62 protein-coding genes (1 of these 62 cut by a window edge) are annotated in these 57671 nt (G+C 36.3%); 20 read left to right on the top strand and 42 right to left on the bottom strand.

Features of this window, described 5'->3' with window-relative positions; all coding sequences use genetic code 11:
* Positions 1-177: 177 nt before the first annotated feature.
* The 4 genes from LCM23_RS03430 to mutY form a co-directional block, all read right to left on the bottom strand.
* On the bottom strand, positions 178-444 hold the full coding sequence (locus LCM23_RS03430) for a YgaB family protein (protein WP_224935697.1): 267 nt from the start codon (positions 442-444) through the stop codon (positions 178-180).
* Positions 445-606: 162 nt separating this feature from the next.
* On the bottom strand, positions 607-762 hold the full coding sequence (locus LCM23_RS03425; protein WP_224935696.1) for a gamma-type small acid-soluble spore protein: 156 nt from the start codon (positions 760-762) through the stop codon (positions 607-609).
* An 85-nt stretch (positions 763-847) separates the two neighbouring features.
* Positions 848-1600, bottom strand: coding sequence for an enoyl-[acyl-carrier-protein] reductase FabL (fabL, locus tag LCM23_RS03420; RefSeq protein ID WP_224935695.1), 753 nt, complete (start codon positions 1598-1600; stop codon positions 848-850).
* 75 nt (positions 1601-1675) lie between these two features.
* Positions 1676-2782: an A/G-specific adenine glycosylase gene (mutY, locus tag LCM23_RS03415; RefSeq protein ID WP_224935694.1), complete on the bottom strand. Its 1107-nt coding sequence runs from the start codon at positions 2780-2782 to the stop codon at positions 1676-1678.
* Positions 2783-2868: 86 nt separating this feature from the next.
* Here mutY and LCM23_RS03410 point away from each other — a divergent pair, with 86 nt between their 5' ends.
* Positions 2869-3849, top strand: a complete 981-nt coding sequence (locus LCM23_RS03410; RefSeq protein WP_224935693.1) for a metal-dependent hydrolase — start codon at positions 2869-2871, stop codon at positions 3847-3849.
* Between the two features lie 78 nt (positions 3850-3927).
* On the opposite strand, the gene LCM23_RS03405 is transcribed toward LCM23_RS03410, so the two are convergent.
* A complete protein-coding gene (locus LCM23_RS03405) occupies positions 3928-4197 on the bottom strand; it encodes a YfhJ family protein (protein ID WP_095370007.1) in 270 nt (89 codons plus the stop codon).
* 119 nt (positions 4198-4316) lie between these two features.
* Between LCM23_RS03405 and LCM23_RS03400 the strand changes: the two genes are divergently transcribed.
* Together LCM23_RS03400 and LCM23_RS03395 are read left to right on the top strand one after the other, a co-directional pair.
* A complete protein-coding gene (locus LCM23_RS03400; RefSeq protein ID WP_224935692.1) occupies positions 4317-4487 on the top strand; it encodes a small, acid-soluble spore protein K in 171 nt (56 codons plus the stop codon).
* Positions 4488-4506: 19 nt separating this feature from the next.
* Positions 4507-4665: a YpzG family protein gene (locus LCM23_RS03395; protein ID WP_095370009.1), complete on the top strand. Its 159-nt coding sequence runs from the start codon at positions 4507-4509 to the stop codon at positions 4663-4665.
* Between the two features lie 33 nt (positions 4666-4698).
* On the opposite strand, the gene LCM23_RS03390 is transcribed toward LCM23_RS03395, so the two are convergent.
* Together LCM23_RS03390 and recX are read right to left on the bottom strand one after the other, a co-directional pair.
* Positions 4699-5025, bottom strand: coding sequence for a YfhH family protein (locus tag LCM23_RS03390; RefSeq protein ID WP_224935691.1), 327 nt, complete (start codon positions 5023-5025; stop codon positions 4699-4701).
* 15 nt (positions 5026-5040) lie between these two features.
* Positions 5041-5850: a recombination regulator RecX gene (recX, locus tag LCM23_RS03385; RefSeq protein WP_224935690.1), complete on the bottom strand. Its 810-nt coding sequence runs from the start codon at positions 5848-5850 to the stop codon at positions 5041-5043.
* 102 nt (positions 5851-5952) lie between these two features.
* Here recX and LCM23_RS03380 point away from each other — a divergent pair, with 102 nt between their 5' ends.
* Entirely contained in the window at positions 5953-6864 is a 912-nt protein-coding gene (locus LCM23_RS03380) for a TIGR01777 family oxidoreductase (RefSeq protein ID WP_224935689.1), read from the top strand.
* A gap of 351 nt (positions 6865-7215) precedes the next feature.
* Here the strand turns inward: LCM23_RS03380 and LCM23_RS03375 are convergent, their stop codons facing one another.
* Positions 7216-7425 carry a hypothetical protein gene (locus LCM23_RS03375; protein WP_224935688.1) on the bottom strand — a complete coding sequence of 70 codons (210 nt, stop codon included), beginning with the start codon at positions 7423-7425 and terminating at the stop codon, positions 7216-7218.
* On the bottom strand, positions 7389-7658 hold the full coding sequence (locus LCM23_RS03370) for a hypothetical protein (RefSeq protein ID WP_224935687.1): 270 nt from the start codon (positions 7656-7658) through the stop codon (positions 7389-7391). Before LCM23_RS03370 ends, LCM23_RS03375 begins: the two co-directional genes overlap by 37 nt.
* Before the next feature lie 326 nt (positions 7659-7984).
* On the opposite strand from LCM23_RS03370, the gene LCM23_RS03365 reads away from it, so the two are divergent.
* On the top strand, positions 7985-8113 hold the full coding sequence (locus LCM23_RS03365; RefSeq protein WP_095370014.1) for a YfhE family protein: 129 nt from the start codon (positions 7985-7987) through the stop codon (positions 8111-8113).
* Positions 8114-8179: 66 nt separating this feature from the next.
* On the opposite strand, the gene LCM23_RS03360 is transcribed toward LCM23_RS03365, so the two are convergent.
* Both LCM23_RS03360 and LCM23_RS03355 read right to left on the bottom strand, forming a co-directional pair.
* The gene (locus LCM23_RS03360; RefSeq protein ID WP_224935686.1) at positions 8180-9997 is read right to left on the bottom strand and encodes an ABC transporter ATP-binding protein; all 1818 of its coding nucleotides are present in this window, start codon (positions 9995-9997) and stop codon (positions 8180-8182) included.
* Positions 9987-11717: an ABC transporter ATP-binding protein gene (locus tag LCM23_RS03355; RefSeq protein ID WP_224935685.1), complete on the bottom strand. Its 1731-nt coding sequence runs from the start codon at positions 11715-11717 to the stop codon at positions 9987-9989. The genes LCM23_RS03360 and LCM23_RS03355 overlap by 11 nt, the downstream gene beginning before the upstream one ends.
* Positions 11718-12093: 376 nt before the next feature.
* Between LCM23_RS03355 and LCM23_RS03350 the strand changes: the two genes are divergently transcribed.
* A complete protein-coding gene (locus LCM23_RS03350) occupies positions 12094-12930 on the top strand; it encodes a squalene/phytoene synthase family protein (protein ID WP_224935684.1) in 837 nt (278 codons plus the stop codon).
* Between the two features lie 44 nt (positions 12931-12974).
* Here LCM23_RS03350 and LCM23_RS03345 read toward each other — a convergent pair whose 3' ends face one another.
* The 8 genes from LCM23_RS03345 to LCM23_RS03310 form a co-directional block, all read right to left on the bottom strand.
* Positions 12975-13286, bottom strand: a complete 312-nt coding sequence (locus LCM23_RS03345; RefSeq protein WP_224935683.1) for a DMT family transporter — start codon at positions 13284-13286, stop codon at positions 12975-12977.
* The gene (locus LCM23_RS03340; protein ID WP_224935682.1) at positions 13286-13630 is read right to left on the bottom strand and encodes a DMT family transporter; all 345 of its coding nucleotides are present in this window, start codon (positions 13628-13630) and stop codon (positions 13286-13288) included. Before LCM23_RS03340 ends, LCM23_RS03345 begins: the two co-directional genes overlap by 1 nt.
* Positions 13631-13653: 23 nt before the next feature.
* Positions 13654-14226, bottom strand: a complete 573-nt coding sequence (locus tag LCM23_RS03335) for a TetR/AcrR family transcriptional regulator (RefSeq protein ID WP_224935681.1) — start codon at positions 14224-14226, stop codon at positions 13654-13656.
* Between the two features lie 363 nt (positions 14227-14589).
* Positions 14590-15300: an ABC transporter ATP-binding protein gene (locus LCM23_RS03330; protein ID WP_095370020.1), complete on the bottom strand. Its 711-nt coding sequence runs from the start codon at positions 15298-15300 to the stop codon at positions 14590-14592.
* The gene (locus tag LCM23_RS03325; protein WP_224935680.1) at positions 15293-16066 is read right to left on the bottom strand and encodes an ABC transporter ATP-binding protein; all 774 of its coding nucleotides are present in this window, start codon (positions 16064-16066) and stop codon (positions 15293-15295) included. The genes LCM23_RS03330 and LCM23_RS03325 overlap by 8 nt, the downstream gene beginning before the upstream one ends.
* The gene (locus tag LCM23_RS03320) at positions 16038-17015 is read right to left on the bottom strand and encodes a branched-chain amino acid ABC transporter permease (protein ID WP_224935679.1); all 978 of its coding nucleotides are present in this window, start codon (positions 17013-17015) and stop codon (positions 16038-16040) included. The genes LCM23_RS03325 and LCM23_RS03320 overlap by 29 nt, the downstream gene beginning before the upstream one ends.
* A gap of 15 nt (positions 17016-17030) precedes the next feature.
* Positions 17031-17906 (bottom strand): branched-chain amino acid ABC transporter permease, encoded by an 876-nt coding sequence (locus LCM23_RS03315; RefSeq protein WP_095370023.1) that lies wholly within the window; start codon positions 17904-17906, stop codon positions 17031-17033.
* Positions 17907-17936: 30 nt separating this feature from the next.
* Positions 17937-19085, bottom strand: coding sequence for an ABC transporter substrate-binding protein (locus LCM23_RS03310; RefSeq protein ID WP_224935678.1), 1149 nt, complete (start codon positions 19083-19085; stop codon positions 17937-17939).
* A gap of 394 nt (positions 19086-19479) precedes the next feature.
* Here LCM23_RS03310 and putP point away from each other — a divergent pair, with 394 nt between their 5' ends.
* Together putP and LCM23_RS03300 are read left to right on the top strand one after the other, a co-directional pair.
* Positions 19480-20946, top strand: coding sequence for a sodium/proline symporter PutP (putP, locus tag LCM23_RS03305; RefSeq protein WP_224935677.1), 1467 nt, complete (start codon positions 19480-19482; stop codon positions 20944-20946).
* A 138-nt stretch (positions 20947-21084) separates the two neighbouring features.
* Positions 21085-22365 (top strand): PucR family transcriptional regulator, encoded by a 1281-nt coding sequence (locus LCM23_RS03300; protein ID WP_224935675.1) that lies wholly within the window; start codon positions 21085-21087, stop codon positions 22363-22365.
* An 83-nt stretch (positions 22366-22448) separates the two neighbouring features.
* Here LCM23_RS03300 and LCM23_RS03295 read toward each other — a convergent pair whose 3' ends face one another.
* The 4 genes from LCM23_RS03295 to LCM23_RS03280 all read right to left on the bottom strand — a co-directional run bounded on the left by LCM23_RS03295 (position 22449) and on the right by LCM23_RS03280 (position 27512).
* Positions 22449-23624: an amidohydrolase gene (locus tag LCM23_RS03295; RefSeq protein ID WP_224935673.1), complete on the bottom strand. Its 1176-nt coding sequence runs from the start codon at positions 23622-23624 to the stop codon at positions 22449-22451.
* Between the two features lies 1 nt (position 23625).
* Positions 23626-24852 (bottom strand): Zn-dependent hydrolase, encoded by a 1227-nt coding sequence (locus LCM23_RS03290; RefSeq protein ID WP_404826574.1) that lies wholly within the window; start codon positions 24850-24852, stop codon positions 23626-23628.
* 31 nt (positions 24853-24883) lie between these two features.
* A complete protein-coding gene (locus LCM23_RS03285; RefSeq protein ID WP_224935670.1) occupies positions 24884-26074 on the bottom strand; it encodes a hypothetical protein in 1191 nt (396 codons plus the stop codon).
* 292 nt (positions 26075-26366) lie between these two features.
* Positions 26367-27512 (bottom strand): DUF2515 family protein, encoded by a 1146-nt coding sequence (locus LCM23_RS03280; protein WP_224935668.1) that lies wholly within the window; start codon positions 27510-27512, stop codon positions 26367-26369.
* 99 nt (positions 27513-27611) lie between these two features.
* On the opposite strand from LCM23_RS03280, the gene LCM23_RS03275 reads away from it, so the two are divergent.
* Positions 27612-29489, top strand: a complete 1878-nt coding sequence (locus LCM23_RS03275) for a terpene cyclase/mutase family protein (protein WP_224935666.1) — start codon at positions 27612-27614, stop codon at positions 29487-29489.
* Positions 29490-29579: 90 nt separating this feature from the next.
* On the opposite strand, the gene LCM23_RS03270 is transcribed toward LCM23_RS03275, so the two are convergent.
* The 4 genes from LCM23_RS03270 to purU all read right to left on the bottom strand — a co-directional run bounded on the left by LCM23_RS03270 (position 29580) and on the right by purU (position 33580).
* Positions 29580-31001: an amidohydrolase gene (locus tag LCM23_RS03270; protein WP_224935664.1), complete on the bottom strand. Its 1422-nt coding sequence runs from the start codon at positions 30999-31001 to the stop codon at positions 29580-29582.
* A 20-nt stretch (positions 31002-31021) separates the two neighbouring features.
* A complete protein-coding gene (locus tag LCM23_RS03265; protein WP_224935662.1) occupies positions 31022-31714 on the bottom strand; it encodes a small-conductance mechanosensitive channel in 693 nt (230 codons plus the stop codon).
* A gap of 12 nt (positions 31715-31726) precedes the next feature.
* Positions 31727-32449 (bottom strand): DUF5058 family protein, encoded by a 723-nt coding sequence (locus LCM23_RS03260; RefSeq protein ID WP_224935660.1) that lies wholly within the window; start codon positions 32447-32449, stop codon positions 31727-31729.
* Between the two features lie 231 nt (positions 32450-32680).
* Positions 32681-33580: a formyltetrahydrofolate deformylase gene (purU, locus tag LCM23_RS03255; protein ID WP_224935658.1), complete on the bottom strand. Its 900-nt coding sequence runs from the start codon at positions 33578-33580 to the stop codon at positions 32681-32683.
* Positions 33581-33848: 268 nt separating this feature from the next.
* On the opposite strand from purU, the gene LCM23_RS03250 reads away from it, so the two are divergent.
* Both LCM23_RS03250 and LCM23_RS03245 read left to right on the top strand, forming a co-directional pair.
* On the top strand, positions 33849-34226 hold the full coding sequence (locus LCM23_RS03250) for a hypothetical protein (RefSeq protein ID WP_095370035.1): 378 nt from the start codon (positions 33849-33851) through the stop codon (positions 34224-34226).
* A complete protein-coding gene (locus tag LCM23_RS03245; protein ID WP_224935656.1) occupies positions 34223-34771 on the top strand; it encodes an endolytic transglycosylase MltG in 549 nt (182 codons plus the stop codon). Before LCM23_RS03250 ends, LCM23_RS03245 begins: the two co-directional genes overlap by 4 nt.
* Before the next feature lie 161 nt (positions 34772-34932).
* On the opposite strand, the gene LCM23_RS03240 is transcribed toward LCM23_RS03245, so the two are convergent.
* Complete coding sequence (locus LCM23_RS03240; protein WP_224935654.1) at positions 34933-35094, bottom strand: hypothetical protein; 162 nt, start codon at positions 35092-35094, stop codon at positions 34933-34935.
* 219 nt (positions 35095-35313) lie between these two features.
* On the opposite strand from LCM23_RS03240, the gene LCM23_RS03235 reads away from it, so the two are divergent.
* Together LCM23_RS03235 and LCM23_RS03230 are read left to right on the top strand one after the other, a co-directional pair.
* Positions 35314-35643, top strand: a complete 330-nt coding sequence (locus LCM23_RS03235; protein ID WP_224935652.1) for a hypothetical protein — start codon at positions 35314-35316, stop codon at positions 35641-35643.
* A gap of 87 nt (positions 35644-35730) precedes the next feature.
* Positions 35731-36933 carry a CynX/NimT family MFS transporter gene (locus LCM23_RS03230; protein ID WP_224935650.1) on the top strand — a complete coding sequence of 401 codons (1203 nt, stop codon included), beginning with the start codon at positions 35731-35733 and terminating at the stop codon, positions 36931-36933.
* Between the two features lie 41 nt (positions 36934-36974).
* On the opposite strand, the gene LCM23_RS03225 is transcribed toward LCM23_RS03230, so the two are convergent.
* On the bottom strand, positions 36975-37835 hold the full coding sequence (locus LCM23_RS03225; protein WP_224935648.1) for an AraC family transcriptional regulator: 861 nt from the start codon (positions 37833-37835) through the stop codon (positions 36975-36977).
* Between the two features lie 277 nt (positions 37836-38112).
* On the opposite strand from LCM23_RS03225, the gene LCM23_RS03220 reads away from it, so the two are divergent.
* Complete coding sequence (locus LCM23_RS03220; protein ID WP_224935646.1) at positions 38113-39786, top strand: BCCT family transporter; 1674 nt, start codon at positions 38113-38115, stop codon at positions 39784-39786.
* Between the two features lie 27 nt (positions 39787-39813).
* On the opposite strand, the gene hemG is transcribed toward LCM23_RS03220, so the two are convergent.
* A complete protein-coding gene (hemG, locus tag LCM23_RS03215) occupies positions 39814-41199 on the bottom strand; it encodes a protoporphyrinogen oxidase (protein WP_224935643.1) in 1386 nt (461 codons plus the stop codon).
* A gap of 183 nt (positions 41200-41382) precedes the next feature.
* On the opposite strand from hemG, the gene LCM23_RS03210 reads away from it, so the two are divergent.
* Positions 41383-42072 (top strand): ABC transporter ATP-binding protein, encoded by a 690-nt coding sequence (locus LCM23_RS03210; RefSeq protein WP_224935641.1) that lies wholly within the window; start codon positions 41383-41385, stop codon positions 42070-42072.
* Positions 42069-43403, top strand: coding sequence for an ABC transporter permease (locus LCM23_RS03205; protein WP_224935639.1), 1335 nt, complete (start codon positions 42069-42071; stop codon positions 43401-43403). The genes LCM23_RS03210 and LCM23_RS03205 overlap by 4 nt, the downstream gene beginning before the upstream one ends.
* An 85-nt stretch (positions 43404-43488) precedes the next feature.
* Here the strand turns inward: LCM23_RS03205 and LCM23_RS03200 are convergent, their stop codons facing one another.
* The 7 genes from LCM23_RS03200 to kynU all read right to left on the bottom strand — a co-directional run bounded on the left by LCM23_RS03200 (position 43489) and on the right by kynU (position 49763).
* Positions 43489-44553 (bottom strand): C45 family autoproteolytic acyltransferase/hydolase, encoded by a 1065-nt coding sequence (locus tag LCM23_RS03200; protein ID WP_224935637.1) that lies wholly within the window; start codon positions 44551-44553, stop codon positions 43489-43491.
* 233 nt (positions 44554-44786) lie between these two features.
* Complete coding sequence (locus tag LCM23_RS03195; RefSeq protein ID WP_224935635.1) at positions 44787-45209, bottom strand: GNAT family N-acetyltransferase; 423 nt, start codon at positions 45207-45209, stop codon at positions 44787-44789.
* Positions 45210-45303: 94 nt separating this feature from the next.
* Positions 45304-46203: a hypothetical protein gene (locus LCM23_RS03190; protein WP_224935633.1), complete on the bottom strand. Its 900-nt coding sequence runs from the start codon at positions 46201-46203 to the stop codon at positions 45304-45306.
* Entirely contained in the window at positions 46200-46721 is a 522-nt protein-coding gene (locus LCM23_RS03185; RefSeq protein WP_224935731.1) for a signal peptidase I, read from the bottom strand. The genes LCM23_RS03190 and LCM23_RS03185 overlap by 4 nt, the downstream gene beginning before the upstream one ends.
* A gap of 287 nt (positions 46722-47008) precedes the next feature.
* The gene (gene kynA / locus LCM23_RS03180) at positions 47009-47860 is read right to left on the bottom strand and encodes a tryptophan 2,3-dioxygenase (protein ID WP_404826573.1); all 852 of its coding nucleotides are present in this window, start codon (positions 47858-47860) and stop codon (positions 47009-47011) included.
* Complete coding sequence (gene kynB, locus LCM23_RS03175) at positions 47857-48495, bottom strand: arylformamidase (protein WP_224935629.1); 639 nt, start codon at positions 48493-48495, stop codon at positions 47857-47859. The genes kynA and kynB overlap by 4 nt, the downstream gene beginning before the upstream one ends.
* Positions 48495-49763 (bottom strand): kynureninase, encoded by a 1269-nt coding sequence (gene kynU, locus LCM23_RS03170; RefSeq protein ID WP_224935627.1) that lies wholly within the window; start codon positions 49761-49763, stop codon positions 48495-48497. Before kynU ends, kynB begins: the two co-directional genes overlap by 1 nt.
* Before the next feature lie 184 nt (positions 49764-49947).
* Between kynU and LCM23_RS03165 the strand changes: the two genes are divergently transcribed.
* Both LCM23_RS03165 and LCM23_RS03160 read left to right on the top strand, forming a co-directional pair.
* Positions 49948-50397: a hypothetical protein gene (locus LCM23_RS03165; RefSeq protein WP_224935625.1), complete on the top strand. Its 450-nt coding sequence runs from the start codon at positions 49948-49950 to the stop codon at positions 50395-50397.
* The gene (locus LCM23_RS03160; protein ID WP_224935623.1) at positions 50385-50672 is read left to right on the top strand and encodes a YxcD family protein; all 288 of its coding nucleotides are present in this window, start codon (positions 50385-50387) and stop codon (positions 50670-50672) included. Before LCM23_RS03165 ends, LCM23_RS03160 begins: the two co-directional genes overlap by 13 nt.
* A 68-nt stretch (positions 50673-50740) precedes the next feature.
* Here LCM23_RS03160 and LCM23_RS03155 read toward each other — a convergent pair whose 3' ends face one another.
* Complete coding sequence (locus LCM23_RS03155) at positions 50741-51706, bottom strand: bile acid:sodium symporter family protein (RefSeq protein ID WP_224935621.1); 966 nt, start codon at positions 51704-51706, stop codon at positions 50741-50743.
* Complete coding sequence (locus tag LCM23_RS03150) at positions 51707-53122, bottom strand: FAD-binding oxidoreductase (RefSeq protein WP_224935619.1); 1416 nt, start codon at positions 53120-53122, stop codon at positions 51707-51709.
* A 175-nt stretch (positions 53123-53297) separates the two neighbouring features.
* On the opposite strand from LCM23_RS03150, the gene LCM23_RS03145 reads away from it, so the two are divergent.
* Positions 53298-54014, top strand: coding sequence for a FadR/GntR family transcriptional regulator (locus LCM23_RS03145; protein WP_224935617.1), 717 nt, complete (start codon positions 53298-53300; stop codon positions 54012-54014).
* A gap of 49 nt (positions 54015-54063) precedes the next feature.
* Positions 54064-54540 (top strand): glutathione peroxidase, encoded by a 477-nt coding sequence (locus LCM23_RS03140; protein WP_224935615.1) that lies wholly within the window; start codon positions 54064-54066, stop codon positions 54538-54540.
* Between the two features lie 60 nt (positions 54541-54600).
* Here the strand turns inward: LCM23_RS03140 and LCM23_RS03135 are convergent.
* The 3 genes from LCM23_RS03135 to LCM23_RS03125 form a co-directional block, all read right to left on the bottom strand.
* Positions 54601-55949, bottom strand: a protein-coding gene (locus tag LCM23_RS03135) for an IS3 family transposase (protein ID WP_224935613.1) whose coding sequence is annotated in 2 segments (ribosomal slippage) — positions 54601-55505 and positions 55505-55949 — 1350 coding nt in all. Because the reading frame shifts where the segments join, the coding sequence is not laid out codon by codon here.
* A gap of 131 nt (positions 55950-56080) precedes the next feature.
* A complete protein-coding gene (locus LCM23_RS03130) occupies positions 56081-57052 on the bottom strand; it encodes a proline dehydrogenase family protein (protein ID WP_224935611.1) in 972 nt (323 codons plus the stop codon).
* Positions 57053-57450: 398 nt separating this feature from the next.
* Positions 57451-57671, bottom strand: the 3' portion of a protein-coding gene (locus tag LCM23_RS03125; protein ID WP_224935608.1) for a LutC/YkgG family protein. The gene runs 490 nt beyond the window's last position; only the last 221 of its 711 coding nucleotides appear in the window; the start codon falls outside the window, past its right edge; it ends in the stop codon at positions 57451-57453.

Genomic DNA, 57671 nt, shown 5'->3' with positions numbered 1-57671 from the left:
CTTCCGATAAGTTGATTGATGATTAAAGGTAACAAAGTGCAGATCCTATTTTCTATTTATTATAACGTTAAAAAATGAATTTTAAAACAAAGACAGCTTAATTGTCGGCAGATTAAGCAGTAATTAAGTATGTAATGCTCATCCTATTGTATCATTCTTGCCTTTAACATATGTTTACTAAACGATAATCTTCGTATTTTTCATATTTTGTTTGCGAAACAATTTCACCACTTCATTCGTTTGCTGTTCAAATACAGCCACAATTTCATCTAATTCATCTTTCATTTTTTGGATTTCACTGTGAATATCACTTACAGCTGTTCTAGAGCGTAAACGAGAAAGTTCATTTTGAAGTTCATGACATCGCTCCACTTCACTTTGCAAATAAAGTAAATGATCCATTGTTTTCATTTGATCTTCAACCAATGCTTGAAATTCATTCATAAAAATACACCAGCCTTTAAAGTCTTTTCTAAACTATTCTATCTTTTTTGTATCGATTCCTTTGCAGATTATTGTTGATGAGATAGAACTTTTGTCGAAATAAGAGAAGACTAAATATAAAAAAGCACCCCTTTGAAAAAAGGAGCGCCTTTTAATGAAAAACTATTGTTGATTTTGGTTGTTTTGGTTTTTCGCTTTTTGCTTATTAGCTTCAGCTTGTTGATTTTGTTGTCTTACTTCTTGAGCATTTGTTTCACTCGCAAATTCTTGATTATATTGTTGTTGGTTTTGTTGTTGTTGATTTTGCTTTTTAGCCATCCTAATCACCTCCACGCTCATTAATTTAACCAGAGCGAGAGGAATTATCCATTTTTTTCGAAGTAATTATATTCTGAATATTACATCAAACTAATAATGAGATGCCACCATCCACTATTATCGTTTGTCCGCGAATCATGCTGGCATCATCAGATACTAAAAACATGACCGAGTTGACCATATCATCAATAGAGACCATTCTACCTGCTGGCGTTTTTTCACTTGCTTCAGCTAACAACTCTTCTCTATTTGGAAAATGTTTTAATGCCTCTGTATCCACTGCTCCACCTGAGACGGCATTTACACATATATTTTTCGGTGCTAATTCAACAGCTAAATATCTTGTTAAAGCCTCTACAGCAGCTTTAGAAACACCGACTACAGTATAATTTTCCAAGTAGCGAATAGAACCTAGTGAGCTAATGCTGACAATCTTTCCACCGCCATTTTTCTCCATTAACTTAGCTGCTTCTTTCGCACAAAATAACAACGCTTTACTATTAATATTCATTGTCCAATTCCAATGAGTTTCCTCTAATTCCATAATTGGTCTTTGTACGCCGGATGCAGCATTACTAATGAAAACATCTAGACGGCCAAAGGTTTCATCTATTTGCGCAAACATTGATTTTATTTTTTCATTATCGCCGACATTTGCTTTAATTGTTACTACTTTTCTTCCTAATGATTCGATCTCCCGAGCGACTTCTTCCGCTTGTGATCGACTACGAGCATAGTTTAAAACAATATCATAACCTTCTTGTGCAAGTCTCAATGCAGTAGCTCTGCCAATGCCTCTGCTACTTCCTGTAATTAGTGCAACTTTTCTTTCATTCATCTAAAAACTTGCTCCTTTCAATGTTCAATTCTTCCATCGTACCCATTTTATCTTGTTGTGTTATGATTGACAATCTCATTCATCCATTATCCCCTTATACTGCATGTACTGCTTCAACATTTTTTGATGGGAGACGGGAAATGGATATTTTTTTATTTCTTCTAAGGATACTAATTTTACATTCTCTGTTTCAGTTACTGAATGAATTTCCCCTTCATACAAATTGATATGCCAAGTAAGGTGCGTGAACACATGATCAATTTGACCAATTCGCTGATTAATTTTCAAATGCGTATCGTATGACTTAGATAATTGATTTTGGAGTTGCTGTTTATCTGAATCGATTTGAAGATGAATTTCTTCATTCGGAAACTCCCATAAATTAGCTAACAATCCTTTATTTGGTCTTTTACGGATTAATATCTGCCCCTTACGATTAGTGAGGATAGCAGAAGCAATCTGAACATGCTTATTTTTCACCTTTTTTGTTTTTACAGGTAATTCCGCTTGCTTACCTTCATAAAAAGCATGACAATGATCTCTCACGGGGCATAATAAGCAAGATGGGGAAGTTGGCGTGCATATAAGCGCACCTAACTCCATTAAAGCTTGATTAAAATACGATGGGTTATCATGAGAAATTAACTCTCTTACCGCTGCTTCAAATATTTTTCTCGCTGAAGCTTTAGCGATATCAGCTTCGATCATGAGAATACGTGAAAGAACACGCATCACGTTACCATCAACTGCAGGTTCTGGCTCACCATAAGCAATACTTAATATCGCACCAGCAGTGTAAGGGCCAACACCTTTTAATGCAGAAATATCCTTAATATTGTTAGGTACTACTCCGTCATACTGTTCCTGTACTTCTCTGACTGCAGATTGTAAATTTCTTGCCCTAGAATAATAACCAAGACCTTCCCAAAGTTTCAGCACCTTTTCTTCTTCCGCTTCTGCAAGATCTTTCACTGTAGGAAATGCCTCCATAAAACGTAAAAAGTACGGGATAACGGTGTCGACTCTTGTTTGTTGGAGCATGATTTCAGACACCCATACTTTATATGGATCTTTATCCTTTCTCCATGGTAGGTCTCTCTGCTCTTTTTCAAACCAAGATAATAAATCCTGTTGAAATGCATAAATATCTATAGGATTATCTTTTAGTTGAGAATTGTTCATTTTTTTTAACCTCCATGATTTGAAACTATGTTAATTAGGGAATATACTATATAAAATGTTAAAAACAAAAAGGAGGAATTCCTCTTTTGGATACCGGAACTCACGTAGTCATGGGACTGGCGCTAGGAGGACTTGCAACACTTGATCCCGTTGTTGCCAATAGTTCAATAACAGCAGCAAGTGTAATGGTCGGTACAATAATTGGATCACAAATACCAGATATCGATACCATATTAAAATTAAAAAATAATGCTTCATATATTAGAAATCATCGGGGTGTTACTCATAGCATTCCAGCCGTGATACTATGGCCATTACTTATAACAGGTGTTATTTATTTATTTTTTCCGGAAACAAACCTTTTTCACCTTTGGTTATGGACCTTTATAGCTGTATTTTTACATGTATTTGTCGATATTTTTAATGCTTATGGCACACAAGCTTTAAGGCCATTTTCATCAAGATGGGTAGCATTAGGTATGATCAATACATTTGATCCGTTTATTTTTGCCATGCACATCTTCGGCTTGTTTCTGTGGATATTCGGAATGGACCCAGGATATACATTCCTAGTGATTTATTGTATTTTATTTATTTATTATGTTTTACGTTATTTTGCAAAGAAATCCGTTGAAGCGAAAGTTCAAAAGCTCATCCCTGACGCAACAGAAATCATTATATCACCAACTATGAAATACAACCAATGGAGAATTGCTATAAAAAATAAAGATAGCTTTTTTGTTGGACGCGCCCTTAGAGGTCAAGTTCGTATTGTTGATCAGTTTAAGCGTGTACCTATACCAAAAACACCGATTTTTAACGCAGCAACGAAAGATAAGAATATTTCTGCCTTTCTTTCCTTTTCTCCAGTGTATAGATGGGAAATTGAGACAATCGAAAACATTGTAGAAATAAGATTTATCGATTTAAGATATCGTAGCAATGAATATTATCCATTTGTTGCTGTTGCCCATTTAGACAAGGATTTAACGATCATCAACTCATATACCGGCTGGATATTTAGTGAGGAGAAATTGAAGAAGAAATTAGATATTATTACAAACTAAAAAGTAAATGTGCAAACACCATAAAGAAGCTCCCCCTATCAGCTCCTATTAACCAATGGGGGAGCTCTCTTTTATGGCTTAATTCATTTTATTTTTATCTTCCTCAAGTAAATGTTTATATTTTGGATTTTTTGCGATAAACTCATGTAATTTAGCCCCATGATTTTCAATCCATTGGCTGACTACTTTAGCAGTCATCTCTTCACCCTGATATTTTTTTCCTGCCTTCGCATAGGTCGCTTCAAAATCCTCCCAAAGCAATTCAATCCATGTTCTGGCAATGTGAACAGACAATTGATCATTTATCTCCAATAAACGATTAAGAAGTTTATTTTGAAATTCATTCATTTTTTACCCTACTTCCAATTTATTTTTTCCGTGTGTGAGATACGTATTTGCTTATACTAATGAATAGGCGAAGTTGAATAAATGACTTCGCAAATAATTTTAGAAATGAGGCAAAAACGATGCGTAATAAAGCCGCTCATTTCCCTAATCAAAACCACAATAAGTTTGACGGTGAACCACGTGCCAAAGCTGAGTTTGCTTCAAAAAGAGCAGATGGAACGATACAAACACAGCCACAGGAACGGATGAAGGCATCATCAAATCGCAATAGCAATACAACTGATTATTAAACTTAGGGGGTTAATTTACATGGTAAACAAAAAAGAAATCTTTGGTGAAAACGAATTTAACAGTCCGTTTGCATCCGGACATTTCAATCCGAAAAAGGCACATTACCAAGTAAATGGAGAAACACAACAAACGCAAAATCTTATTAAGCTCAAGCGAACTTTACAAAAAACCCCTTAACACTAAAAGAGGATGATAAATGTCATCCTCTTTTTAAAGATTTTTCAACTTGCCGAGCATGGCAATCGGTAATGCTTCTTGCTCTTTTTCTCCAGCTAAGCGATAACCCCAAGCAAAAACACCATTCATATAATCAATTTTAAAGTAAGAGCCTGGATCTCCCTCTATTTCATATATTTCATTTTTAAGAAAGTCATCGGGATTAAGCAAATATGACTTAGCCATCACTGTTTTTCTCTCTAGAACAGCGAATTCATTAACCATGCCTAATTGCTCAGCTTTTCTAGATTTTTCTCTTAATTGAGCAATTTCTTGTTTTAGCTCATATTCGCTCAATTGGCTATATCTTTTTTCTTGCATAGTAAAAAGACCTCCTCATACATCTTTATTTTCTTTTAAATAGGCATCAATTAAATGCAAAGGAAACCCTTTTCGAAATAACGCTTGCTTTAACTTTTGCTCATAGATGAATGGTTCTTCATGATTATATTTTCTACTTATTTTTTCCGCTTGACGTTTCAGAGCTCCCATCTCCTCATCATCGTCTTTCTCTAATTGTATTTCTTCAAGTGCCAACTGAATCATATCATAACTGAAGCCTTTTCTCGTTAACATTTGCTCTATTTTTTGTTGCATCATTCTTGAGGAATCTTTTTTATATTTAAGCGTATATTTCTGACAAAGAGAAATGGCTGTTTCAACTTGCTCTTCCTTTGGGTATAGTTCTAAAACATCCTGTATGATATTTTCAGCTATACCTTTATCTTTCAATTCATGTTTAATTATATTTGGACCTTTATCTGTTGTATTCTTTTGTGTTCTCACAAATGCAATAGCGAATTCTTCATCATTCAAGAATTGGTATTGATATAATTTATGGATCACTTCATCTATCAACTCAACAGCATATTCTTTCTTGATTAAATGTGTACGAACTTCAGATTCAGAACGCATTCTACTAGAAAGATAATGGATGGCCGTATTGTACGCCTTTCTAATCTCATCTTGGAATTGAATTTCTCCGATGAGTAAGGAATCAATCTCTTTCCCTTTTTTCATATTATATTTAATTAACACATCTTCATCCACACTGAAGGCATACGTCTCTCCATGCTCACTGTCGGTATAGATATTGTAGCGATCTTTATTTTTCTTTTGAATCGTAATTTTAGTAATTGTAGGCATATCCTCACCTCACTTTAACTTTACCACAAAAAAAACAGGTTTTAATCCACTTTTCATTGAATTCAATTAGAAATAGAAGAGAATTTTTGCGGAGGGGTCAACATGAAAATTGCTTTAACAGGTGGAACGGGCTTTATTGGACAAAAACTAACTGACCAATTATTACAAAAAAATCACCAAGTTTATATCCTTACGAGAAATAAAGAAAAGAAGCAAGAAAAACAAGGTCTCCACTTTGTTCAATGGTTAAATGAAGGGGATGAACCAGAAGAAATGCTAGAAGGAATAGATGTCCTCATTAATTTAGCTGGGGAATCAATCAACAGTGGTCGTTGGACTGAAGAAAGAAAAAGAAGAATATACCATAGTCGAATGCATGCTACAAATGAGGTAATACGCCTAATCAATTATCTAAACGAAAAGCCATACACCCTTATTAATGCAAGTGCTGTTGGCTATTATGGCACATCAGAAAAGCGTACATTTGACGAGGCAAGTCCTTATTCTGGTGAGGATTTTTTAAGTACTGTCGTTAAGAACTGGGAGGATATAGCAAAAACTGCCGAAAAAGATTGGAATATACGCACGGTATGTTGTCGTTTTGGCATCATTCTCGATAAAAATGCAGGGGCGTTACCTAAGATGGCGCTTCCTTATAAACTCTATGCTGGAGGTAGAATTGGTAGTGGTAATCAATGGCTTTCTTGGATTCATATTAATGACGTTATCTCCGCAATCGTTTATATGATTGAACATGAATCAATAGAAGGTCCCGTCAATTTTACTGCTCCAAACCCAGTAACCATGAATGAGTTTGGCCATATTTTAAGCTCTGTGCTCCATAAACCACATTGGCTACCTGTCCCTTCATTTGCAGTAAGAGCTATCCTTGGTGAAATGAGTATGCTCGTAACTGAAGGGCAAAAAGTTACACCAAAAAAACTTCTGAGTCATGATTACCCTTTTCATTTTACTCATTTAAAAGAAGCATTAAAAGATATTTATCAAAAGTAGCTTTTATATTTTGATGTTACAAATACACTCTGTTGATTAAATAAAGAAGATACGTGATTCTTTAGAGTGTTCACGTATCTTTTGTTTACGTAAATAGACCATTTATTTCCCCTTTTTTGCTCTGATTTTTTCTTTTAACCACTTTTCTACTAAGAGTGGTGGTTTATCCATTCGCCGTGCTTCTCCGTTAAGTTTATTGAACTTTTTCGGAGAAGAAATCCTTCCCTACGACGAGCTGGGGCATGATCCTTTTTTGAGGACGGTGATTTCTCCTATTTCCTCACTCTCGTAAATTTCTGTATAATTTCATGCTAGCAAAGTACTTTTTGATTGTTTGTACTCCTATGGAAATTAATACACAACTGCTTTTTTGTGATTTTTTGGATTTAAAACCGCTTTACGCGCAGTTCTCTCCCTCTTTCTTACTGCCTTTTGCGCGTATCTTCGTTTTGCGCGCAGTTCTTTTCCTTTTCTTACTGTCTTTTGCGCGTATCTTCGTTTTGCGCGCAGTTTTCTACCTTTTCTTACTGTCTTTTGCGCGTATCTTCGTTTTGCGCGCATTCTTTTCCTTTTCTTACTGTCTTTTGCGCGTATCTTCGTTTTGCGCGCAGTTTTCTACCTTTTCTTACTGCCTTTTGCGCGTATCTTCGTTTTACGCGCAGTTTTCTATCTTTTCTTACTGTCTTTTGCGCGTATCTTCGTTTTGCGCGCAATTCCCTCCATTTTCTTGCTACTTTTTGCACGTATCTACGTTTTACGCGCAGTTCTCTCCCTTTTCTTACTGTCTTTTGCACGTATTACGTCTTACGCAGTTCTCTCCCTTTTCTTACTGTCTTTTGCACGTATTACGTCTTACGCAGTTCTCTCCCTTTTCTTGCTGCATTTACACATATACACAACTTGTCTGCAGTTCTCTTTTTACTCTTTTGAGGACGACAGGAAGGCTATTCTTCCTTTTGCGACACTCCCAGTTTCTTTCCCTTCTGAAAGTCAAGCCCTTCGCGGTTCTCTCCCCTTCTCGAACACTTTTATTCTCCTCATCCCTTACTTCCCTCGTATGATACTCGTTAAAATAGGGCAATCTAGTAAAGTTTACTACTAATAAGAAAGGGTGAATGTTATGGCAAATGATAAAAAGAGGAAAGAACGGAGCTTTAGTGGTCTTTCAAGCATGCAAGAAGTTACATATGCAAAAGAATTTAAACGTGCTGATCGTGCAGCCAAAAACCCCCTTCAGCAAAGACATTAAATTTATTTTCTCAACAAAAAAGATGCCAGTACATCAAACAAAAGGTTGATGTACTGGCATCTTTAATTAACCACTTCTTTCTTTACTATTTTGCAACTGATGATAGAAACCTTTTTCTTTCATCAATGATTGATGTGTACCCTCTTCTATTATTTTTCCATCTTTTAATACGTAGATTCTATCCGCATTTTGAATAGTATTTAACCGGTGGGCAATGACAAAACATGTTCGATTAATCATTAACTTTTGTAATGCTTGTTGAATCTTCACTTCTGTTACTGTATCAATATTACTCGTAGCTTCGTCTAAAATTAAAATTTTTGGTTGTGCCAAAAAAGCACGGGCGATACTAATTAATTGTTTCTGTCCTTGACTAATCCCGCTGCCATTAAAACTCAAAGTCGTATCATACTGTTGTGGTAATTTCATAATAAATGAATGAGCATTTGCCTTCATTGCAGCTTGAATAACACCCTCATCCGTTGCCTCAAGATGACTATAGCGGATATTATCCTTAACGGTCCCTTGAAAAAGAAAGGAATCTTGCAGAACAAAGCCCATATGGGATCGTAAGCTCTCTTTATGTATTGTGGAGATATCATGATTATCTAATAATATTCTCCCTTTACTCACTTCATAGAAACGACTAATAAGTTGAATTATGGTTGTTTTACCTGCGCCTGTTGGACCTACTAAAGCAACAGTCTCACCAGGACGGGCTTCAAGATATATATGGGAAAGTATTTCTCTGTCTTCCCCGTAAGTAAACGACACGTTATCAAAAATAACCTCACCATTTACATTTTCAAGCATCTGCTTATCTTTTTCACTTGTTAATTCATCTTTTTCATCAATCAGCTCAAAAACTCTTTCAGCTCCAGCAATGGCAGATAATAACGTATTAAATTGATTGGCTAAATCATTGAGTGGTCTTGTAAATTGTCGAGAATACTCGGTAAAAACAACAATTGTGCCAATGCTCACTCCACCGTTTAATGCGAGTATCCCGCCAATCGCAGCAATGACGGCAAAGCTGAAATTATTCAATAAATGCATCAACTTAGGAATAAACCCTGAGAATGTTTGTGCCCAAAATCCAGAAATTCTTAGGTTTTCTGCTTTATGCAAAAAATCATCCATCACTTTCTCTTCTTGTGAAAACATTTTGATTAATTTCTGCCCAGAAATGGATTCCTCAATATAGCCATTCATTTCTCCTAAGTTTTTTTGCTGTTCTTTAAACAACATACTTGTTCGCTTCGTAATCCATTTCATTCCATAGAACATCATCGGTATGATTAAAAGAGTCAGAATTGTTAGCAACGGACTCAACCATAACATGACTGCAATCGTACCAACGAGTGTGAAAACACTAGATATGATTTGGATAATTGAACTATTTAAAGTCGCACTAACATTTTCAATATCATTTGTAATCCTACTCATCAATTCCCCAAGTTGTCTTTTGTCAAAAAAAGCTACAGGTAAGCGGTGTATTTGTCGGAATAAATCTGCGCGCATATTAAATACAGTATCTTGAGACACACCGATCATCCAATAGTTTTGTAGCCATAGTGACAATGATTGAACGATATAAGTTACAAGTAAACCTAGTAATAACCAAACGAAAACAACCGCTTCATTTTCTTCTATAAAAGTATCTATTGTTATTCCTACTAAAAATGGACCAAGTAAAGACATCGCTGAACTAATGACAATCATAAAAAAGAGTAATAATAGCCGTGTTTTATAGACGGCAAGGTAAGACCAAATTCTTTTAATGACCGCACCGAAGTCATTCGGCTTACGTTGCTTTTTCTTCCTATCGTTTATTTGATTATGTATCTTTGGTTGTTTGAATGGGGCCATTATTTTAGTAAACACTATTCATAGCCCCCTGTTCTGACTGAGAATAAGCTATTTCTCGATAAAGAGTAGATGTATTCATCAATTGATCATGTGTTCCCTCTTCAATGATTTTTCCATCATCTATAAGCATAATTTTATCCGCTCTCTTGGCTGTACTTAATTTTTGTGTGACAATAAATAAAGTACATTTATATTTATCAATCGCATCCAATACTTTGGACTCTGTTTGTAAATCCAAAGCACTCGTACTATCATCCAATATGAGAATATTAGGCTTTCTTATTAAAGCACGAGCAACCGATAATCTTTGCTTTTGACCTCCTGATAGATTAATTCCTTTTTGTCCTAATTTTGTTTCATAGCCATCTTTAAGATCATTAATGGTTTCATGTATTTGCGCGTCTTGTGCTGCCGCTTTCATTTCAGATAAAGTCGCGTCTGATTTACCCCATGCTAAGTTTTCTTCTACTGTCCCACTAAATAAGATGGACTCTTGTGGGGTAAAACCAATTCTCTTTCGTAAATCATCCATTTTAATATCTTTCAGATTCATGCCATCCACATAAACTGCACCTTCAGTAGGATCATATAATCTAGGAATAAGTTGTAGAATAGAACTTTTACCAGCACCTGTACTACCCAATATAGCGACAGTTTCTCCTGGACGAATATGAAAACTAATATCTTTTAAGACATATGTAGACATCCCTGGGTACCTAAATGAGACATGCTCGAATGTAACCGCTCCTTTTAACTGCTCAAGGCTTTTGCCATCTTCTTCATCTTCTAAATCAATCTTCGCTTCAAGTACTTCAACAATCCGCTCAGATGAAGCACGCGCTCTCGAAAAAGCCATAATGATGAATGAAAACATTGAAAAGGCAGTAGTCATTCTCGTAGCATAATTAATAATTGAAACGACTTCCCCGACTTCTATATTTGTCGCTTGCAATTGTTCTCTACCGATCCATAAAATAAAGATAATACAAACATTCATTATGAATAGTAATGCAGGCATAGCTGCTTCCATCAATCTTAGAGCGCTTGCTGTTTGTTCCCTTAAGTTATTACTTACATTCATAAACTTTTTTACTTCATGAGTTCTGCGGTTATACGCTTTAATTAACCTTAATCCTATTAAACTCTCCTGCATGACATTATTGACTGTATCCAGTTTTTGTTGAACAGACCTAAACATCTTACCGCCTTTAGTCATCACAATAACAAGGAAGACCACTACAACCGGTATGGTAATTAGAAAAATAAGCGCTAATTGCCAATTCACGAGGACAGCTAATATAAGACTACCTATAATGAGTAAAGGAGCCCTTAACATAATTCTTAAGCCCATAAACACGATATTTTGCACTTGTGTCACATCATTAGTCATTCTTGTAATCAAGGATGCGTGAGGAAAAGTATTAAAGTTGGTGAATGAAAAAGATTGCACCTTTTTCATTAGTTTCTTTCGAATACTAAATCCTAAATTTTGTCCAACGTATGCAGCATAATATGAGTTTGTAATCCCTGAGAAGAAGGCAATTAATGAGAGTAGGAGCATCATACCTCCCCAATAAAGGACCACACTCATATCATTATTTAGAATACCCTCATCAATAATTTTGCCGATTAATAATGGTTGAAGCAATTCAACTGATAACTCAATAAGCATAAGTATTAATGCAATATATGCCGCGACTCGATAAGGTTTAATAAATTTGAGTATCTTTGTCATAGCTTTCCCCCAAACTAATACTTCGTTTAACTAAATAGATATGAACTATCATATACCTTTTTACATAATTTTTAAATAATTCATTCTGATTTTTATTTCTTTAATGTTATGTTAAAATTTTTAGAGGTAGAGAACATTGATTTTTTCAAAAGGTGTTCTTCGTTCTTAACACAATTTAGCATACTAATCTTGACCATTTTTCAATGCTTACTAAGCATTTAACCTATTATTCAATCATAAGGGATTTTTTAACTATACGACTAAATTTTCTTTGTAATCCATATACTAACATGCATCATGTCATGAGTATTGTATTCTCAAAATGGTTAAAAAAGTAACTTACTTATAATTATAAAACTAAAGGATGCGATAAAAGGTGAAAAATACGAATCACGACCAACAATTACATAATGATGTTATTGAAACATTAAGAGAGACAAGCCGTACTTTTTTCATTCCAATTAGCTTATTAGTAACAGAGTTACGAGAAACCGTTGCATCTGCTTACCTTTGTATGCGCGCAATTGATGAAATTGAAGATCATCCTGATTTGGAACCAGCTTTAAAAAGCAAACTATTGCATAATATCGGTGACGTCCTTCGATCCGCTCAATACAGTAAAGAAACCTTTATTGAGATGTTCAAGCCATTTGAAAACGAATTACCGGAAGTTACTCTTCGCCTATATGATTGGATTTCTTTCTGTCCAGATGAAATTAGAGTAAAAGTAGTTGAATCAACTGCAATCATGGCATCTGGTATGGGTGATTGGGTTGATAAAGATTGGCAAATACAATCAGAAGCGGACCTTGATCAATATACGTATACAGTTGCTGGATTAGTTGGTGTGATGTTAACCGACATATGGAAATGGTATGACGGAACTGAAGCCGATAAAGAGCTTGGAATTGGTTTCGGTCGTGGACTTCAAGCTGTTAACATTTTAAGAAATTATAAAGAAGATGCAGAACGCGGTGTAAGTTTTTTCCCAGATAGTTATAGCCTAGATGATATGTTTGATTATGCGCATAAAAATCTATCTCTAGCTGACGAATACGTAGCGAGTATCGAGACAGAGACAATCGTGAATTTCTGTCAAATACCACTTTCACTTGCCCATGGAACATTAAAAGCGTTAGTCGATGGTCGTGAAAAAATGACTCGTGATGAAGTAAATGAAACTGTTAATAAAGTAATAAAGAAAACATCATAATAAAAGGCAGCGACTGTAAACTTCGCTGCCTTTTATTTTCACATCTAGGAGATTAATTTTAATCCAATTGCTGCGCCTAAGATAAGCGCAATACAAACAAGTCTTTTCCATTCTCTCGGTTCATTAAAAACGACCATTCCTACTATCGCTGCTCCAACGGTACCAATTCCTGTCCAGATAGCGTAAGCAGTACCCATAGCAATATCTGTCATAGCAAATGAAAGTAAAGAAAAACTGATTGCAAATGATAAAGCTAGGAAAATGATAGATTTCCATTGCTTTTCAGCTACTTTTTTCAAATGGTATACACCGAGAACCTCAAAGCAACCTGCAACAACTAAGGCAATCCAGTACATTATTGAGATCCTCCTTTTTCAACCGGTGCACGGTCAGATAATAGCTTCAACCCGACCACACCTGCTAGAAGCATAATAATTAATAGTACTTTCATCAATTTAAATGGCTCCCCGAAAACAGCCATTTCTACAATTACTGTACCAGCCGTACCTAAACCAGCAAATACTGCATAAACAGTTCCTACTGGTAAATGCTTCGTAGCCAGAATTAATATTATAAAACTTAACGTAATTATAATTCCAGTAGCAATCCATTCTAGTGTGTTTTGAGCATATTTTAATCCTGAAACCCAACCAACCTCTAACACGCCTGCTATAAATACAAGTAACCAATGCCTAGTCATCTATACCCCTTCTTTCTAGTTGTTTATCTTTGTACGCCTTTAAAGTATATCGGCCAGATAGCTCGAACTCTCCTGTAATAGCTGTCTTCTCCATTAAAAATAAGTTCAATAACCGCACCATCAACAATCGTAATATAAGCAAGTGCTTCCTTTAGATACTTTTTTTGCTCATTTTCTTCACTCGAGTGTTTCCTCATATATTTTGCTAACAACCGTTCCATATCTGCAAAGAATGGATTGACTATTCGCATTAACTCATTATAAAGTTTCGCTGGAGGGAAGTAAGACACTCTCAGTAAAAACTTTGCATGCTCGTTATGCTTGTTTTCCTCGACAATCCAATCAAAAAAATAAACTAAATTCTCTTCTAATGAATGATCTTTCCTCGAAGCAAATAAGGTAATCATCTTCCGCTTTTCCTGCTGAAACACATAGTTTGCAACATGTAAAAACAAGTCATCTTTTCCTTTAAAATGAGCATATATCGAAGGTTTCTTAATACCTACATCTGTGGCTATATCCTGTAAAGATGCTCCCTCATATCCCTTATCTGCGAAATGGACTAGCGCAACATCACGAATCAGTTCTGCACTCACCAATTATCACACTCCTTTAACTAACGACCGTTAGGTAGATTATTTCACAAGATAATATGAAAGTCAATAATGACATTTGTTTATTTCACTTTCAATAGATGCCCCTCTTTGCCCTAGTTTCATTTTTTATAGAGATTGATCAAGTCTTCAAACGCCTATGAAGCCCCACCTTCTCATTATCTCCAAATTTCCCTTTTCATCTCGCTTCCAATTTATTGTCACTTATTTTTAAAAATCGACAATAATCACTACAAATATCAAACTGAGACAAATTCACAAAATAAAAAGACCAGAGGGACCGTTTTTTAACCGGTCTCCTCTAGTCTTCGGATGTGATTATATGCTAAGTTGAACTACATTAGTTTAACTTGATTTCTTTCCAAGATACGCTTCCATAATACGCGCATCACTTAATAATTCTGTTGCATTACCACTTGCAACCATTTTTCCAGTTTCCAGCACATAACCTTTATCTGAGATTTTCAGAGCTTGTCTCGCATTTTGTTCTACTAACAATACAGTCGTTCCTGATTGATTAATCTCTTTAATGATTTTAAAAATATCGGCAACAACAAGTGGAGCTAATCCCATTGAAGGCTCATCTAATAGCAACAATTTCGGCCTACTCATAATCGCACGAGCAATTGCAAGCATCTGCTGTTGACCACCAGATAATGTTCCCCCAAGCTGTTTTTCTCGTTCCTTCAAAATAGGAAAGCGCTCGAGCATTTTGTTTAAATCTGAGTCTATCTCCGTATCCTTCCTATGATAAGCACCCATTTCTAAATTCTCTAGCACTGTCATGCCTGCAAGAATCTGTCTTCCCTCAGGAACGAGGGCAATACCCTTTCTTAAGAGCTGATCAGGGCGTAACCCCGTTACATCTTCACCAAGAAAAGAGATCTTCCCTGCAGAAGGTTTTAATAATCCGGATACACTTTTCATTGTGGTTGATTTCCCAGCGCCATTTGCCCCTAAGATGGTTACAATCGTTCCTTCTTCTACTTCTAGCGATACATCTTTTAACACTTGAATTTTCCCATACCCTGCATGAATACCACTAACTTCAAGCATATTGATCTTCCTCCTCCTTACCGAGATAAGCTTCAATTACTTCTGGGTGGTTCTGTATCTCAAATGGAGTACCTTCTGCAATCTTTTTGCCAAAGTTTAATACAGCTATGCGATCACATAATTTCATCACAAGTGGCATATCATGTTCAATAATTAAAACCGTTATGCCCTTCTGTTGAATCTTCTTAATTAAATCAAATAGGTCACTTGTTTCAGTCTCATTCATACCAGCTGCCGGTTCATCAAGCAGGAGTACTTTTGGCTCACTGGCAAGTGCACGTGCAATCTCGAGCCGCCTTTGTTGTCCATAGGCGAGATTTTCTGAAGTAACATCAGAAAAAGTAGATAATCCGACAAAGTCTAAAAGTTCTTCTGCTATATCTTTTATTTTTGCTTCTTCTTTCTTTTGAGACGCTGTACGAAAGACGCTTTTTAACACACCTGAGCGAGTGCGGGAATGCTGCCCAACCATGACATTTTCTAGGGCCGACATTTCAGGGAATAAGCGGATATTTTGAAACGTTCGGCATATCCCTTTTTCGGTAATGTTATGTGATTTCATCGTTGTAATATCTTCATCTTTAAAAGTAATTTGTCCTGAAGTTGGTGTAAACATAGACGTAATCAAATTGAACATCGTTGTTTTACCGGCACCATTAGGCCCTATTAAACCAAATATTTCTCCCTCATTTATTGAGAAGGTAACATCAGTCAAAGCACTTAATCCACCAAAATTTTTACATACTTTTGTGATTTCCAGTACCATGCTTCTGCCCCCTTTTTCTACCCTTTTTACTTAAAGCCTTCAATAATGGCACATCGATAAGTCCTTGTGGGCGGACAGCCATCATAATAATGATAATCAGTCCATAAATCATATAACGATACTCGCTAATAAACCTTAGCACCTCAGGCATTAATGTTAAGAAGAATGCTCCGAATATTGGACCCCAAATCACTTCACTACCACCGAACACAACAAAGATTAAAATTTCAACCGCACGATGATAGGCAAAATCGGCAGGGCTAATATAAGCAAGTATATGAGCATACATTGCCCCGGCAAAACCGGCAACAAGTGCACCTTGTGCAAAGGCTAAAACCTTATAATAAGTGATATTGATTCCCATTGATTCCGCAGCTTTTTCATCTAATTTGATTGCGGCAAAAGCTCTTCCCACTCTTGATTGGTGCTGTCTTCTGAAAAACCAAATCACAAAAATGGTAATTAATAATAGAAGGATAAAAATACTTAAAAATATAAATTGATTATTTTGTAATCCAATAGAAATCGGTTGAAAGCCAAATCCTTGTAATGTTTTCAGTATTTCTCTTCCTATATGAGGGATTCCTGATATACCTACTGAACCATTCGTTACGCTTTCCCAATTGACAAAAATCACACGAATAACTTCTCCAAAACCTAAGGTTACAATGGCTAAATAAACACCCTGAAGCCTTAATGTTGGAATACCAATAAGTACTCCACATAAAGCGGCAACCAATGCACCGATGATAATACCGATAATAATAGGCAATTCAAAATGAATCGTTAATAGTGCTGATGTATAAGCGCCAATTCCCATGAAACCAGCATTCGCCAATGATAACTGTCCTGTTGATAGTGTTATATATACACTGATACCTAAAATAATATTAATTAAAATAAAGCAACCTACTTGTAAATAGTACGGATTAATTAATTCTGCTAGCATCCTGCGTTCACCTTCTTACGTTGAAATTTTCTGGCCAAACAACCCTTGAGGCCGAATGAGAAGAATAATAATAATAGCTAAGAATGCAATAGCATCTCGATAGCCTGAATCTCCGTATACAACGATGAAGGTTTCCGCTAATCCTAAAATGAGGCCACCGAACATGGCTCCTCTCACACTGCCCATTCCGCCAAGAATGATAATCGCTAAACCTTTTAAGCCCATTGATAGACCCATCTGCGGCGTTACTGAGTTAAAAGCCATACCGACCAATATACCAGCTATTCCCCCCATGGCTGAAGCAATGATTACTGTCATCAAAATGGTTTTTTTCGTATCCACACCTAAGAGACTCGCCGTTTCTAGATTTTCTGCCGTTGCTCTTAATGCTTTTCCAGCTCTTGTTTTACCTAACCAAAATGTTAATACGAGCATTAACACGATAGAAATGACGAAAATAACGATTTGTACTAAATAAACGGTAATTGATCCGATTTGAAAACTGATTTCAGCAAAGCTTGTTCTAAATGGATGATTCCCTGCACCAAAAAGATGGTGTGATAAGTTCTCTAAAAGAATAGAAACACCTATTGTACTTATTAGTGGGGCTAGATGTGATACACCTTGTTTATGCCTTAACGGTCTTAAAGCAAACCTCTCCAATAAGTAACCCATAATAGCCGTAATAATGATTGCACCTAGAAAAGCAACCCATAAAGGCGCATTTAATGTCGATGTAATCATTACTCCAATAAATGCTCCAAACATAAAGATCTCGCCATGTGCCATATTGATAATACCTAAAACGCCAAATACTAAAGTAAATCCAAGGGCAACAATTGCATAAATGCTGCCCAATGTTAGTCCATTAATTAATTGTTCTATTAACACGGTGTCTCACCTTCTAACACATTTTTCTTCTTACTTAAATTCAACGAATTTTTCTCCTTCAATAACTAACACCGTAGGGTCCATTAATACATCGCCCTCTTCGTCAAAAGAAAAATTGCCGAGAATTCCTTCAAAATCCTTTGTTTTTGCTAATGCATCTCTTACAGCATCACGATCTGAACTTCCGGCATTTTTAAGTGCATCTGCTAGAATGTATAATGCGTCATAGGCTTGAGCAGCGAATTGATCTGGAACATGACCATGTTCCTCTTCAAATTTCGTAACAAATTCCTGTACCTTTTCATCTTCTTTTTCGCTATACCATGGTGTTGCTACTATCAACCCATTTGAAGACTCACCGGCAATATTGATAACTTCCGGAGAATTGAATCCGTTACCACCAACAAACGGGACATCGATTCCCATTTTCCGTGCTTGGTCCATAATGACTGCCCCTTCGTTATAAAGCGCTGAAGCAAGAATTAAATCGGGATTCAAATTTTTAATCTTCGTTAATTGGGCATTATAATCCGATTGACCTTTTTGGAACGTTTCTGTCGTTAAGACTTCAAGTCCCATTTCTTCAGCTGTTTTCTTCATCGTGTCATAACCAGACTTTGTAAACACATCATCATTCCCATAAAGAATAGCCACTTTTTTTACATCATATTTGTCTATTGCTTGTTGCATTGATGCAGGAATAGCCAACGCTTCAGGAATAGAATTACGGAAAACATAATCGCCAATCTGAGGGATCCCCTCAGCAGTTGTAGACGTTCCGATAATCGGCACACCACTTAAGTCTGCTTCTGGTCCGACGACATTCATTTCTGTACTAAGTGTCGGACCAATAATTGCTGTTACATTATCTGAGTTAATTAATTTTTGAGCAGCAGTTAAGGCTTGGTCTTGCTTACCTGCTGAATCTTCAAAGATTAGATTGATTTTCACATCACCTTTTGCATTTATTTCTTCCTGAGCTAACTTTAACCCACCTTGTATAGCTTCACCGTATGCAGCACCTGAGCCAGTTAAGAAGGAGACCACTCCAACGTCTGCTGAAACCTTTCCTCCTTCAGCACCACTTGATTCTTCATTACCACCGCCTCCACATGCGGTTAAAAAAAGCACACTTGAAAGCGCTGTAAGTCCTACCAATTTTTTCATTAAACCTCTCATTTTCCTTGCCCCCCCGAGAAATTGATTCATTTTTCAAAACCATATTACTATTAAAATATAAATATATTACATTGTAAATAAAATATTTTAAAAATTCAGTACATAAATTCATTAATATACTAAATATTATCTTCTTTTGTCTATATGGGACAAAAGAATGACCATATCATTGTGTTGAAAATATATTGATATAGCTCATATAAAAATATATGATTAATAAGGTGAGCATTTGGGTAGTTACTATAATTGACTTTCTAAAAAAATTTTGAGGGAGACTCCCTATTTGAACGTCTTTTTTTTATTGTCTTTTCTATATAAATAAAATCCCTCTTTTTTTGGAATGTTAATTATTAAACTAGAAAAAATTGTATTGGAATGTGGAAGGAGAAAAAGAATGGAAACAGGAATTATAATTTCTATAGCAATTTATATGCTAGGTATGCTTTATATAGGTTATTACTCCTATAAAAGAACATCTAATTTAAATGATTATATGCTAGGTGGACGAGATTTAGGACCATTAACAACTGCACTTAGTGCTGGAGCCTCAGATATGAGTGGCTGGCTTGTAATGGGTCTTCCTGGTGCTATGTTTGCCACAGGATTAAGTTCGGGTTGGATTGCTGTAGGATTAACAGTTGGGGCCTTATTAAACTGGGTTTATGTCGCACCACGATTACGTGTGTACACTGAAATTGCGAATGACTCTATTACTATTCCAGGTTATTTAGAAAATCGTTTTGGCGAAAAAGCCAAAATATTGCGAATGGTTTCTGGTGTTGTTATTTTAGTATTCTTTACATTTTATGTATCATCTGGGATGGTTTCTGGTGGCGTATTATTTGAAAGTATCTTCGGCCTTAATTACCATACTGGACTCTTAATTATTGCTGGGGTAACAATTGCTTATACTTTATTTGGAGGATTCCTTGCTGTTAGTTTAACCGATATGGTACAGGGGCTCATTATGGTTACCGCTCTTGTATTTGTTCCCATTGTTGCACTAAGCGAGATCGGTGGGATAGGGGTCGCGGTTGATACGGCTCGCGAAATTGATCCTGCACTACTGGATATTTTCCGTGGCACTTCTACGCTCGGTATTATTTCTTTACTAGCATGGGGGCTTGGTTATTTTGGTCAACCTCATATCATTGTACGCTTTATGGCCATTAAATCTGTGAAGCAAGTTAAGAAAGCAACATGGATTGGTATGATATGGATGGTATTTTCAATTATCGGTGCTATGTTTATCGGTTTTGTAGGTATTGGGTATTTTAACAATACTCAATATACGATAGATGATCCTGAAACAGTGTTTATATTATTAGGTGAAATTCTATTTCATCCTCTCATTACCGGTGTAATTATTGCAGCAATTTTAGCCGCGATTATGAGTACCGTATCTTCACAATTACTAGTTACATCTAGTTCCTTAACAGAAGATATCTATAATTCATTCTTACGTAAATCTGCTACTGATAAAGAACTTGTATTCATTGGTAGATTATCCGTACTCATCATTTCTATCATTGCATTAGCATTATCATGGGAGAAAAACTCCACCATACTCGATCTTGTCGGTTATGCATGGGCTGGATTTGGTTCTGCATTTGGACCTTTAGTATTACTTAGCTTATACTGGAAGCGTATGACAAGTTGGGGTGCACTAGCTGGTATGATTTTCGGAACTGCGACAGTCATCATTTGGTCAGCAGCCGGTTTATCTGATACCCTTTACGAAATAATTCCAGGATTCCTTATCAGCTTATTAGCTATAATTGTGGTTAGCCTTTTAACTAGCAAACCACCGAAAAAAGTGGAAGAAGACTTCGAAGAATATCAACGAGTGATTAAATCTTAATTACTAGAGAATGAAACGACCTAGGCAAGTTGCCTAGGTCTTTTTTTGCTCTTTTTATACTATTGGCTTTCATAGGTCTTTTTTAATATAATATGGGGTATGCGACTTGAATGTCCATTTCGTAAGGAGGATAAAAGTATGGATTTACAATTAGATAGAATAGAATCCTCTACCAATATAGAAGAAATAGCTGAAATGATTAGTATCCAACTAAAAAAACCTGTTGTTATTGAAGACGCACAGTTTTCATTAATTGCCTATAGTTCTTATTTTACCGAGGATTATGATGAAGTGAATAAGCAAACCATCTTTAATAAACAATGGCCCATTTCAATCTTTGAAAGATTTACAGATGAAGGGATCGTTGACCAATTAACTAGGCATAAGAAACCTTTTCGTATAAAAGCAATGAAAGATATTTCACTGAATAAACGGGTTGTTGTTTCCGCTATTTATCAAAATGACATTTACGGTTATATATGGATACAAGAAACAGCACCTAAGTTAAAAGAAAAAGAGTTAGCGTTCCTGGATGCCGCTTCTTCTCATATCGCATTCTTGCTTAATCGTGACAAACTCGCTAAAGATGGTAAGGTTGAAGAAGATCATTACTTTTATGAAAAAGTCATCGAAGACTCATTCCAAACGAAACATCAATTAAAGGTAGAGGCTGCTTCCGCAAAGGTTACATTACCTAAAGCTTTTATTGTTGCTGTATTTAAAGTGGAAGAAGGCGATGATAAAAACTTTGAAGAAATCATTAATACGGTAAGATTATCTGTCAATAATATGACTCAGTCTGCCTATATTTTCTTCTACCACTTAGAAATGATCGTTTTGCTTGCTAGTCATGATCAACAAGATGTTTCTTTAGAAGAGAATGCAGAACACCTCGTGCAGTCAATACGATTGCAATATGCAGATACATCGTTGGTCGTTGGGATTGGAAATAAGTATTCTTCTATCTATAAATTAAGGCAAAGCTATACAGAGGCTCTTGAGGTTTTACAAACCGCTATGTTTTTTAATAAGGAACAGTCTCTTCCAATCAATTATCGAAAACTAAAAACATTACGCTATTTAGCTATCATTGAACAACATAATAAACAAACCAATTATAGTAATGAAGATTTAGTTATTTTATTGACGAAGGATCAAAATAATCATACGAATTATATTGATACATTAGAAGCTTACCTTCTCAATAACTGTCGTCTCAAGCCTACAGCAGAAGAATTGTTCATTCATGAAAATACGCTAAAGTACCGATTAAAGAAAATACATCAATTAACTACGATTAATTTTGATGACTTTAATACAAGATGCCAATTATTTATAGATCTACAATTACTGAGGCGCAAACAATCAATTATAGCCAACCATCAAAACTCAGGATTTAACAATAATAATCCTTTATGAATGGAAAAGAAGAAACCAATCAATGAATGATTGGTTTCTTTATTGTCATTTAAGATTTACTTATGATTACAGAAGCTAGCTTATTAAGCTTTTAATAAGTAAGTCCAGGCAAATTGTGCATATAGCTCTGCACCCGTTACTAAAGCATCTTCATCTATATTAAACCTACCATGGTGATGTGCCCATTCGGTATCCTTATCCTTATTTCCACTTCCTACAAGCGCAAAGCTGCCTGGTGCGTAATCCAGATAAAAACTGAAATCTTCTCCGCCCATTGTTGGTTTTTCATCAAATAGGACATCAGGGCCAAAACAGTCGACTGCAACCTCTTGGACTAACGCAGCACTCTCCTCATGATTAATTACTGCTTGGGTCCCTCTCGTATACTCAACCACTGCTTTGCCACCGTATAGACCAGCAACATGATTTGCATAGTGAGTTAATTGCTCCTCTATGTGATCTCTGACTGCAGGTTCAAAACAACGAACGGTTCCCTCAAGTTTAGCATTTTCGGCAATGACATTAAATCTAGTTCCAGACTCAAGCTTTCCTACCGTTACAACTGCTCCTTGCTGTGGATCAATTGTTCTTGAAACAATCGACTGCAGATTCATCACAAAGGAAGAAGCCATCACTGTTGCATCTATACAATCATGTGGAATTGCACCATGTCCCCCTTGGCCTTGAAAAGCTACATGAAAAATATCAGCAGATGCAAATTGAGGTCCCGCGGTACAAGCAATTTTATTTGTGTCCATTTGGGACCAAATATGAATACCAAACACATGATCAACCTCTGTCATTGCTCCTTGCTCGACCATTGCTAATGCACCTCTGGCTGCTTCTTCAGCTGGTTGAAAAATAAGACGAACACTTCCACTTAATTCTTCCTTCATACTATTTAGAACATCCGCTGCTACTAATAGCATGGCTGTATGTGCATCATGGCCACAAGCATGCATTTTCCCTTCTACTTGTGATGCGTATGATAATTCTGAATTTAGCTCTTCTACAGGCAAGGCATCAATATCCGCTCTTAAAGCTACTTTTTTTCCAGGCTTACTGCCAGTAATTTCAGCAACTATACCAGTCGGTTTCATTCTCCGATAAGGAACTTGTATATCTTCCAAGTAGTTAGCAATAAACTCTGTTGTCTTTATTTCTTCCCATGATAATTCTGGCTCACTATGAAGCTTTCTTCTTAATTGAATCACTTCATTCGCTCTCGCAAGTATTGCCTCTTTAATATAATTGTTCATGCTAGTTCACCTCCGTGAGATGTTTTGCTGCTTCAAATAAAACATAAACTGCTTTTTCAATATCTTGATGGTCTGACCATTCTTCAGGGCAGTGGCTTAATCCATCTTTGCTTGGGATAAAAATCATAGCCGCCTTCGTTTGTTCAGCAAATACCATGGCATCATGTCCAGCCCCACTGAAAATCGATTGATGAGATATTTTATATTTCTCGCAGCCCTTTTCTAATTGCTTCTTCATCTCATCATCTAATATTGTTGGTGACATATATAATTGTTCTGCAATAGAGATGGATATTTTCTCACTTTGTAACTGACGAATAAAAGTTTTTGTTTCCTCTAGTAGAGTTTTCAATTTAGCTTCTTCTGTTGACCGTAAATCAATCGTAAATGTAACCGAACCAGGGATAACATTTGCTCCATTCGGATAGACTGATAGTTTACCAACTGTAACGACAGTCCCTTCTCCGTAAGATTCAGCAATCTTTGGCAGCTTAGCAATCATATGTGCTGCCATTACAAGCGCATCTGCACGACCATCCATTGGTGTTGTTCCTGCATGACCTGCCTTTCCCTTAATTGTTATCTCCAATTGTGATAAACCCACAATGCCTTCTACGATACCAATTGAGGTCTTCTCATTTTCTAAAATCGGTCCTTGTTCAATATGCAGTTCTAAGTACGCCTTCATCGTATCTCTGTCACGCTTCTTTACGAGGTCTGGGTTCAAACCAATACTCTTCATCGCTTCAACTGTAGAAACTCCTTGTGAATCCGCCAACTCTCTAAATGTCTGGTCTGTAAGCTTACCAGTTATACTTCTAGAGCCCATTAACCCGCCACCAAACCTTGACCCTTCTTCTTCTACTAGTGCCACTACTTCCAATGGATACTTAGGTTTAATGCCATTCTCTTGGAATAGCTTTGCCACTTCCAATCCAGCTATCACCCCAGCAGGGCCATCATAATCACCACCATGTGGAACAGAATCAAAATGAGAGCCGATTAAAACGCTTGGCCCATTCACCTCTCCAGCCAATTTACCAAAAATGTTCCCTACACCATCTTCCGATACAGTTAATCCGTAGTCTCTCATGACTTCCTTCAAATAGTTTCTTGCTTGTAAATCTTCATTTGAATAAGTTAGTCTCGTTGTACCGTTTCCAGGCGTACTTGTATACTGACCAAGTGTTTTTATATGTTGATCAATTCGAGTTAATACATTACTCAACATTCATCACTCCTTCATTTCGATTGCGAATTTATAAGAATTGCACAAATAGACCTGCTAAAATAACCGATACGATCGTGACGGTTATAAACCCGCCCACTAACATTGGTGGCAACATATGACTAGTGAGGATATTTCTTTCCTCTTCATCATCTGTTAACGATTTAATTACTTCATTGGTAATAATGTAATCCGCCGGAAATCCATATAATGCCGTTAAAGATACAGCAAAGGCCATCTCTTTACTCACCTTAAGCATTTTACCGACGATCATTGAGAAAATGTACATACCGATTACACCAATGACGATTGTCGCAATTAAAGGATAAATTATTTCTAGCATCATACTTGGTGTTGCTTGCTTTAGTCCATCAAAGATAAATAACATCAGTGCCATAATTGCGAAACCAAATCCATTTGCTTTTTGTAACGACTGCTTCTCTAAAAATCCAAAACTTGTAGCAATCACACCAAATAATAAACAGAGGACAAACGGACTAATTGAAACAACCGGGGCTAATACAGTTGACACAAGATAGGCAAAGAAAGCAACAATACCTAGACGGAAAAACTTAAAAAAGTCTGTATTGTACTTCTCAGGTAGCCATTTAAACAACTTTAATTCTACTTCTTCAGTTGTGGCTGCTGTCTCCTCAACAGAATCCTTTATTTTCAATTCACCTTTACGTACTTGCTGAAGAAGCTTTTTCCCTTCCTTTTTCAAGACAAAGGATGTTAGTGGATAACCAGCAAAACCTTGCATAACGTAAATGACAATGGCAAATACGGATAAAGATACAAGTCCCGCTTCGGCAGCTGCGTCTGACATCAATAATGCCGATACCACACCACCAACAAGTGGTGGAATAGCCACTACCATTGTTTGAAAATCAAAAAGTAGTACACCAACAGTAAATAAAATGACAATAATGCCCAAGATTCCAGAAAGAGCAATCACTACCGTTTTCCACTGCTGCTTTAATTCCCGTAAAGAAAGCAATGTACCCATATTGGTAATGAGCAAATACATTAATAATGTTGCTACAGACGATGGGATACCAGCGACTTCAACAATATCCGTAGGGAAGAACGTCCAATATCCAAGGAGAAATAACGAAGCACATATAAACATGGATGGCACCCATGCCTTTGTTCTGGTAGCTACCACATCCCCAATAAATAAAATTCCAATTACAATTACAAAAGCCATTAGCTGAGACATACATGCCACTCCTTTAAATTCGATTTTGATATTTTACAATAGTATCACGCTCCTTTTTAAATTAAAAGAACATTTTGTCTTTTATTATTATTTTTAATAATCTTTTTATTTGAAAGCGCTTTTATTTCTATAAATTCACTTAAATAGCATATAATTGTTAGCTAGTTCATCACTTCTCTTAACATGAAGTAAAGGTAAACGATTACTGTCACCTATTACGCATAGTAAGAATTAAAAGTGTTGTTCCAAAAAAAAAGACATACCCCCTGAATTAAAAAGGTATGTCTTTGCATTACGATAATAAACTTTTCGCAGCAACTGCTAGCTCCAATCTTTCTAAGGATTTCATATACGCCAGTTTCACGTTATGATCTTTTACATTCATTTCTTTAAATAGCATTTTTACTATGCCCTCATTCTTAAACCAATCTTCTACCCCCGGCTTCTTATGACTAGTATCTTTCCATACATGAACAAGTACAGGACTAAATAACTTTTTCTCACCGCTTTTTAAATGACCATCTGCAATTCTTGGCTTATAGGTTTTTGTCGGTATTCCCTCCTGAACGACGCAATAGACATTCCTCCAGTAATCACTCCTTGACCCTGTATGGGGATGTTGGTTCGCCCACTTCACAAAGCTTCGTAGTTGAGAAGGGTTTTCGTATAGAAGTGTGTACAATTTAAACCCTAATTCTATTCTCTGATTCAACTTTGTAAATAAATGAACAACTAAACCTTTTAACTGTGATATCCCATGTGTCTGATACGGAAAAAGAATATAGTTAAAAGCAAAAACATCTTGTAATTTGAACTCAAGTGTTGAAGTCACTTCTTCTTTAAAAATTGGGTTTTGTACAACCCTTTTTTCGATATAGTTTTGTTCATTAATAATAAGCGCATGCGTAAGTATCTGTGATTGCTTTTTCTTCCAAAAAATGGACCATACAGCTTGCATAAATGAAGAGACTCCTAAATGAGAGAGCAAATGAAATAACGGCTTACTTTGTCTGACACTTTCCTCGTATAGCAATAACTGTGGATATGCATCTTGAAAAATCAACCAATTGGCTCGTTCCATAAATTGAAAGAACGCATTCTGTTCTGCCTCACTTAATATCTTTGATAATAAATCCCCCTTTAAATCTGTCATATTCCATCCTGCATTTCTGGAGACAAAATGGGCTAGCAAAGCCCAATGCACTTGGGGGTATTTCAAATAAAACGCGAGATAAGCATTCGTTCTTGTCACATTATTGAGATTACAAGCTGTTGTTTGTTGGATTATTTTTTCTAGAATCTGTTGTTCGTCAAGATCAAGTTCATTTATTGAATCCTGCTTGTTTTTCTTTAATAAGGTCACTAATTCTTTTTTTAGCTTTCTCCTAGTAATAGAAGATTTTAAGCTTTTTCTTCGCCATTTATAAATTAAAAACATGGAAAACACCACCATTATGAATGATAATTTTGTCCAATGAATACTCATGTATTAATATTGCTTACATTGTGAGGAAAAGTAACGAAAAGGGTGAATATCATGAAGGTCTCAAATGGAATCAATCATTTAATTTCTACTTTAAGAGCTGACCAAACAGCTTCGGGTACTTGGGAATATCCTTTTGAATCTAGTATATCCACTGATACGTATATGATTATTTTATTAAGAAGTTTAGAAATTGATGATGAAGAGATGATAAAACAATTGGTTAAAAGGATACTAAGTAAACAAGAGGGAAACGGAGCATGGAAACATTATTACGATGAAAGAGGAGGCAGTCTTTCCTTAACTGTCGAGGCATATCATGCATTGTTGTATTCAGGTTATATCAATAAAAAAGATGATCGAATGAAAAAAGCGAAACGATTCATTCTACAACAAGGAGGTATAGAGGAAACCCATTTCCTAACCAAGCTGATTCTTACCATCACAGGGCAGTATGAATGGCCAAAGTTCTTTCCCCTACCAATTGAACTAATGCTTATCCAGCCTGTCATGCCAATCAATTTCTATAGCATCTCCGTATACGGCAGAGCAAATATAGTTCCCATTATGGTTATCGCAGAAAAGAAGTTTCGTTTTCGAACAGCTGGCAGTCCAGATTTATCAGATCTGTTCACTTCAAGAGAGGAAGCAAATTTTAGTTGGTCCCGTTCCTCCGAATGGCGAACCATACACAAAACAATCAAATCAAGTATTAAGAAAATGATAGGCCTACCACAAGAATTACACCAACTGAGTATGAGCCGTGCAAAACAATATATGATGAATCACCTAGAACCAGACGGGACCTTATTTGGCTATATTAGCTCGACATTTTTAATGGTGTTTGCATTACTTTCATTAGGACATAAAAAAGATGATCCGTTAATCGAGAATGCGGTAAAAGGATTATATGGATTCAAAACACAAGTAAAGGGTCATACACATATCCAATTCACTACTGCTTCTGTATGGAATACAAGCTTGCTCAGTTATTCTTTACAAAAAGCTGGATTAACACCAAATGATCCAATGATAAAGAAAGCAACTAATTATTTACTTAGTAGACAACAATATAAATTTGGAGATTGGATCATTCATAATCCCAAGACTAAACCAGGAGCTTGGGGGTTTTCTAACATCAACACTTTTCAGCCAGATACTGATGATACCTCGGCCACTCTTCGTGCAATTACAAACCCTGCAAAAATCGATGGTAACATAAAAGAGGCTTGGAATTTAGGCGTGAATTGGCTCGTTTCCATGCAAAATGATGATGGCGGTTGGCCAGCTTTTGAAAAGAATACCAATAATAAGTTACTAGCTTTAGTACCAATCCAAGATAGTGAATTTATTCTCACCGATCCAAGCAGTGCCGATTTAACAGGAAGAGCCATGGAGTTTTTAGGCAATTACACACAAATGCCACACCAACATTCTCATTTCGACAAAAGTATTGAATGGCTTAAAACACACCAAGAAAAGAATGGTTCATGGTATGGCCGATGGGGCATTTGCTATATTTACGGGACTTGGGCAGCTCTTACGGGATTATCAGCAATTGCATATGATAATAAAAGTGAAATGATCAAGAAGGCTACGAGTTGGCTCCGATCCATTCAAAATGCTGATGGAGGTTATGGGGAATCCGCTTTAAGTGATAAACAAAAAAAATATGTCCCATTAGGTGATAGTACGCTCACACATACTGCATGGGCCATAGATGCATTAATTTCGGTAAGTCAGAAGCCAAATGAGACAATTAAAAGAGGCATAAAATACCTCCTCACATCTTTGGACAATGACGATTGGCGCGAAGACTACCCTGCAGGGCAAGGCCTCGCTGGTGCTATTTATTTTCATTATCACAGTTACCGTTACATTTTCCCTCTTTTAGCCTTATCACACTATCGTGAGAAATATGGAGAGGAATGAGGAAATCAAAATTAAAAAGGCCTTAGCAATTTTCTAATGAATATTGTTAAGGCTTATCTCTCGATCATTCCTATCCTATCAACTTCCTTGCTACATACGAACTGATTCTTTCATGCTATTTAACGATGGTGGTCGTAAATCATTAGGAATTGCTGCTTCATATTTCTTTCCAGCAGTCTCTTTAACAAACTCTTCTCTTGCCACATCGATTAAGTTTGTATCCGTCAATAAATCAAATAAAGTTAATGCCATTGATTTTGCTGCTAAATGCATCCCCTTCAGTCCAATGGATGACCCATAAGAAGCTGTAGCCTGCCAAGAATGGGGTTGAACACCAACTGGTGCACAAGTTGTCATGATTTGACCTACAGGTGTAATCCAGCTTACATCACCAACATCTGTTGATCCACCTATACATTGCCCTTTCAAATGTTTGAAATGGTTTTTACCCGTTGGTAATAGACTTTCTAGTTCAATACCGAACTGCTTCTTGGACATTTCAACAACATCGTTATCAACTGTTTCTACCAGCTTTTCTGCAAATTTTAATTCATCTTGATTAAATGAAAACGACACACCTTCCATATTTTTTAACATTACCTTATTAAGTGTGTCATTAGGCAAGACATTATACGCATATGCCTTTACTTGATGCTCAACTTTTGTTTCAGTCATTAGTGCTGCACCTTGTGCAATTTTCTCTAATCGGTTGAACATACTATCTACTTGTTCTTTCGTAGTCGCACGCAAATAATACCATACACTTGCTTGATCAGGTACGATATTAGGTGCCAGCCCGCCATTAGTAATGACATAATGTATCCTTGAGCCATCTAATACATGCTCTCTCATATAATTTGCTCCAACATTCATTAATTCCACTGCATCTAATGCACTTCTCCCTGCATGAGGAGCTCCAGCAGCATGAGCAGTTATTCCCTTAAATTGATATTCTACCGAAACCATTGCTTGCATGGACATATTGACAACAAAATTCGCTACACCTGGATGCCAAGTTAATGCACAGTCTAAATCATTAAACACTCCTTCTCTTGCCATAAATGTTTTCCCAGAAAGAACTTCTTCTGCAGGACATCCATAATAACGAATTGTTCCATTTATTTTACTCGTTTTCATTGCTTCGCTCATCGCGATAACAGCTTCCACACCAGCCGTTCCTAACAAATTATGGCCACATCCATGTCCAGGTCCACCACTAATAATTTCTTCCCTGTTTGTAGATACCGCTTGCGAAAGTCCTGGTAAGGCATCGAATTCTCCTAATATTCCAATAACAGGCTTCCCACTTCCATATTCGGCAACGAATGCTGTTTGTGCTCCTCCTACGTTTTCTTGAATATCAAACCCAGCCTCTTGTAATACTTGTTTTTGTAAATCCGATGCGTATTCTTCCTCATACGCAACTTGCGGATGATTCCATATATCTTTTGCCATATCTGAAAAAAAGGCTTCTTTCTTATTTATCCAATCTACAAGTTCTTCTTTGATCATTATAAATTCCTCCCTTTTAATTACTTTCTTTTCTCTAATGATATACAAATGATGATAGTTAAGATGATACAGATAATTCCTTTAAAAAAAGTGGGAATAGGTATTAGATTTACAAATAATCCTACTGATAATGCAATACCTCCGTATAACGGCTTCTTAAGGGCAAATTGCGCAAATATACCTCCAAAAATAGCAGGAACAATATATATAAATGTTCCTTGAATCGATTCTGGAATAATTGATACGAGATAAGATCCTGAAACAATAATGAAAATTAGTATGGCCATATTCATTAGTGATGTTGCTCCTATTGCAAGAGCCGCAACAATTTCACCTTTTTTCGTTCCAGGTTCAGCACCAACAGCATTTTGAGCTGCCGCAGCAGACGGCAAGCACATATTAGCAATATTTCCTGTTAAAAAGGCTTGATAGGTACCAGATATCCCTAAGGTTGGATAATATGATATTGGCTCCATAAACCAGGCATACCCGATGGCGGCAGCATAAGCTATCAACCCTGTAATAATGGGTTGCCAACCTGGATGAATACTTAATACAAAGGAAAGATATAAGGGAAGTGAGATTGTCAATAATATTACTAATCCAACCGTCATACGACCCCAAAAATGTGATTTTTGATGAAACATATTCATCTCATATGAATGAATAACCTCATTTTTTTTAGCCACTATATTACTTTCGGAAACCGCCATACTATTCCCTCCTTAAAGGACAAAATAACTAACTGTTAAACCAACAATAATCGATACACCTAATGACCATTCATGTAAGAATTTGAGTTGATGACTTTTATTTGCGATAAAACTTACGATTAGCATCGTAGTAGCTGCAGTTAAAGCAACAATTGCTGTTTCCACCCCTTTAAATATTTCACCTGCAACAAAGTTACCAAAAACCGCAAGCATAGCAGCACTTGACACAATCATCATAATGGGGAGTTTACCAGCCGTCGTTTGTTGCTTATTTGATACCTTCCTTTCAATATTTGCTAATGATTTAGTAAAAAAGAAAACAAAAAGCAGCCAACCACATCCGCCAATACATAAAACCCATGCTACAGTCGCAAACGCTTCTGCTGTAAAACTATCAGAACCAAGTTCTGTTCCATAAGCAGTTGCAGCCAAATTGGCCCCCATCGATTCAGTAGCAGCAGAACCAATAATGCCTATTCTCATTAATGTTAAAGGGTCACCTAGTAAGGTAATTAAAGATACAGCTACAACCACAATTCCAAATGAGGGCCCTATTGCGTTTATCATCCCAACTTTTAAAGCGCTGTTTACATCTTGCTTACTTAGACCTACACTTTCTCTCGTTTTCATTGCCATTTGAATAAATTTAATCCCTTGGAAAATGACTACACCAATGACTGTAAGTGAGATAATCCACACAACTGGATGGCTTGCTATTTTTATTGCCTCCTCCATCATCATCCTCCTAAAATTTATAATTTTCTGTTTTTTTATGATAGTTATATTGAAAAACAATTTATACAAGCTGTCAATTATGATGTAAGGAAATCTAACAATTAAAACTCCGCAAAGATAAGGATATTTACTTACTTTACTAATTCTTTTTGAATAAAAAAGCGCTTTCATCGTTTTTTTAGAATAAAAAAATCGAGGAAAATTCCCCGATTTAGGTATTACGATTTATTTTTAAAAAACAACGGTTTTATTACCATATACAATCACGCGATCTTCAAGATGCCACTTTACTGCTCTCGCTAATACACTGCGTTCGATTGAGGCTCCTTTTCTCTTCAAGTCCTCTACTTCATCCCTATGATCAACTCGACTTATATCTTGCTCGATAATCGGCCCCTCATCTAAATCATTGGTTACATAATGTGAAGTTGCACCGATAATCTTTACTCCCCGAGCATAGGCACGATCATATGGTTTCGCACCAACAAATGCCGGTAGAAACGAATGATGGATATTAATGATTTTATTAGCTTGAGCAGAAACAAATCGAGACGTCAAAATTTGCATATAACGAGCGAGAATGACAACATCTATATTATACTCTTCAAGTAATTGTAGCTGCTGTGTTTCCACTTCTTCACGATTTTCTTTCGAAGCAGGGATATGATAAAAAGGAATTCCTAATGACTCAACAATCTCTTTTGCCTCTAGATGATTACTGATAACTAATGGAATTTCCATCATCATATCGCCATTCTGCCATTCTAATAGTATCTCTCTTAAACAATGGAGCTGCTTTGAAACAAAGATTGCTGTTCTTTTTAATTCACTATTTTGTTGTAACTTCCATTCCATTTCGAAATCTTGAGCAACATTTATAAATGACTCTTTCATTTGTCCAAATTTTTGTGGAAGGTCAGGACACTCAAATTCAATACGCATAAAAAAGTTGCCGCCTTCATGATCAGTGGAATATTGACTGGATTCGATAATATTAGCTTGATGTTGAAATAAAAATTTCGAGATATGGGCGACAATACCTGGTTGATCAGGACATTTGATGAGCAGGCGACCCCTGTTTTTATTTTTCTCTTTATAAACTTTTGCTTGATTATTAAATAATGTATTCATGTTGCACTCCTTCAAACTATTTATTGCATTTTAACCTTTTCTTTCATAAAGACGCAAACCTTTTACAAAAAAAAACACACTCATTGTACATTGCTTGAATTTAGACCCCATTCTCTTATACTATAATAGAAGCATGCAACCTGTGTTTTTATGTTACAAAAATATGACTTTAGTGGCATTTTTGACATAAATAATCGTATTTCGACAAAAAGGAAGGTATAATTATAAAATCACAGGATAATAGTTTCATATAAGGAGGAATTATAAGATGGAATGGGTATTAGCCATTTTACTTGGTGCAGCTGTTGTGTTGCTCATTTTATCATTTGTTAAGGGTAAACAATCGAAATCAGAACAAGAACAACATATTGACCAGGTTTCTTTTTCCTTAATGGATGAAATTCACCAACTGCAGCAAAAAGTAAAATTCATGGAAATAGATGCTGAGATAACAGCGGTAGAAGCAGGTACATCTGAAGTACAATCGGATCATAGATTACTTCTACGTGAAATGATTGACCTACATAGAAGAGGATACTCCAACGAAAGCATCGCTCAAAAACTAAAGATGTCATTACAAGAAGTGAATAACCTACTAGCTCCATACGAAAAACGTAGTACGGAAAGGAGCAAAGTAGCTCAATGAGTGAGAAAACGATGCGCAGCTTTGCTGGTGGTTTAATTGTCGCAGCAGTCATTCTCGGGATTACTTATTTCCTTAGTCCGGCCGATAGCAAACAGACAGAAGCTGCCGAGCCAAAAGCAACAGAAGAAGTCGATCAACCCGTAGAAGCAACGAAAGAAGAAATTAGTACAGAAGAGATGGAAGAAGCCCTACAATCTCAAGGATTTATTATTCACAGTGAAGAAGAATGGAACAATATCAATAAAGATATGAAAGATATTGCAACTGTTAAAGAAGAAAATGAAAAGCTTAAAAAGCAACTTAACGATGCAAAAGCAAATGAAAACGAAAAAGCTGTTTACCGTACGATGCTCACAGTTACCTCTGGTATGACTAGTATCGACGTCGGTAATGCGCTTGAGTCTGCAAAAATCATTAAAAATGGTAAAGACTTTTTTGATGCCGTAGAGAAAAAGGGTCTAGAAAATGATCTACGTCCAGGGACTTTTGAAGTAAATAGTGACATGTCAATGAACGAACTTGTAAATAAGGTATTTAAGAAGTAACCATCATGGGAAAAGCATCTGATGTCATCAGGTGCTTTTTTATTGCCTTCCTAACTCTTCATTCATAAACCTCATAAACAAATAGTGAGTAGCAACTGTTTCCTCATACCAATCAAAGCGATATCAGATAGTTAGCTGGGCATATGTGACTTGCTCGTTCATTATGTGTAAAAATCGGAAAGGTAACTACGCAAATTTTGATTTGCTCGGTCATCAAGCATGAATACTACATTGTTAGCTGGGCAAATCCCATTGGCTCGTTCATCAAGTGTGAATTCCACATTGTTAGCTGCCCAAACTTGATTTACACTTACATAAAGCATAAATTCTCCAACTGAGTAAAAGTCGATTTTCCCCTACCTTTAAAGACACTCCGTTAAATAATAGAGCAAAAACTACATAACTCCCTAACGTTAATTAAGTTTCTAAGAAGAAAATGAATAATCGTGGTATATTAATGTCAAAATACTCCTATATCATTCTATATCGACCAAAATTGAGTGAAGTTTAAATTGATAAAAGAAGATTGGGGAATGTTCATTATGAGTATTTATGTATATCAATCATTTCAACTAAAACAAGAAAACTTTCAAGAAGGCATTCAAAATCTCGCTAATATCAAAAGCTTTCGCAACGAAAACTACAGTCACGAGATTGAAATCCTCTGCCCTATTTCTGGCAATGACCATACCTATTGTCTCATTGCCAAATATGAAGGACTCGCTGAGATGGAACTGCAAAATAAAAAAATGTTTGAAGACGAGAAGTATAAAAAAATGATTAGTGATTTCTTCATCGAGCATACTGTTCAGAATAGTATAGAGACCCAATTGTTACGAAGCCTCCAATTACCACCTAAGACCAATAAATAATAGATAAACATTTCATTGCCCTATACAAATATCAGAAAATTCATTATAATTAACGCGTCTTTGATTACTTGAAAAGAGGCGTTAATTATGACAGATAGAAGCGTTCAAGGTAGGAATATACTTATTTTTATAGGGATTATCACAATTGCATTCAATTTACGCCCTGCGATTACTTCAGTTGGCCCCATTATTGGTGACATACAACATGAATTGCAGTTTAATACGAGTACAGTGAGTTTACTAACCACGTTCCCTTTATTAGCCTTTTCGGCTATCTCCCCCTTTGCGCCTTTTTTTGCAAAGAAATGGGGAATTGAGAGGGTGCTTTTTTGTGGGCTAACACTGATAGGTCTAGGTATCTTCATGCGCTCTACTAATTTTATGTTCATACTATTTCTTGGTACCTTCATGATCGGATTAGGGATAGGTATTTGTAACGTGTTACTCCCTAGTCTTGTTAAAGCACAATTCCCCTTAAAAATAGGGCTAATTACTGGCATATATACGCTATCAATGGGGGTATTTGCTGGTTTTGCACCAGGTATTAGTGGCACACTTTCTAGCTATGGGATTGCATGGAAAACCAGTCTATTAATTTGGGTAATCCCTGTTTTACTTGCTTGTCTTCTATGGATACCATTTATTAAAAAGGCACCTAAAAAAAATCCTGTTCCGCTCCTTTCATTCTCTACATTGTTTAGGTCGGGAATAGCATGGCAAATCACCGGTTTTATGGGATTACAATCGTTTATCTATTTCGGTTTTTCCACATGGTTACCAGAGATATTGATAGGAAAAGGTTTCACGTTAGAAATGGGTGGTTGGATGCTTACTATCATGCAATTCTCGGGGCTACCAGCAAGTTTTTTTATTCCTATTTTAGGAGAAAGATTATCACATCAAAAATGGATTGGGTTAGGGATTGGTACAACCCTTATCACTGGTTTATGCGGGTTATTTCTCACTTCAAATATGGTGATCACATTTCTGAGTATTATCCTCATTGGTCTTTCTTTAGGCGCTGCGATAAGTCATTCATTAGCATTAATGAGTCTACGATCTATGAACAGTGAACAGGCTGCCTCTCTTTCTGGCATGGCCCAATCTTTTGGTTATTTATTGGCAGCATGTGGTCCTTTCTTACTTGGACTTCTTTATGACCTTTTTCACCAATGGCATACAGCATTTTTTGCCCTTATTACTATTGCCGTTCTTTTTACTTTATGTGGGATCGGGGCTGGAAGAAATGTTTTTGTGCAGGAAACCACAAACCTCAAGCAAACCTCTTAAATCATTTAGCTGGGTTCATGATTACAACCCAGCTTTTTTACTTACAACTCTTTGATTACAGGGATCCAAATTTCTGAGTAAAAATCGCTACGATTAGAGCCATCTTCAGGATATACCTCTAACTCAGCGGTTCCCGCATGTCTATAACCGCTTGTTGGAAACCATTCTGAGAATATTTGTTTCCACGTTTGCTGGATTGCTTTAGGCATCTCTCCTTTCACTTGAAATACGGCCCAAGTTGAGGCTGGAATCGTTATTGTTTCAAAGCTAGTAGAATGGCCCTCATGATTGACAGCAATCCAATAGTCAATCTCCCTTTGATTTATATGATCCACGCAAACACCAAGTACACCTTTTATTGAGCCATTATTTAATGAAAGTAAGCGATCACAAGTCCCATCTTGATTCACTTGATTCCATAACTTTGGGATTTCTGCTAGGTTTTCATCTTTTTCAAGGGAATAATTTTTTCTTATGCCTACTACTTGAAAGCTTTCTTTTGAAATAATCGTATGATTCATTGGTTCGGCTCCTTCTAATGTTACATGTATTTTTAAGGGCTGATATAATTTCAACTTTCCACGGTATTTCTTTACTTCTGATGGTGAGATATGATGTTGCTTTTTGAATGCCTTAGTAAATGCTTCTGGGGTTTCATAGCCATATTTTAGAGCAATATCAATAATTTTCTCATCATTATTACCAAGCTCAATGGCTGCACCCGTTAATCTTCGTCGCCTTATATATTCCCCTAGCGTCATATCCGTTAAAATCGCAAACGTTCGTTGAAAGTGAAAAGGAGAAGTATTCGCTTGTTTGGCTACCTCCTTACTGTTTAACTTTTTCAACAGGTTTGCTTCAATATAATCCAACGCTTTTTGTATATCTGTTACCCAACTCATAGACTCTTCTCCCTTCGGTTTGATTGTATATCGCATCATTTATTTACGCCTGTCATTTATTGCTCTGTTTGGATAGGTTAACTCCGGTCGCATAAAGGTACAAAAATACATCCTATCACTGCAATATTCCTTATTCCACACACCATTTTCACATGATAAGTGTACATAATATTTATCTTAATTCGAAACACTAGAAAAGGTAAAAGAATTACAGTAGGGATTTTTCCATTTAATATCAGGAGTTACGCTTTGACAATAAAAAAGGTGGTATATGATAGTGAATAATGAAACTAAACATCAGAAATTCGGGGCCGTCTTTTATTGGTCAGTCGGTATTTTACTTGTTTTAATTTTTATCGGTGCATTCGCTCCAAAAGTGATGGAAAACTATACAGCTGCTATTCAATCAGCCATCACCTCTACTTTTGGCTGGTATTATTTAATCATAGTCACGATTTTTGTCTGTGTTTGCTTATTTTTAATTGTTAGCCCATATGGGAAATTAAAACTGGGGAAGTCAGATGAAAAACCAGAATATAGTTATCCTACTTGGTTTGCCCTTTTGTTTAGTGCTGGGATGGGAACAGGTCTTCTTTTTTGGGGAACAGCAGAACCTATTTCTCATTTCGCTATTGATTCTCCTACAGGGCAGACTGGTACCGATCAAGCAGCTATGGACGCTTTAAGGTATGTCTATTTTCATTGGGGTATTCATGGTTGGAGTATATACGTCCTTATTGCTCTTTGTCTTGCCTTTTTCAATTTCCGTCGAGGGGGAGATGGTTCAATTAGCTCTACACTATCTCCTATTATGAAAAATACAGACGGTCCGTTAGGTAAAATAGTGGATATTATCGGGATTATTGCCACTGTTGCAGGAATCGCAACTACTCTTGGCTTTGGAGCTAGTCAAATAAATGGCGGGATTTCTTACATTTGGAATATCCCTAATTCTTTTCTTATCCAATTAGTGATTATTATCATTATTACAGTCATTTTCTTAATATCAGCCACTACTGGGATTGATAAAGGTATTAAAATTTTATCCAATGTCAATATGATACTTGCCCTTGTACTCCTAGTCTTTTTTATTGTTTTTGGTTCGACTGTTTATTCTTTAAATTTGTTCACAGATACGATTGGGAAGTATATACAAAGACTGCCAGAAATGAGCTTTAGATTAACACCAAATAATGAACAAAGTAGAGAATGGATTAATAATTGGACAATTTTTTATTGGGCATGGTGGATGGCATGGTCACCGTATGTTGGCACTTTTATAGCAAGAGTATCTAGAGGAAGGACCATACGTGAGTTTACTATTGGAGTATTGCTTGTACCTACCATCGTTACATTTATTTGGTTCGCTTTCTTAGGAGGCACAGCTATCGATATGCAAATGACAGGGATAGCTGATTTGGCTTCGATGAATACTGAGCAAATGCTATTTGGGACATTGAAAGAGATGCCTATAAGTTTTATCACATCTCTCCTCTCTCTCATCTTGATTTCCATTTTCTTTATTACTTCAGGTGATTCAGCTACGGTTGTATTAGGTATGCAATCAGTAAAAGGTGTGTTAAATCCTTCTAATCGTAATAAACTCATTTGGGGCGTCTTATTATCTGCCATTGCTACTGTATTGCTTTACTCCGGAGGGCTTCAAGCACTACAAAATACAATGATTATTGCTGCATTCCCATTTTCCTTTGTAATGATTCTAATGACTATATCCTTAATAAAAGAACTCCAGCAAGTGAAAAGAGAAATAGAGCTTTCAGGAGCAACAAAAGATAAATTGATGTCAAGAAGGTTACAAAAGCAATTAATCAAACAAGAATTAAAAGAAGAAAAACGTTGGATTGAAAGTAAAATGGAAGAAGAGAAAAAGCGCTTAAAAAAGAAAAAGAAAGAAAAAATGGAAGAACTAAATAACAAGAAGGAGGAATAACCTTCCCCCTCTTGTTTTTTTACTTCTTCACAATGTAGCTGTTATTCTTCTAGCCACTTCAATACCATTCTCCATACAATCCGGAATCCCTGAACCATAGTAAGAACTTCCTGCTATATACACACCAGGATATTTCTCTATAAGTGTTTGTTCAATTCCTTTGATTAATTGCGGGTGGTCCAGTGTATAAGTAGGCATTAATTCATTCCATTTTGTTATATCCCATACAATGGGTTCAGCAGCTAGTTTTAAGCTTTTCTGTAAATCTTCTCTTGCTAGATCAAGTAATCCTATATCTTCCATATCCTTCACTTTACCGAATGAAGGATGGCTACTTTTGTAAAAGAGACGGACAAGGAGATTTCCACTTTTAGACGTATGTTTCCATTTTCTACTTGTCCATGTACATGCATTACAATGTAGCTCATTATTGTTTGAAGTAATAAAGCCAGTTCCATCTTCGGGTAAAACCGCATCAGGAACATCAAATCCTATGTAAACACTAATGAGTGAGCTGTTTTTCATGTTAGAAAAATACTGATTCAACGCTGAGTCTTCAAGTAATTGTTGCGCAACTTGATGTGGAGTGCTTAAGACAATATGATCTGCTTTCATCACTTCACCATTTGAAAAACTCACCTTATAATGTTGCTTCTCTTTTTGTATTGATTTTGCCTCGTATCCTTTTTTGATTTCCACTGCTCCAAGAGATTTTTCATATGCGCCAATAATTGTTGACAGACCATTTTTGAAAGAGAGGAACTTCCTTTCACCGCTACTCTGATATTTCTCTTTATGAGCATTGAACCCCATGATAATGCTTCCGTATTTCTCTTTGTATTCGAAAACAGCTGGCAAGGTAGATGAGATCGTCAAATCTTGTAGTTTCCCAGAATAAACACCCGATAATACCGGAGCAATCTGCTTCTCTACTAATTCTTCACCAAAATAATAGGTAAGAAAGTCACCAATACTATCTTCAACTGTAAATGGATTCTCATGGTGATAAACGTCTTTTAATGCTCGAACTTTACCTTCAGCAGAGACTAATGTACTTTTAGCCAATGACTCGATACTTGTCGGTATACCAAATACGGCATCAACTGGGATGGGCTTTATCTCGCCATCGGTAAATAAATAAGAGCGACCTGTCCCGTTATAAACGACCTCATCACTTAAATTCAGTTCTGAAAAGATTTCTCTCCCCATTACTTTCCTTGAGACAATAGAATCAGCGCCCGTTTCCATCATAAATCCACCCGCTTCAACGGTTTTAATTTTTCCACCTAGATGATTTTGTGCTTCAGTTAATATAATGCGAATGTCGCGATTGTTTGCGTTTTTCCATTTTTGTAGTTCATGGGCAGCTGACAGACCATTTATGCCACCACCGACGATCAACACCGTTTCCATTACGTACACCTCAACTTTTTCTCAATGATAATAGTTTATCACAACATCACTACTTCAACTCGATCTCTATCAACAATTGAATGACTTTTGCATTTAAAAAAGATTTTTTAGCTAAATATGTAGGGATACTTCATTTCACTTACGTCTATTATGTTGTATTCAAAAGAAAAGGTGGGAAAATGCATGATTGAGGTAAATAAGATTTATCATTCTTTTGAAATAGGTAAAAAAGAGAAGAAAACGGTCATACCTGTTCTGAAGGATGTATCATTCCAAATTAACAAAGGAGAAATTGTATCCATTGTAGGTAAAAGCGGATCTGGAAAATCAACCCTATTAAATATCATTAGTGGATTTATTAAACCAACTGAGGGTGAAGTTAAGATTAATAATCAAACTGTGACTGAGCTTTCTGAAGGAGAGTTTGCTTCCTTTAGACTTCAGCATATCGGTTTTATCTTTCAAAACTTTCAATTGATTCCAAGTATGACAGCATTCCAAAATGTTGAATTGCCGCTAACTTTTAAAGGGATGAATGAAAAGGAACGTAAACAAAAAACGTTAGAGACACTTGAGCGTGTTGGACTAGCAGAGTTCAAGGACCATTATCCCAGCGAGTTATCCGGTGGCCAGCAACAAAGGGTCAGTATTGCACGTGCACTTGTAGTGAATCCACCTCTTATTCTTGCTGATGAACCAACAGGTAGTCTAGATAGTGACACAGAGAAAAGCCTACTCGCTTTCATTAAACAATTAAATGAAGAATTAGGGATTACTTTTCTTATCATTACTCATGATGAAGAGGTTGCCGAGTTCGGTCATCGTACAATAGAAATTGTTGACGGTCATGTATTGGAGGAAGTAGCGAAATGACATTTAAAGATCAGTTTAAGTTCGTTAGACAAAATTTAAAGAAAAATAAATCTAGATTGTTTATGACAGTACTTGCTACTGCGATTGGTGTTGCATTCTTAATTGTACTTGCCTCTGTCGGCTTCGGACTTCATAAATCGATTATTTCTGATATGATGCAAAACCAATTGGTTACCCAAGTGGAGATATACGGGAAAGAAGATTCACAAGGACTAACAAATGAAGATATTACTTATTTTGAAGAGATGGAGGGAGTGGAAGCCGTTACCCGCAGGAATGAATTGGCGCAGATGCCTTTCTTCCATCTAGATGACTATACATCTAATACGAATGCCATCGTCACACACTTTCCATCAGAGATAAAAGCAGACTTCAAGCTCGCATCTGGGCGCTTACCTGAGGGGGAGAATGAAGTTGTTGTCGGTTATCACTTTACTGAAAGCTTAATTAAAAACGGTGCTAACCCTGAGAAGTTGTACGATGATGAAGGAAATATCAACGAGGACTATGTCTATACTGATGACTTGCTAAATAAAGAAATGGACATGGAAGTCATTAAATTAACAGATGGGAAAGAAACGAAGAAAACCATTTCTGTTAAAATTGTAGGAATCGCTGAAAAGCCTGCTCGTGATTGGGCGTATGAAGAGCATGTCTTTATTTCCGAAGAAATTTTACAAGAAGTTGAACAATTCACTGGCGTTATGCGTGGGGCAACTGAAATGTACGAAGGCGGCGAACTTGACGCCAATCAATCGGAAGAAGTCTATGATTATGTAAAAGTATACGCAAATAACGTACAAGAAGTAGAAGGAATTAACAAGACTCTTGAAGATAAAGGCTATATGATTTATTCAATTGCCAATGAAATGAAACAAATTAATGTCATCTTCCTTATTATGAAAATTGGCCTTATCTTTATTGGTACGATTGCATTGATCATTGCATCCATTGGTATATACAATACGATGACAATGGCTGTAACGGAAAGGGCACCGGATATCGGTATTATGAAAGCGATTGGTGCACATCCACGTACAATTAAAAATATCTTTTTATTAGAAAGTACTTATATCGGCTTATTAGGCGCCATCTTTGGGACGATTGTTGCTTATGGTGTCAGCTTCCTAGTCAATTTATCTGTACCATTTATTATTCAAACAGCATTTGATGAGGCAGCTCCAGAAGGACTATTATTGTCATACATCCCTTGGTCACTGACCCTTATTAGTGTCGGTATTTGTTTACTCGTTACCGTATTCTCAGGTCTCCGCCCCGCAAAGAGAGCAACAAAAGTGGATGTTCTTAAGGCGATGAGAAGAGAATTATAATCAAAATCAGTACCATGAAAGGCCACCCTAAAGCCAGCTTGCGCATTTCTTCCTTTGCACAACTGGCTTTTTCTTTTTTATCATTTCACTTAAACCAATTCGCCCCTTCATCCATATGAAGAAAAGGAATATCCGTTTCCACTTCACCCGTCATTCTCTCGATTGATAACTCTTTTCCTAATAGCCAAGAAGCAAAGTCAATCTCATAAGGTTGTTGATTTCCTCCCAATGCCATCCATACTTTTTGGCTACGCGGAAAATAAACAGATGTATGAATGGTCCCCGCCCAGCTTCCATACAAATCAGAAAATACACCTTGACCTATACCATTCATCAATTGAAAAGCTTGCTCTGGACTGCTCATTGCTGCGCGATTTTCTTCCATAACAGCTAAACGACGCTTTGAATCTGCTAATTGATGACGGTTTTCTGATAAGAGTTTCTCAAAATGGTTTGTACAGGATAGAGTTTCACGCACTGTCACTTCTCTTGGGGTGGTTTCCACTGCCGCACTTCTTCCCTTTTTATCATGAACAACATAAGTAAAGGAATGACGATGAGGAATTTCTTTTAACATCGCAACTGCTTCTTCAACATCTTGACATGACTCTAAAATAAGTCTGCCAATCATACAACAAATAAAACCATCACCTGGTCTTCTTCTATTCATAAAGTTATAGCCCATTGCTAAACCACACTCATTCATACCATCCATTCGCCCTGTTACTCGTTGCGATGGACCAATCATACTATAGCCCATTCCATCAGTCGGTTGGAATAGTGTATATCGCCCTTCATATGTTTTGGGATGATAATCATAATTGCGGATTAAATAATCCTCACCTATATATATAGAACAGCCTGATTTATGATGATTCACGCGATAGCCACCGTATTCCTGTAATACTCGCTCTATTGGCCATTCTAATGCCTCTTGTAAACCCATTAGTTCATCCCAAACACCTGGAGCAAAGTGTGTAATCATCGACTTTGCTTCTTTTACATTGATCGTAAAGCGTGGCTTTCTTACCTTCCACTGGTCTTCTCTATTTTTTACGGACAATGAGTCCTTTAATAACTCCCCTTGCAAGAAACCATAATCATAATGATTACCTCTAAATTGAATAATATCACTATAGATTTTCTTCATATGTATCCTCCTCACAGTTGCTCTCAACATAAGCATACTGGAAGTCCTTCGGAAAATAAAGACAACCCGCCAGTGCAAATTAAAAAGCAGGAAACCATTAACTTTTCATCTAATATTCAACTTGTTGCGTTTATAACCATTAATGTGAACTCCTTCCATTTCATTCTTTGCCAATACAAAAAACGAACAAAGCTATTGAAATAGCATTTGCCCGTTTTAATGCGAGAACATGTTTATATCGTTCTCTTAATATTTCTCCCAGACTGCCTCTCATAATTACGTATAATCATGCTATTCCCCTTCGTCATGGCGAATCTTTCATAGTATGGAACTAAATCATCATCACAAGATAAGTCAATCATATAAATATCGCTCAGTTCCTGTAGCATCATCTTTACAAGTGTTTCTCCAATTCCTTGCTGTTGATAGTCTGGCCGTACTTCTAGTAGCGGAATGTATGCCGAGATCACACCATCACTGATAGCTGTAATAAAGCCTACGACTCTTTTGTTTGTTTCATCAATGGCCACAATCGCTTTATAGCTGTTGTGCATTAGGTATAGATGCGTTTCCGGTTGCGGATAATTCCCCCATCCTACAAAAAACCCTGATAGCATGTCTATCGTTATATTTTGTAGATTACTCGTATATATCATTCTTTAACCCCTTTTCTCGTTAGATTAGGCTGAAAAGAAGATATATATTGATTCATACAATAACAAACAACTTGCCCCCCATTTTATGTGAGTACTATTTATTCCCGGTAAACCATTTGTATAACTGTTGCGATTCAATAGTTAGATAAACATTCGTATCTTTTCTAAAATCGATTACACCAGCCTGAGAAGTATTGACACGATCCGCTGTTAATTTCCAAACTTTTGGACCAGCGTAATATTCATGATCTGTCACAACTTTATACCATGTATTTCCTCCCTCTTGTGATTCTGTTATTGTAAAATTACCGACTTTTTTCTCGAACTCCCCATTCCCTTCTCCCATTTTCACTTCAATGACTTTATTGCCTTGGTCATTCTTATAAAAATTCACTTCTTTATTTGCTGTTGTTCTGATATCCCCTGAAGGTGTTGCCTTAAAAGCAATTGAACCAGTATAAAACGGAGGTCCTTCCTCTTCATCTACTTGCGTAGCGACAACTTTCAATTTTAAGTTTCCTGTTTTCCCTTGGAAGTTAATATCATTGTCACCATGTGGCCACCTTGCGAAAATACGAAATTGCTCGTTATCGACTGTCGGTTTAAATGTTGAAGTATGATCGATTTCCTTCCACTCCCCATTCACTTTTCTTTCTAATGACAAAACAATTGGCGAGTTGCCATTGGCAGGGAATAATTTACCCGATGGAATTAAATCTACTTGATAAGTAACGGGCACCTCCGTATCATTCTTTTGAATTTCAAAAGCATAAACTTTGACAGGATCCATCCCTGGGTAAAAGTTTTCACCTAAGGAGAATTGTCCATCCCCAATTGTCTCACCGCTTTCATTCACTGCGTTCACATTAAATTTTGCTGCTTGAACTGTGTTTCCTGTACTCGTAAAACTTTTAGAAAAATAAGCAACTGTCCCAAAAATAGCTGTAGCAATTAATAATAATGCCAATGAACTTAACGATAATTTTGTTTTCAACTCTTCTCCCCCTCAAATTCATTTATGATTTTTTTGTTCCTTTTAAATAACTTGTCTGAAAAAATAATGACAAGAACAATGAAAAACATCAAACTTAAACCAATTGGACTGATTAAGAATTCAGCTATAGAGCCTACTTTCGGCAACACCCACTCTACTTTACCTGTTAGATGTTCAGACCGTATCTTCGTCTCATCCTCTGTATTATTTGCATCGCCTTTCGTCTTAAAAAAAGAGCCAGACTCATCCTTAGCTACTTCAGTTACTCTGTGAGTGACAAAGTCTGCCCCATTTCGGTATGTAATCACATCATTCTCGTTGATTTGATTAAACGTAGATTGTTTAATCACAACAACATCACCTGGTGAGATACTCGGCTCCATGCTTCCTGTTAATACAATAAGAAGGCTTCTCCCAAATAGAGATGGTGGCTTTTCTTGATTTTGGTCACTAGTGATTAGCGTGTATAAAGAAAGAACACCTAATAAAATGAGAAGGACAAATAAACTATTACCAATGACCGAAATGACCTTTCGAATACTCCCTCCTCCCTTCTCGTTTCAATTGTTCTTCAATTAAGAATAAATATAGTAATATTAGGAAAATATGACAAGAGAGTAAATACCTAAATATTCAGAAATTTAAGTATAAAAATCAAAACCTGTAATAAACCAATACTTTTTACCTAATGATTTATTATTCCTATCTTATCATTCGTTTACGTAACAATTTGCTATAAAAGTAGAAAAAAGCCCCTGTCATCAAATGATATAGAGGGCTTTTTGGACTATTACTATTTATTCATTTATAATTCTGTTCTAATCATCCATAACTCAGGAAAGAATTGTTGATCGATGACTTTCTTTAGATAACCGACGCCAGATGAGCCACCTGTACCTTTCTTGAAGCCTATTATTCTCTCTACTGTTTTCATATGCCTAAATCTCCATTGTTGAAACGAATCCTCAATATCTATTAGTTTCTCTGCTAATTCATAGAGCTCCCAATACTTCTCGTTATTTAAATACACCGATTTCCATGCTTCTTTAACCGACTCATTATATTCATAAGTATCTTCTACATCTCTACAAAGTATCGTCTCATCAATTGTTAAACCATTACGCTGTAAACAATGGATACTCACATCATAGAGACTTTTTGCTGCATATGATTTCAACAACTCTTCTTTCAAGTCGGCATCTTTTTGATAGATTTTCAGCACATGCGGTGTTTTATACCCTAGCGCGAATTCAATCATACGATATTGATAAGATTGAAAGCCTGAAGCTTGTCCGAGGAAAGGTCGAAACTCGATATACTCAGATGGTGTAAGAGTAGATAGAACGTCCCAAGCTTGTATAATTTGTGATTGTGTTTTCGTTACCCTAGATAAGCATTTTTGTGCTGTCGACAAGTCATCAGCTTCAATGGCCGCAATACTTGATTGAATTTCATGTAAGATAAGTTTCATCCATAATTCAGATACTTGGTGAATAATAATAAACAACATCTCATCATGGTGACCAGACAACCTTTTTTGCGCGCCCAGTACTTGATCTAGTTGCAAGTATTCACCATATGTCATATTCTCATCGAATGCGGTGTGTATCCCCTTTTCATTCTCAAACGGGGGCTGCCCCTGTTTTTTTGTCATCATGCACCCCCTCCTTCTAATTTTCTTATTACTGCTCTTACTGGACTGCCATCTCCGCCTTCAATTCTTAGTGGAAGAGCAATCAGTTCATAGTCTCCCTGTGCAATATCATGAACAACGATATTTTCTAGTATATGAATATTATGTTGATGGAGCTTATGGTGAATAGGTAATGCTTTACTATCCAATTCATCCACTGACGGAAAATCAACACCAATCAGTTCCACCCCACATTTTTTTAAATATAACGGGACATCTTCACTGATGACAGGGACCCTTGTTGGAAAATGCTTTGGCTTAGGCTCACTACTCGTTTTGATTAATAGTCGCTTTACATTCTGTAATGGGAATTGATCTAATAGGGCAGTCGTGATTCTTTCTTCACCTGATAAATCAATCAATTTAGCTCTACCAATATACAAATTAATATCTAATTCATTTGTCTTTTTACCATCTTCTATAAAATGAAACGGTGCATCTACATGGGTACCGATATGTATACTTGTAGACAGTTGACCAATATTAACCGAACCAGTCTCTTCTCTCGTTGCAGATAAGTTAAAAGAAAAAGCCTCATCTCCTGGCCAATGTGCCATCCCATTGTGCAGTGGCTGAGAAATATCTATCCAATGTCCCATCAGGCAATCACTCCTCGTATATTTTCGAACTTTTTATATGTTTCCTCTTCCATGATTTTCTTCAATATGTTTATTGCACGCCAAACATCTTCAAAGGAATTATATAAGGACACAGGGGCTAAACGGATCCCATCTGGCATGCGAAAATCAGGAATAACACCTTCCTCCTTTAAAGCTTTGCAAATTCTCGCAGCCTCTTTATGCCCAAGTAAAATATGTGCCCCTCTACTCTCATCTGTTCGGTTGTATAGTTGAAAGGCAAAAGGTTTTAATTCATTGTGAATTAAGTCCATCATATAATCTGTTAATTGCAATGACTTTTGCCTAATAGCATTAATCCCTACTTCATCAAACATAGAAAGCGCTCCCAATAATGGTGCCATACTTAAAATTTGTGGCGTGCCCATTTGATATGCACTTGCGTCATCTGCTACAGTCATCTCATGTTCCATATCAAATTGCTTCTGTTTATGAGAACCAAACCATCCAGCCAAGCCAGGAGCTGTTCCATGATGACATTCATTGATATATAAACCACCTACAGCACCAGGTCCACCATTTAGATGTTTATAGTTGCACCAAAAGGCAAAGTCAACATTCCATTCTGTTAATGAATGGGGAATGGCACCAATTGAATGACATAAATCAAATCCAATTAGTATGTCTCTTTTATGAGCTTCTTCGACTAACCTTTTCATTTGTAGAATCTGTCCACTTCGATACAATACACTTGGTAAAATAATCAGTGCAATTTCTTCATTCATCGCTGCAATAATATCTTCTTCGCGAATAAACTGACCATCTCTACTCTTAATACTAATGAATTGTTCTTCTGAATAGCCTCTCAGACGAAGATGACTTTTGATCGCATAAATATCAGACGGAAAGTTTAGCTCATCTGCGATAATTTTATTTTTACCTTCTTTTGGTTGGAAAAAGGTAGCTAATATTTGATGCAAATTAACTGTCGTAGAATTTGATGCGATAACTTCTGCTTTCTTAGCACCTACGAGCTTGGCCAAGCTTTCCCCAATTGTTTCGGCCATATAATACCACGGAGCCCCTCCCTCGGTCCAACCATCAATTGCGTATTCCTTCCAGGATTGAATTACTTCATGTAGTGATTTTTCAGCTCTTTTAGATAATAACCCTAAAGAGTTGCCATCTAGATATATTAAATCGTCTCTCAGGTAAAATTCCTTACGATATTTTGCCAGTTGATCTTGTTGGTCCTTTTCTTTTGCAAACGCAAGTGAGTATATGTTCAAGTAAACACAACCTTTCTGAAAATTATCTATATCGCGAAAATTATAGCTGACTTCTATCATCATTGCAATGAATAACCGTTTAAATCATTTATGTCAAAAAACGCACAATCTAATTTTGCTTACAAATAGTTAACCTATTTTGATATAATAAGTAGTAATACACTATTAGGGGGAACTATAGATAATGAAGAAAATTTTTGCAGCTTTACTTACTGCAGCACTTGTCTTTTCACCAGTAGGAACAACAATCTTCCAAGACCAGGTTTCAACTGTTGAGGCGAAATCTTATAAATCAGGTAAAAAAGGTGTAAACTTTAATAAAAGCACGACAAACAATAACAACCAATCGAACGTTCAAAATAATCAGCAACAAAAAAACAACACAGCTACAAATCAACAACAAAAGAATAATGGTGGTTTCTTTTCTGGCGGATTAATGAAAGGACTTATGTTAGGTGGACTAGCAGGATTATTATTTGGCGGCCTGTTTGGAAATATGGGTATGTTAGGTAGTATTCTTGGTTTACTTGTCAATGTTTTAGCTATCGTCTTTGTCATTATGATTATTCGTAAAATCTTTACGATGATTAAAGATAAAAAGAAAAAACAGGAACCAAATCCATGGAACAATTAATTATTCCTGAACAAGATATTGTCAATGCATTATGTGTGTACATTTCTCGTAAAAAACAAGTGAAGCTAGAAGAAGTCGAAATTGAGCTCATGTATGATGACGATTATGGTTTCTCTGCCGAATCTCATGTTGGCGGCCGTAAGCAAGTCTTGATTACAGCGAATATGATCGAAGCATTAAGATTATGGTTAGATGAATTTCTTAATCGTGATCCATATGCAGGTATAAACCTCGTACTTGACGATGAACAAGGAATTATCGCTGTTGTACAGTAAACTAGTATATTCTCTTATTTTTAAAAAAGAGCATCCGTAGTGGATGCTCTTTTATTATTGGTATATAGTTAAATTGCTTTTGTTTCTTTAGTGATTACCTCTTTTTCTTTTGCTGGTTTTTTGGACCAGTACGTAGCTAAGATAGGACCAGATATATTATGCCAAACAGCACCTAAAGCACTTGGAATAGCGGCAACTGGACCAAAGTGAGCAGTTGCTAGTGAAACACCTAGCCCTGAGTTTTGCATGCCCACCTCAATAGCAATCGCTCTTCTCGTACCTTCATCCATTTTGAAAAGCACGCCAGCCATATATCCTAATAGTAAACCTGCTGCATTATGGAGCATCACCGCAATAAAGACAGAAAGCCCAGAAGAAGCAATTTTCTCAGCATTCCCTCCTACAACAGCAGTTACGATAATAATGATTGCTGTAACAGAAATAAGTGGAACAACGTTAATACTTTTTTCTACGATAACCGGGAATATTCTCTTCACTACTAAACCAAGTATAATAGGAACGATAATTACTTGAACAATTGATACAAACATACTCCACGCATCAACGGGCATCCATTGACCTGCTAGAGCTAAAAGTATGAGCGGTGTAGCTATTGGTGCAATCAAAGTGGATAACGATGTCATAGTTATCGATAATGGTACATTTCCTTTTGCTAAATACACCATTACATTAGAAGCTGTACCACCTGGGACTGATCCTAATAGTACTAAGCCTGCTGCTAATTCTGCCGGTAATTGCATAAGGTAGGCAATAGCGAAAGCCATCAAAGGCATGATTGTAAACTGCGCCACAAAACCCAGTAAAACAGGGAGTGGGTGAGAAAATACTAATTTAAAGTCCACCGGTTTTAAAGTTAAACCCATACCGAACATGACTACGCCAAGTAACAAGGTAATGTATCCACCGAAGACTACGAATAACGGTGGATATAGATAAGCCACAACTGCTGCAATAATAACAAGAAAAGCGAAATATTTTCCTGCGAGATTACTAACCGCCTCCAGAATCTTCAATTAACTCTCCTCCTCCAAATTAAAAGGAATAACCTTATTTGGGTTTAAGATGTGATTTGGATCTAAAACATTCTTAATGTTCCTCATCACTTCTAATGCTTTCCCATGCTCTTGTTCTTGATATTTCATTTTTCCTACCCCAACACCATGTTCGCCAGTACAAGTGCCACCCTTTTCTAAGGCATACAAGACAAGTTGTTCATTGAAATGTTTGGCTTTGTTTACTTCTTCTTCATTATTCAAATCAATCATCACAAGCGAATGGAAGTTTCCGTCTCCTACATGTCCTGTCAGGCCACCAATTAAATTAATCTCATCTAGGCATTTTCTAGCATATGTAACAGCACCCGCTAATTCTGAGATCGGTACACATACGTCTGTTACCATCATTTTCTTACCTGGATAGCCATGCACATAAGCGTAGGCTAAATTATGTCTTGCATCCCATAAAAGATTACGAGCAGCCGTATCTGTTTCAAATGTTATATCTTGACAATGGAAATCAGCTACAATTTCTCTCATGAATTCAACATCTTGTTGAAGCCCAGCTTCATTACCATGAAATTCTAAAAATAGCGTTGGTTTAATCTCGTAATTAGTCTCACTAAAAATATTCACTTGATTAATTGAAGCTTCATCTACCAGTTCAACTCTGCCAATCGGAATGCCAGCTTGTAGGATGCCAACTACAGCACCAACTGCATCATCAATTGTAGGAAAGGTTGCTCTACCAGCCATTTGGAATTCTGGAATACCGTACACTTTTAACGTCAACTCAGTAAAGCAGCCTAAAGTCCCTTCTGACCCGACAAATAATCCATTTAAATGATAGCCAGAAGAAGATTTGGCGGCTAAACTACCGGTATGTATGATCTCCCCATTAGCTAAAACCACTTCTAAATCTAGTACTTGATCTCTCATTACACCATACTTAACAGAAGTGGTACCACTTGCATTGGTTGCTGCCATTCCGCCTAATGTAGCATCAGCACCTGGGTCAACAGGAAAAAACAAACCGTATTTTTTCAACTCTTTATTTAGTTGCGAACGAGTCACACCAGGTTGAACCTTTACTAAAAAGTCTTCTTCCTTTACTTCTAAAATTCTATTCATTTCAGTAAAATTCATCGTTATTCCCTTTTTGTAAGGAATGACATGTCCCTCTAAACTCGACCCAACCCCGAAAGGAATAATCGGCGTTTGGAATTCTCCCGCCTTTTGTATAATTTGACTTACTTCACTAGCATTTTTGGGATAAACAACAATATCAGGATGACTACCTTTATGATAGGATTCATCTTTACTATGTAAGTTAAGAATGGTTTCATTAATAGATACTTGTTCATCTGTTAAAAAGCTCAATAAAGCGCTTACTAATTCTTGATTATTCGTTTGACTGCCCTCTGTTGTTTTCATTGTTTAGTCTCTCTCCTTACAAATCAAAATTGTACAGACCAATTATTGAATTTTGAGAAAATTGGTCTAACATGTTCTCATTGTACAAGAAAATTCAAAAAAATCAATAATTAAAAATTTAAAATTGCTGCATTTTCCCTTTTTTTGTATGATGATATGAAAGGGAGTGGAAATCATGTCGCAAAAGAAAAAAACACATATGATTATTACAGAACAATTAGAAGGATATATTATCAACCAAAAACTTTCATCAGGAGATCGCCTCCCCCCTGAAAGAGTACTTGCAACTCTCTTTTCCTCTAGCAGAACATCAATTAGAGAAGCATTGAAAATTTTAGAAATGAAAGGTCTCTTAGAGATTAAGCAAGGGAGTGGAACATACATTAAATCAGTTGATTGTTTAACTTCTGAAGCACCTATCCTTTCTGCTAATCCGAAGACAAATATATATGAAATGTTAGATTTACGAAAAGTTTTAGAAGTGGAGTGTGCTGGATTGGCATCAACTAGAGCGACATCAACAGATATAGCCAATATCCGCCATTCGCTTTTAGCGATGGAAACGGCATCCACGTCCGAAGACGGCATCCACGCGGATTTTCAATTTCACTTACATATCGTTTATGCGTCACACCATTCTATATTTATTAAACTTATGACTAACCTTACTGAACATATGAAAAATACTATAAAAGTAACGAGGTCAAACCGGTTTGCCGAAGACAATAAACGGGAAAAATCTACTATGGAAGAGCACCGTGATATTTATCTAGCAATTGCATCAGGAAATGGTAATGAAGCGCGGCAATTAATGAACAACCATATTAATAGGGTAAGAAAAGAATTAAGCGAATCAATGCTTTTCAATGAACAAGCGGAATCCTACCTATAAATAGTAAAGTCGGCTAAAATAAACCTACTTGATGTTTGGAGGAATAATAATGAAAACGATTTATGACTTTGAAGTAAAAAAAACAAATGGTCATACTCAACAGTTAAAAGATTTTGAAGGAAAAGTAATCCTAATCGTTAATACGGCAAGTAAGTGCGGTCTTACTCCTCAGTTTGAAGGATTGCAAGAGCTATATGAAAAGTATAAAGAAAAAGGCTTTGTCATCCTTGGATTTCCATGTGCTCAATTTAACAACCAGGAATTCGCAAATATCGATGAAACAACAGAGTTTTGTCAAGTGAATTATGGTGTCTCCTTTCCAATGTTTGCAAAAATAGATGTAAACGGTGATAACACAGATCCACTGTTTGCTTATTTAAAAGAAGAGAAGAAAGGTGTACTTTCAAAGAATATTAAATGGAATTTCACTAAGTTTCTTATTGACCGGAATGGGGAGGTATACGACAGATACGCACCAACAACCGAACCTGAAAAAATAACAAGTGACATTGAAAAATTGCTCTAAAATTAACATAAGGAAACCCCTATTAAATGTAGTGACCCCTAAAAGTTAGACACAGTTATTTCATGAGGCAACTTGTTCAAAATGAGTTCGGTATTGTACCGGACTCATTTTCAATTTTCCCTTTAACCGTTTCCTATTATAGTATTCTATATATTTTTCTAATTCTAGTTTAAAGTGGTTCACACTTTCAAATTCCTTAAAATAAAGCAATTCTGACTTCAGTATCCCAAAGAAGTTTTCCATTACAGAGTTATCGTAACAGTTACCTTTACGTGACATACTCTGTTTAACCCCTTTTGCTTGAAGCAAGTTGCGATATTGGTTCATTTGATAATGCCATCCTTGGTCGGAATGCATGAGTAATTGATGCCTTTCTGGTAAGGATTCTAATGCTTTTTCTAACATGTCCGAAACTAATGAATACGTTGGTCGAGAACCGATGGTATACGTAATAATTTCACCATTAAATAAATCTAATACAGGCGATAGATACAGCTTTTCACCAAATAGCTTGAATTCTGTAATATCTGTTACCCATTTTTCATTCGGTGCGTCCGCACTAAATTGACGGTCTAAATGATTTGGCGCTATTTTACCGACTGTGCCTTTATAAGATTTATACCTTTTCATCCGCACTAGGCATCTTAAACCCAGCTCTTTCATGATTCGTTGAACCTTCTTATGATTTACTTTTTTCCCACGATTCACTAGCTCATCCCGAATACGACGGTAACCGTAACGACCTTCATGTTCTTCATAAATGGCTTGGATTTCTCCTTTTATATCGGTGTCTGGATCAAGTCGATTCATTCGTTTTACTAAATTATAATAGGTGCTGCGTGGAATGCCAGCGAGTTTTACGAGTGACTTCACCGAATACTTATGCCTTAACTCATAGACTACTTGTGCTTTGTCTTGTTTGGTGATTTTTCCTTGTTTTGAACTAAGGCATTCAACTTTTTTAAATACTCATTTTCCATTTCCAGTTGTTTTATTCGATTTTCTAGTGCTTCAAAAGAACGGTCAGTAGAACTTTGTTTATTTGAATCTTTTTTCATGGATAGACGCCCCTGTTCCTGTGACTGAAGGGCATCTATCCCTTGTGTTTCAAACTTTCTTTTCCATACAGCTAGAGTGGAATGCGCTGGGATATTAAAAATAGCTGCCGTTTCACATAGAGAAGTACCATTTTCAGTCATATATTGTAGTACTTCTAGTTTAAACATTTGTGTATAACTTGTACAACGTTTCACCAATGCCTCTGCACCATTGTAGTTGTATTGTCTTACCCATTTAACAATCGATTTGTGATCTATTCCAATAGATTCTCCAATTTCTCTGTAACTTTCTTTTCCGCTTAAATAGCGAGTCACGGCTTGTAGCTTCATTTCCGCAGTAAATTTGGACAAAAAAACTGCACCTCCAATAGTTGTAGATAGTGTCTAACAATTGGGGTGCAGTTCAAAATATAGGGGTTCCTTATGTTCTATTTTCTATAATCAAAAAAAGGCTCCTATTCGGAACCTTTTATTATATCAGTTTATTTTTTCTTTTTAGATAATCTACCGAGTAAGAATGCACCCGCAGCAACACCAAGAATGGTATTTGTCTTTTTATTAAATACTTGTTTTGCAACGAGGTTGATGTTTTGTGGTCTTTCTGCGAGACGTCGCATGTAATAGCCGTACCAGTCATCACCAAACGGAATATATGTGGTAAAATTATAGCCTTCTTTCGCAAGCTCTAATTGCATTTCTTTTCTGAATCCATATAACATCTGGAATTCAAATTGATCATTTGCAATATCGTGTTCCTTTACAAATTTCTTCACATGATTAATTACATGATGATCATGTGTTGCAATAGACGTGAATTTACCATGTAATAAATGATATTCTATTAGTTTAATATAGTTGCTATCGATTTCTTCTTTCGCAGTATAAGCAACTTCAGTTGGTTCTTTATATGCACCTTTTACAATACGTAAACGATAATTTTTATATTTTTCTATATCTTCTATTGCTCTATAAAAATAGGCCTGGATAACAGTCCCTATATTATCATAACTTTTTGATAATTCATCCAATAAATCAAATGAAGGTTGTAAACGGCCATGATCCTCCATATCAAAATTGATAAAGATGCCATATTCATGAGCCTTACTTACTATTTCTTTTAAGTTCTCCAAACAAAAGGAGTAATCAATGTCTAAGCCTAATTGAGATGGTTTTAACGAAATATGGGCATCGACTTCATGCTCATGAATCGCTTCAACAACTGCTAAGATTTGTTCTTTTGCTGCAGTCGCATCCTCTTTTTGATTAACAAATTCCCCTAGATTATCGACTGTACATGCGATACCATGGGCATTTAATTCCTTAATCCTAACAATCGCTTCTTCAATATTTGTACCCGCAACGACACTTTGAGCACCCAGTTTTAAACCATATTTTTTTGCTGCACTATTTAAAAATTGATTTTGAGATAAGCCTATAAATAGATCTTTCAGCATAGCGATTACTCCTTGTCTATTAATTTTTACATGGTCATTATATCATAAATTAGCAATAAAAATTATTTTGCGAATAATTATTTTTTTCCTACATTTAAGAAGAAACAATGATTTCTTTCTTTAAAATAAATGTACCACTAAAAGAACGGAAACAAACCAAAAAATTATATTTAAAAAATAAATAAAGGCGGATAAGAATAAAAAAATGGCCATTTCTAATAATTGTATATATGTATGATAATTGCGTGGGAGGAAATCTAGAGAAGCGCATTGACGAAAATCATAACAAACAACCGAATGAAGAAAACTAATCCATTTCATAAAAAAAACGAACAAACACTAATCCCTAGTATTTGTTCGGATTCTCATTTTGCATAATCCCTTGTTCCTCTGTAATCTTATAAATCAGAGATAATAATATATGTTGCATTTATGGGTCCATGTACACCGACGACTAAGTTCATTTCAATATCAGCAGAATTACTTGGTCCAGTTATAAAGTTAATACAACTAGGAATGACTCCTGTTTCTTTTATTTTTTCCTGGATATAGGCCGCTGCTTGTGTCATTCTCGGTACAATAGAACTTCTAGGTACAAGTATAATTGATTTTTCCGGTA

The sequence above is a fragment of the Cytobacillus kochii genome, from assembly GCF_020171845.1.
In the GTDB taxonomy this organism is placed as follows: domain Bacteria; phylum Bacillota; class Bacilli; order Bacillales; family Cytobacillaceae; genus Cytobacillus; species Cytobacillus kochii.
Note: the sequence above shows the minus strand (reverse complement) of the source record. Positions and strands in the feature narration are given on the sequence as shown.

Bases quoted from the DNA above. Each gene is read 5' to 3' on its own strand.
- LCM23_RS03210 (WP_224935641.1), top strand. From the start codon at position 41,383: ATGATTGAGGTAAATAAGATTTATCATTCTTTTGAAATAGGTAAAAAA.
- LCM23_RS03400 (WP_224935692.1), top strand. From the start codon at position 4,317: ATGCGTAATAAAGCCGCTCATTTCCCTAATCAAAACCACAATAAGTTT.
- recX (WP_224935690.1), bottom strand. From the start codon at position 5,850: ATGCCTACAATTACTAAAATTACGATTCAAAAGAAAAATAAAGATCGC.
- LCM23_RS03325 (WP_224935680.1), bottom strand. From the start codon at position 16,066: ATGGTACTGGAAATCACAAAAGTATGTAAAAATTTTGGTGGATTAAGT.
- LCM23_RS03145 (WP_224935617.1), top strand. From the start codon at position 53,298: ATGTCGCAAAAGAAAAAAACACATATGATTATTACAGAACAATTAGAA.
- LCM23_RS03365 (WP_095370014.1), top strand. From the start codon at position 7,985: ATGGCAAATGATAAAAAGAGGAAAGAACGGAGCTTTAGTGGTCTTTCA.
- LCM23_RS03140 (WP_224935615.1), top strand. From the start codon at position 54,064: ATGAAAACGATTTATGACTTTGAAGTAAAAAAAACAAATGGTCATACT.
- LCM23_RS03330 (WP_095370020.1), bottom strand. From the start codon at position 15,300: ATGCTTGAAGTTAGTGGTATTCATGCAGGGTATGGGAAAATTCAAGTG.
- LCM23_RS03200 (WP_224935637.1), bottom strand. From the start codon at position 44,553: ATGAAGAAAATCTATAGTGATATTATTCAATTTAGAGGTAATCATTAT.
- LCM23_RS03310 (WP_224935678.1), bottom strand. From the start codon at position 19,085: ATGAGAGGTTTAATGAAAAAATTGGTAGGACTTACAGCGCTTTCAAGT.
- LCM23_RS03270 (WP_224935664.1), bottom strand. From the start codon at position 31,001: ATGATCAAAGAAGAACTTGTAGATTGGATAAATAAGAAAGAAGCCTTT.
- hemG (WP_224935643.1), bottom strand. From the start codon at position 41,199: ATGGAAACGGTGTTGATCGTCGGTGGTGGCATAAATGGTCTGTCAGCT.
- LCM23_RS03340 (WP_224935682.1), bottom strand. From the start codon at position 13,630: ATGACTAGGCATTGGTTACTTGTATTTATAGCAGGCGTGTTAGAGGTT.
- LCM23_RS03195 (WP_224935635.1), bottom strand. From the start codon at position 45,209: ATGATATATACGAGTAATCTACAAAATATAACGATAGACATGCTATCA.
- LCM23_RS03265 (WP_224935662.1), bottom strand. From the start codon at position 31,714: ATGGCGGTTTCCGAAAGTAATATAGTGGCTAAAAAAAATGAGGTTATT.
- kynA (WP_404826573.1), bottom strand. From the start codon at position 47,860: ATGATGACAAAAAAACAGGGGCAGCCCCCGTTTGAGAATGAAAAGGGG.
- LCM23_RS03405 (WP_095370007.1), bottom strand. From the start codon at position 4,197: ATGAATGAATTTCAAAATAAACTTCTTAATCGTTTATTGGAGATAAAT.
- LCM23_RS03425 (WP_224935696.1), bottom strand. From the start codon at position 762: ATGGCTAAAAAGCAAAATCAACAACAACAAAACCAACAACAATATAAT.
- fabL (WP_224935695.1), bottom strand. From the start codon at position 1,600: ATGAATGAAAGAAAAGTTGCACTAATTACAGGAAGTAGCAGAGGCATT.
- LCM23_RS03130 (WP_224935611.1), bottom strand. From the start codon at position 57,052: ATGCTGAAAGATCTATTTATAGGCTTATCTCAAAATCAATTTTTAAAT.
- LCM23_RS03160 (WP_224935623.1), top strand. From the start codon at position 50,385: ATGGAACAATTAATTATTCCTGAACAAGATATTGTCAATGCATTATGT.
- LCM23_RS03260 (WP_224935660.1), bottom strand. From the start codon at position 32,449: ATGGAGGAGGCAATAAAAATAGCAAGCCATCCAGTTGTGTGGATTATC.
- LCM23_RS03285 (WP_224935670.1), bottom strand. From the start codon at position 26,074: ATGTCTCAGCTAATGGCTTTTGTAATTGTAATTGGAATTTTATTTATT.
- LCM23_RS03165 (WP_224935625.1), top strand. From the start codon at position 49,948: ATGAAGAAAATTTTTGCAGCTTTACTTACTGCAGCACTTGTCTTTTCA.
- LCM23_RS03240 (WP_224935654.1), bottom strand. From the start codon at position 35,094: ATGCTTTATGTAAGTGTAAATCAAGTTTGGGCAGCTAACAATGTGGAA.
- LCM23_RS03430 (WP_224935697.1), bottom strand. From the start codon at position 444: ATGAATGAATTTCAAGCATTGGTTGAAGATCAAATGAAAACAATGGAT.
- LCM23_RS03375 (WP_224935688.1), bottom strand. From the start codon at position 7,425: ATGCGCGCAAAACGAAGATACGCGCAAAAGACAGTAAGAAAAGGTAGA.
- LCM23_RS03225 (WP_224935648.1), bottom strand. From the start codon at position 37,835: ATGAGTTGGGTAACAGATATACAAAAAGCGTTGGATTATATTGAAGCA.
- mutY (WP_224935694.1), bottom strand. From the start codon at position 2,782: ATGAACAATTCTCAACTAAAAGATAATCCTATAGATATTTATGCATTT.
- LCM23_RS03230 (WP_224935650.1), top strand. From the start codon at position 35,731: ATGACAGATAGAAGCGTTCAAGGTAGGAATATACTTATTTTTATAGGG.
- LCM23_RS03235 (WP_224935652.1), top strand. From the start codon at position 35,314: ATGAGTATTTATGTATATCAATCATTTCAACTAAAACAAGAAAACTTT.
- LCM23_RS03150 (WP_224935619.1), bottom strand. From the start codon at position 53,122: ATGAAAACAACAGAGGGCAGTCAAACGAATAATCAAGAATTAGTAAGC.
- LCM23_RS03245 (WP_224935656.1), top strand. From the start codon at position 34,223: ATGAGTGAGAAAACGATGCGCAGCTTTGCTGGTGGTTTAATTGTCGCA.
- LCM23_RS03300 (WP_224935675.1), top strand. From the start codon at position 21,085: ATGGATTTACAATTAGATAGAATAGAATCCTCTACCAATATAGAAGAA.
- LCM23_RS03390 (WP_224935691.1), bottom strand. From the start codon at position 5,025: ATGCAAGAAAAAAGATATAGCCAATTGAGCGAATATGAGCTAAAACAA.
- LCM23_RS03380 (WP_224935689.1), top strand. From the start codon at position 5,953: ATGAAAATTGCTTTAACAGGTGGAACGGGCTTTATTGGACAAAAACTA.
- purU (WP_224935658.1), bottom strand. From the start codon at position 33,580: ATGAATACATTATTTAATAATCAAGCAAAAGTTTATAAAGAGAAAAAT.
- LCM23_RS03250 (WP_095370035.1), top strand. From the start codon at position 33,849: ATGGAATGGGTATTAGCCATTTTACTTGGTGCAGCTGTTGTGTTGCTC.
- kynB (WP_224935629.1), bottom strand. From the start codon at position 48,495: ATGGGACATTGGATAGATATTTCTCAGCCACTGCACAATGGGATGGCA.
- LCM23_RS03280 (WP_224935668.1), bottom strand. From the start codon at position 27,512: ATGTTTTTAATTTATAAATGGCGAAGAAAAAGCTTAAAATCTTCTATT.
- LCM23_RS03345 (WP_224935683.1), bottom strand. From the start codon at position 13,286: ATGTACTGGATTGCCTTAGTTGTTGCAGGTTGCTTTGAGGTTCTCGGT.
- LCM23_RS03205 (WP_224935639.1), top strand. From the start codon at position 42,069: ATGACATTTAAAGATCAGTTTAAGTTCGTTAGACAAAATTTAAAGAAA.
- LCM23_RS03320 (WP_224935679.1), bottom strand. From the start codon at position 17,015: ATGCTAGCAGAATTAATTAATCCGTACTATTTACAAGTAGGTTGCTTT.
- LCM23_RS03295 (WP_224935673.1), bottom strand. From the start codon at position 23,624: ATGAACAATTATATTAAAGAGGCAATACTTGCGAGAGCGAATGAAGTG.
- putP (WP_224935677.1), top strand. From the start codon at position 19,480: ATGGAAACAGGAATTATAATTTCTATAGCAATTTATATGCTAGGTATG.
- LCM23_RS03395 (WP_095370009.1), top strand. From the start codon at position 4,507: ATGGTAAACAAAAAAGAAATCTTTGGTGAAAACGAATTTAACAGTCCG.
- LCM23_RS03355 (WP_224935685.1), bottom strand. From the start codon at position 11,717: ATGACAAAGATACTCAAATTTATTAAACCTTATCGAGTCGCGGCATAT.
- LCM23_RS03275 (WP_224935666.1), top strand. From the start codon at position 27,612: ATGAAGGTCTCAAATGGAATCAATCATTTAATTTCTACTTTAAGAGCT.